This is a genomic window from Pseudomonas sp. A014 (assembly GCF_052378495.1).
In the GTDB taxonomy this organism is placed as follows: domain Bacteria; phylum Pseudomonadota; class Gammaproteobacteria; order Pseudomonadales; family Pseudomonadaceae; genus Aquipseudomonas; species Aquipseudomonas machongensis.
In genome coordinates this window covers 1688784-1744375 of the sequence record NZ_CP199001.1, presented here as the reverse complement: position 1 = coordinate 1744375, position 55592 = coordinate 1688784, and the positions used below count along the sequence as shown (strand labels likewise).

The 55592-nt window shown below is 62.3% G+C and carries 52 protein-coding genes, 7 tRNA genes and 1 pseudogene (1 of these 60 only partly in view); 15 read left to right on the top strand and 45 right to left on the bottom strand.

Annotated features, from left to right (window positions below):
- Window positions 1-9: 9 nt before the first annotated feature.
- From ACTYOL_RS08260 to gltX, 4 genes are all read right to left on the bottom strand, one after another.
- Window positions 10-85 (bottom strand) — tRNA-Ala (locus ACTYOL_RS08260).
- Between the two features lie 53 nt (window positions 86-138).
- A tRNA-Glu gene (locus ACTYOL_RS08255) sits at window positions 139-214 on the bottom strand.
- A gap of 71 nt (window positions 215-285) precedes the next feature.
- Window positions 286-361 (bottom strand) — tRNA-Ala (locus ACTYOL_RS08250).
- A 235-nt stretch (window positions 362-596) separates the two neighbouring features.
- The gene (gltX, locus tag ACTYOL_RS08245) at window positions 597-2078 is read right to left on the bottom strand and encodes a glutamate--tRNA ligase (RefSeq protein ID WP_054893088.1); all 1482 of its coding nucleotides are present in this window, start codon (window positions 2076-2078) and stop codon (window positions 597-599) included.
- 143 nt (window positions 2079-2221) lie between these two features.
- Here gltX and ACTYOL_RS08240 point away from each other — a divergent pair, with 143 nt between their 5' ends.
- Complete coding sequence (locus tag ACTYOL_RS08240) at window positions 2222-3295, top strand: HlyD family secretion protein (RefSeq protein ID WP_444757765.1); 1074 nt, start codon at window positions 2222-2224, stop codon at window positions 3293-3295.
- A gap of 49 nt (window positions 3296-3344) precedes the next feature.
- Window positions 3345-4835, top strand: coding sequence for a DHA2 family efflux MFS transporter permease subunit (locus ACTYOL_RS08235; RefSeq protein ID WP_444758133.1), 1491 nt, complete (start codon window positions 3345-3347; stop codon window positions 4833-4835).
- A gap of 37 nt (window positions 4836-4872) precedes the next feature.
- Here the strand turns inward: ACTYOL_RS08235 and uvrB are convergent, their stop codons facing one another.
- Complete coding sequence (gene uvrB / locus ACTYOL_RS08230) at window positions 4873-6888, bottom strand: excinuclease ABC subunit UvrB (RefSeq protein ID WP_054893085.1); 2016 nt, start codon at window positions 6886-6888, stop codon at window positions 4873-4875.
- On the opposite strand from uvrB, the gene ACTYOL_RS08225 reads away from it, so the two are divergent.
- The 3 genes from ACTYOL_RS08225 to ACTYOL_RS08215 all read left to right on the top strand — a co-directional run bounded on the left by ACTYOL_RS08225 (window position 6887) and on the right by ACTYOL_RS08215 (window position 8510).
- Window positions 6887-7048, top strand: coding sequence for a hypothetical protein (locus tag ACTYOL_RS08225; protein ID WP_155738200.1), 162 nt, complete (start codon window positions 6887-6889; stop codon window positions 7046-7048). The two genes, uvrB and ACTYOL_RS08225, sit on opposite strands and share 2 nt — an antisense overlap.
- 127 nt (window positions 7049-7175) lie before the next feature.
- Window positions 7176-8372, top strand: coding sequence for an amino acid aminotransferase (locus ACTYOL_RS08220; RefSeq protein WP_153773508.1), 1197 nt, complete (start codon window positions 7176-7178; stop codon window positions 8370-8372).
- 62 nt (window positions 8373-8434) lie between these two features.
- Window positions 8435-8510: transfer RNA gene (locus ACTYOL_RS08215), tRNA-Asn, on the top strand.
- Window positions 8511-8590: 80 nt separating this feature from the next.
- On the opposite strand, the gene ACTYOL_RS08210 is transcribed toward ACTYOL_RS08215, so the two are convergent.
- The 16 genes from ACTYOL_RS08210 to ACTYOL_RS08135 all read right to left on the bottom strand — a co-directional run bounded on the left by ACTYOL_RS08210 (window position 8591) and on the right by ACTYOL_RS08135 (window position 22008).
- A complete protein-coding gene (locus ACTYOL_RS08210; RefSeq protein ID WP_444757764.1) occupies window positions 8591-9151 on the bottom strand; it encodes a DUF1285 domain-containing protein in 561 nt (186 codons plus the stop codon).
- A 10-nt stretch (window positions 9152-9161) separates the two neighbouring features.
- A complete protein-coding gene (locus ACTYOL_RS08205) occupies window positions 9162-9767 on the bottom strand; it encodes a DUF4823 domain-containing protein (protein WP_197889843.1) in 606 nt (201 codons plus the stop codon).
- A gap of 65 nt (window positions 9768-9832) precedes the next feature.
- Complete coding sequence (locus tag ACTYOL_RS08200) at window positions 9833-10801, bottom strand: GTP 3',8-cyclase MoaA (RefSeq protein WP_444757763.1); 969 nt, start codon at window positions 10799-10801, stop codon at window positions 9833-9835.
- A 131-nt stretch (window positions 10802-10932) separates the two neighbouring features.
- The gene (locus tag ACTYOL_RS08195; protein WP_065861191.1) at window positions 10933-11568 is read right to left on the bottom strand and encodes a TetR/AcrR family transcriptional regulator; all 636 of its coding nucleotides are present in this window, start codon (window positions 11566-11568) and stop codon (window positions 10933-10935) included.
- A 568-nt stretch (window positions 11569-12136) separates the two neighbouring features.
- A complete protein-coding gene (locus ACTYOL_RS08190) occupies window positions 12137-12919 on the bottom strand; it encodes a TatD family hydrolase (protein ID WP_063543837.1) in 783 nt (260 codons plus the stop codon).
- A gap of 36 nt (window positions 12920-12955) precedes the next feature.
- Window positions 12956-13942 (bottom strand): DNA polymerase III subunit delta', encoded by a 987-nt coding sequence (locus ACTYOL_RS08185; protein ID WP_197889845.1) that lies wholly within the window; start codon window positions 13940-13942, stop codon window positions 12956-12958.
- Entirely contained in the window at window positions 13935-14567 is a 633-nt protein-coding gene (gene tmk / locus ACTYOL_RS08180; protein WP_197889846.1) for a dTMP kinase, read from the bottom strand. Before tmk ends, ACTYOL_RS08185 begins: the two co-directional genes overlap by 8 nt.
- A gap of 9 nt (window positions 14568-14576) precedes the next feature.
- Entirely contained in the window at window positions 14577-15761 is a 1185-nt protein-coding gene (mltG, locus tag ACTYOL_RS08175) for an endolytic transglycosylase MltG (protein WP_197889847.1), read from the bottom strand.
- 3 nt (window positions 15762-15764) lie between these two features.
- Window positions 15765-16586: an aminodeoxychorismate lyase gene (pabC, locus tag ACTYOL_RS08170; RefSeq protein ID WP_200603951.1), complete on the bottom strand. Its 822-nt coding sequence runs from the start codon at window positions 16584-16586 to the stop codon at window positions 15765-15767.
- A complete protein-coding gene (fabF, locus tag ACTYOL_RS08165) occupies window positions 16586-17830 on the bottom strand; it encodes a beta-ketoacyl-ACP synthase II (RefSeq protein ID WP_054893074.1) in 1245 nt (414 codons plus the stop codon). Before fabF ends, pabC begins: the two co-directional genes overlap by 1 nt.
- Before the next feature lie 175 nt (window positions 17831-18005).
- Entirely contained in the window at window positions 18006-18242 is a 237-nt protein-coding gene (gene acpP / locus ACTYOL_RS08160; protein ID WP_054893073.1) for an acyl carrier protein, read from the bottom strand.
- Between the two features lie 204 nt (window positions 18243-18446).
- Window positions 18447-19187: a 3-oxoacyl-ACP reductase FabG gene (fabG, locus tag ACTYOL_RS08155; protein WP_054925392.1), complete on the bottom strand. Its 741-nt coding sequence runs from the start codon at window positions 19185-19187 to the stop codon at window positions 18447-18449.
- Window positions 19188-19204: 17 nt separating this feature from the next.
- Window positions 19205-20143, bottom strand: a complete 939-nt coding sequence (gene fabD, locus ACTYOL_RS08150) for an ACP S-malonyltransferase (protein ID WP_112897752.1) — start codon at window positions 20141-20143, stop codon at window positions 19205-19207.
- Between the two features lie 127 nt (window positions 20144-20270).
- Window positions 20271-21281 carry a phosphate acyltransferase PlsX gene (plsX, locus tag ACTYOL_RS08145; RefSeq protein ID WP_081255216.1) on the bottom strand — a complete coding sequence of 337 codons (1011 nt, stop codon included), beginning with the start codon at window positions 21279-21281 and terminating at the stop codon, window positions 20271-20273.
- A 3-nt stretch (window positions 21282-21284) separates the two neighbouring features.
- On the bottom strand, window positions 21285-21467 hold the full coding sequence (gene rpmF / locus ACTYOL_RS08140; RefSeq protein WP_008096416.1) for a 50S ribosomal protein L32: 183 nt from the start codon (window positions 21465-21467) through the stop codon (window positions 21285-21287).
- A gap of 13 nt (window positions 21468-21480) precedes the next feature.
- On the bottom strand, window positions 21481-22008 hold the full coding sequence (locus ACTYOL_RS08135) for a YceD family protein (RefSeq protein ID WP_081255215.1): 528 nt from the start codon (window positions 22006-22008) through the stop codon (window positions 21481-21483).
- 95 nt (window positions 22009-22103) lie between these two features.
- On the opposite strand from ACTYOL_RS08135, the gene ACTYOL_RS08130 reads away from it, so the two are divergent.
- Complete coding sequence (locus ACTYOL_RS08130) at window positions 22104-22682, top strand: Maf family protein (RefSeq protein WP_444757762.1); 579 nt, start codon at window positions 22104-22106, stop codon at window positions 22680-22682.
- A 33-nt stretch (window positions 22683-22715) separates the two neighbouring features.
- Here the strand turns inward: ACTYOL_RS08130 and ACTYOL_RS08125 are convergent, their stop codons facing one another.
- The 3 genes from ACTYOL_RS08125 to rluC are packed head-to-tail and all read right to left on the bottom strand — an operon-like array spanning window position 22716 to window position 25357.
- Complete coding sequence (locus tag ACTYOL_RS08125; protein ID WP_054893067.1) at window positions 22716-23711, bottom strand: S49 family peptidase; 996 nt, start codon at window positions 23709-23711, stop codon at window positions 22716-22718.
- Window positions 23712-23713: 2 nt separating this feature from the next.
- Window positions 23714-24394, bottom strand: coding sequence for an HAD family hydrolase (locus ACTYOL_RS08120; RefSeq protein WP_054893066.1), 681 nt, complete (start codon window positions 24392-24394; stop codon window positions 23714-23716).
- A 6-nt stretch (window positions 24395-24400) separates the two neighbouring features.
- Window positions 24401-25357, bottom strand: coding sequence for a 23S rRNA pseudouridine(955/2504/2580) synthase RluC (gene rluC, locus ACTYOL_RS08115; RefSeq protein ID WP_444757761.1), 957 nt, complete (start codon window positions 25355-25357; stop codon window positions 24401-24403).
- Window positions 25358-26099: 742 nt separating this feature from the next.
- On the opposite strand from rluC, the gene rne reads away from it, so the two are divergent.
- Complete coding sequence (gene rne, locus ACTYOL_RS08110; RefSeq protein ID WP_444757760.1) at window positions 26100-29330, top strand: ribonuclease E; 3231 nt, start codon at window positions 26100-26102, stop codon at window positions 29328-29330.
- Between the two features lie 100 nt (window positions 29331-29430).
- Here rne and murB read toward each other — a convergent pair whose 3' ends face one another.
- The 8 genes from murB to ACTYOL_RS08070 all read right to left on the bottom strand — a co-directional run bounded on the left by murB (window position 29431) and on the right by ACTYOL_RS08070 (window position 36294).
- Window positions 29431-30450, bottom strand: coding sequence for a UDP-N-acetylmuramate dehydrogenase (gene murB / locus ACTYOL_RS08105; protein ID WP_444757759.1), 1020 nt, complete (start codon window positions 30448-30450; stop codon window positions 29431-29433).
- The gene (locus ACTYOL_RS08100; protein ID WP_063543821.1) at window positions 30447-30911 is read right to left on the bottom strand and encodes a low molecular weight protein-tyrosine-phosphatase; all 465 of its coding nucleotides are present in this window, start codon (window positions 30909-30911) and stop codon (window positions 30447-30449) included. Before ACTYOL_RS08100 ends, murB begins: the two co-directional genes overlap by 4 nt.
- On the bottom strand, window positions 30911-31675 hold the full coding sequence (gene kdsB / locus ACTYOL_RS08095) for a 3-deoxy-manno-octulosonate cytidylyltransferase (protein ID WP_153773499.1): 765 nt from the start codon (window positions 31673-31675) through the stop codon (window positions 30911-30913). Before kdsB ends, ACTYOL_RS08100 begins: the two co-directional genes overlap by 1 nt.
- Window positions 31672-31857 carry a Trm112 family protein gene (locus tag ACTYOL_RS08090; RefSeq protein ID WP_054893060.1) on the bottom strand — a complete coding sequence of 62 codons (186 nt, stop codon included), beginning with the start codon at window positions 31855-31857 and terminating at the stop codon, window positions 31672-31674. Before ACTYOL_RS08090 ends, kdsB begins: the two co-directional genes overlap by 4 nt.
- Before the next feature lie 41 nt (window positions 31858-31898).
- Window positions 31899-32894 carry a tetraacyldisaccharide 4'-kinase gene (lpxK, locus tag ACTYOL_RS08085; RefSeq protein WP_065861205.1) on the bottom strand — a complete coding sequence of 332 codons (996 nt, stop codon included), beginning with the start codon at window positions 32892-32894 and terminating at the stop codon, window positions 31899-31901.
- Complete coding sequence (locus ACTYOL_RS08080; RefSeq protein ID WP_200603956.1) at window positions 32894-33328, bottom strand: ExbD/TolR family protein; 435 nt, start codon at window positions 33326-33328, stop codon at window positions 32894-32896. The genes lpxK and ACTYOL_RS08080 overlap by 1 nt, the downstream gene beginning before the upstream one ends.
- Window positions 33325-33960, bottom strand: a complete 636-nt coding sequence (locus ACTYOL_RS08075) for a MotA/TolQ/ExbB proton channel family protein (protein WP_028690976.1) — start codon at window positions 33958-33960, stop codon at window positions 33325-33327. The genes ACTYOL_RS08080 and ACTYOL_RS08075 overlap by 4 nt, the downstream gene beginning before the upstream one ends.
- Before the next feature lie 111 nt (window positions 33961-34071).
- A complete protein-coding gene (locus tag ACTYOL_RS08070) occupies window positions 34072-36294 on the bottom strand; it encodes a DNA internalization-related competence protein ComEC/Rec2 (RefSeq protein ID WP_197889856.1) in 2223 nt (740 codons plus the stop codon).
- Window positions 36295-36436: 142 nt separating this feature from the next.
- On the opposite strand from ACTYOL_RS08070, the gene ACTYOL_RS08065 reads away from it, so the two are divergent.
- Window positions 36437-37063 (top strand): DUF2062 domain-containing protein, encoded by a 627-nt coding sequence (locus ACTYOL_RS08065; protein ID WP_151924181.1) that lies wholly within the window; start codon window positions 36437-36439, stop codon window positions 37061-37063.
- Here ACTYOL_RS08065 and ACTYOL_RS08060 read toward each other — a convergent pair.
- The 3 genes from ACTYOL_RS08060 to ACTYOL_RS08050 form a co-directional block, all read right to left on the bottom strand.
- Window positions 36947-37726, bottom strand: coding sequence for an ABC transporter permease (locus tag ACTYOL_RS08060; protein ID WP_054893055.1), 780 nt, complete (start codon window positions 37724-37726; stop codon window positions 36947-36949). The genes ACTYOL_RS08065 and ACTYOL_RS08060 overlap by 117 nt on opposite strands.
- Entirely contained in the window at window positions 37723-38655 is a 933-nt protein-coding gene (locus ACTYOL_RS08055; RefSeq protein WP_063543816.1) for an ABC transporter ATP-binding protein, read from the bottom strand. The genes ACTYOL_RS08060 and ACTYOL_RS08055 overlap by 4 nt, the downstream gene beginning before the upstream one ends.
- Window positions 38656-38802: 147 nt before the next feature.
- Complete coding sequence (locus ACTYOL_RS08050; protein WP_444757758.1) at window positions 38803-39426, bottom strand: glutathione S-transferase; 624 nt, start codon at window positions 39424-39426, stop codon at window positions 38803-38805.
- 184 nt (window positions 39427-39610) lie between these two features.
- On the opposite strand from ACTYOL_RS08050, the gene ACTYOL_RS08045 reads away from it, so the two are divergent.
- On the top strand, window positions 39611-42058 hold the full coding sequence (locus tag ACTYOL_RS08045; protein ID WP_153773495.1) for an acyl-CoA dehydrogenase: 2448 nt from the start codon (window positions 39611-39613) through the stop codon (window positions 42056-42058).
- 133 nt (window positions 42059-42191) lie between these two features.
- Window positions 42192-42602, top strand: a complete 411-nt coding sequence (locus tag ACTYOL_RS08040) for a PA2817 family protein (protein WP_054893051.1) — start codon at window positions 42192-42194, stop codon at window positions 42600-42602.
- A gap of 100 nt (window positions 42603-42702) precedes the next feature.
- Here ACTYOL_RS08040 and ACTYOL_RS08035 read toward each other — a convergent pair.
- The 3 genes from ACTYOL_RS08035 to ACTYOL_RS08025 form a co-directional block, all read right to left on the bottom strand.
- Window positions 42703-42778: transfer RNA gene (locus ACTYOL_RS08035), tRNA-Gly, on the bottom strand.
- Window positions 42779-42863: 85 nt separating this feature from the next.
- Window positions 42864-42939 (bottom strand) — tRNA-Gly (locus ACTYOL_RS08030).
- Between the two features lie 2 nt (window positions 42940-42941).
- A tRNA-Glu gene (locus tag ACTYOL_RS08025) sits at window positions 42942-43017 on the bottom strand.
- Between the two features lie 337 nt (window positions 43018-43354).
- Between ACTYOL_RS08025 and ACTYOL_RS08020 the strand changes: the two genes are divergently transcribed.
- Window positions 43355-44122 carry a hypothetical protein gene (locus ACTYOL_RS08020; RefSeq protein WP_054893050.1) on the top strand — a complete coding sequence of 256 codons (768 nt, stop codon included), beginning with the start codon at window positions 43355-43357 and terminating at the stop codon, window positions 44120-44122.
- Window positions 44123-44173: 51 nt separating this feature from the next.
- On the opposite strand, the gene ACTYOL_RS08015 is transcribed toward ACTYOL_RS08020, so the two are convergent.
- Entirely contained in the window at window positions 44174-44656 is a 483-nt protein-coding gene (locus ACTYOL_RS08015; RefSeq protein WP_054893049.1) for a GAF domain-containing protein, read from the bottom strand.
- Window positions 44653-45543 (bottom strand): ATP-binding protein, encoded by an 891-nt coding sequence (locus ACTYOL_RS08010; RefSeq protein ID WP_112897744.1) that lies wholly within the window; start codon window positions 45541-45543, stop codon window positions 44653-44655. Before ACTYOL_RS08010 ends, ACTYOL_RS08015 begins: the two co-directional genes overlap by 4 nt.
- A 225-nt stretch (window positions 45544-45768) precedes the next feature.
- Between ACTYOL_RS08010 and ACTYOL_RS08005 the strand changes: the two genes are divergently transcribed.
- Window positions 45769-48081, top strand: coding sequence for a response regulator (locus ACTYOL_RS08005; protein ID WP_444757757.1), 2313 nt, complete (start codon window positions 45769-45771; stop codon window positions 48079-48081).
- On the opposite strand, the gene ACTYOL_RS08000 is transcribed toward ACTYOL_RS08005, so the two are convergent.
- Window positions 48071-48559, bottom strand: coding sequence for a glutathione peroxidase (locus ACTYOL_RS08000; protein ID WP_065861244.1), 489 nt, complete (start codon window positions 48557-48559; stop codon window positions 48071-48073). The genes ACTYOL_RS08005 and ACTYOL_RS08000 overlap by 11 nt on opposite strands.
- A gap of 12 nt (window positions 48560-48571) precedes the next feature.
- The gene (msrB, locus tag ACTYOL_RS07995; protein ID WP_197889860.1) at window positions 48572-48967 is read right to left on the bottom strand and encodes a peptide-methionine (R)-S-oxide reductase MsrB; all 396 of its coding nucleotides are present in this window, start codon (window positions 48965-48967) and stop codon (window positions 48572-48574) included.
- Between the two features lie 168 nt (window positions 48968-49135).
- Here msrB and ACTYOL_RS07990 point away from each other — a divergent pair, with 168 nt between their 5' ends.
- Window positions 49136-50347, top strand: a complete 1212-nt coding sequence (locus ACTYOL_RS07990; protein ID WP_054893044.1) for a pyridoxal phosphate-dependent aminotransferase — start codon at window positions 49136-49138, stop codon at window positions 50345-50347.
- 227 nt (window positions 50348-50574) lie between these two features.
- Window positions 50575-51462 carry a protease HtpX gene (gene htpX, locus ACTYOL_RS07985; protein WP_054893043.1) on the top strand — a complete coding sequence of 296 codons (888 nt, stop codon included), beginning with the start codon at window positions 50575-50577 and terminating at the stop codon, window positions 51460-51462.
- A gap of 71 nt (window positions 51463-51533) precedes the next feature.
- Here htpX and ACTYOL_RS07980 read toward each other — a convergent pair whose 3' ends face one another.
- Entirely contained in the window at window positions 51534-52178 is a 645-nt protein-coding gene (locus ACTYOL_RS07980; RefSeq protein ID WP_153773492.1) for a thiopurine S-methyltransferase, read from the bottom strand.
- 102 nt (window positions 52179-52280) lie between these two features.
- On the opposite strand from ACTYOL_RS07980, the gene ACTYOL_RS07975 reads away from it, so the two are divergent.
- A complete protein-coding gene (locus ACTYOL_RS07975; protein WP_153773491.1) occupies window positions 52281-53048 on the top strand; it encodes a DODA-type extradiol aromatic ring-opening family dioxygenase in 768 nt (255 codons plus the stop codon).
- Between the two features lie 68 nt (window positions 53049-53116).
- Here the strand turns inward: ACTYOL_RS07975 and ACTYOL_RS07970 are convergent.
- Both ACTYOL_RS07970 and ACTYOL_RS07965 read right to left on the bottom strand, forming a co-directional pair.
- A pseudogene (locus ACTYOL_RS07970) lies at window positions 53117-54830 on the bottom strand (DEAD/DEAH box helicase).
- Between the two features lie 399 nt (window positions 54831-55229).
- Window positions 55230-55592 carry the final stretch of a spermidine synthase gene (locus tag ACTYOL_RS07965; RefSeq protein WP_153773490.1) on the bottom strand. Its footprint extends 393 nt past the window's final position, so the window shows 363 of its 756 coding nt (coding positions 394-756); its start codon lies beyond the right edge, outside the window — the gene reads right to left on this strand; its stop codon occupies window positions 55230-55232.

Here is a 55592-nt window from a genome sequence, read left to right as displayed (position 1 = left end):
CGGCAAAATTGGTGGAGCTAAGCGGGATCGAACCGCTGACCTCCTGCATGCCATGCAGGCGCTCTCCCAGCTGAGCTATAGCCCCGGATTTCTAGCCTCTCGGCCCAGCGACATCATGAAATATCGCTTGTGCAATACTGGCGTCCCCTAGGGGACTCGAACCCCTGTTACCGCCGTGAAAGGGCGGTGTCCTAGGCCACTAGACGAAGGGGACGAACCTTCTTACCTTCAAGACTTGGTTGCTGGACCAGTCTTGCTTCACGACCTTGATCACGAAGCGGAATTTGGTGGAGCTAAGCGGGATCGAACCGCTGACCTCCTGCATGCCATGCAGGCGCTCTCCCAGCTGAGCTATAGCCCCACAATGTCGCTTTGAACTGAATCACCGGCTGGGTGCCTGGTGCTTCATTTTCGTTCATCGCTGTGGACGGGGCGCATATTAAGATCGGATTGCAGCACTGTCAAACGAATTCGTGAAAATATCAAAAATTTTTTTCACAGATAACAATCACTTACCGCCCTGCCCTGCTCCCGGCGATTGCCAGGTCCTGTGGCAGCGGGCAAGCCCACTGCCACAGGGGCGTGAGATAAGCCAATCAGGCGATATTCGCCAGCAGCTTTTCCCACTCCTTATTCTCTTTCTTCGACACGCCGCCCAGCAGTTCCAGCGCCTGGCGCAGACGGTAGCGGGTCAGGTCGGGGCCGAGAATCTCCATGGCATCGAGCACCGACACCGAGCTGGCCTGCCCCGAAATTGCGGCGAACATCAGCGGCATGGCGTCACGCAGCTTCAGCTCCAGGGCCTCGACCACCGCCTGGATGCAGCCGGTAATACGCTCCTTTTCCCACTGCCGCAGGCTTTCGAGCTTCCACAAGATCAACTGCATGACCTGACGCACCTGATCGGGCGACAGTTTCTTGTGCTCGAACAGCTTGGCATCGAGCTTGAGGGCGCCCTCGAAGAAGAACCCGCCCAGTGGCGCGATCTGGCTGAAGGTTTCGACACGACCCTGTACATGCGGTGCGATCTTCATCATGTAGTCGCTGTTGAACGCCCACTTCTGTACGCGCGCCGCAAACTCCTCGACCGGCAGGTCGCGCAGCCACTGACCATTGAGCCAGGACAGCTTCTCGATGTCGAAGATCGGCCCGCCAAGGGAAATACGCGACAGGTCAAAATGCTCGACCATTTCTGCCAGGGAGAACTTCTCGCGCTCGTCCGGCATCGACCAGCCCATGCGCCCCAGGTAGTTGAGCATGGCTTCAGGCATGAAGCCCATACGCTCGTAGAACGTGACCGAGGTCGGGTTTTTGCGCTTGGACAGCTTGGATTTGTCCGGGTTACGCAGCAGCGGCATATAGCACAGCTTGGGTTGCTCCCAGCCAAAATACTCGTAGAGCTTGATCAGCTTCGGCGCCGACGGCAGCCACTCCTCGCCTCGCAAGACGTGGGTGATGCCCATCAGGTGGTCATCGACCACGTTGGCGAGGAAGTACGTCGGCAGGCCATCGTTCTTCATCAGAACCTGCATGTCCATGCGGTCCCATGGAATCTCGACATCGCCACGCAGCATGTCCGGCACCACACAGATACCTTCGCTCGGCACTTTCATGCGAATCACGTGGGGCTCGCCAGCGGCTAGTCGACGCTGCACTTCCTCGGCGCTCATTTTCAATGCGCGGCCGTCATAGCGCGGTGTTTCGCCACGGGCCATCTGTTCAGCACGCATCTGATCCAGCTCTTCGGCGGTGCAGAAGCAATAGAACGCATGGCCGGCATCGACCAGTTGCTTGGCGTACTTGGCGTAGATCTCGCCGCGCTCGCTCTGGCGGTACGGGCCGTGCGGGCCGCCAACGTCCGGACCTTCATTCCATTCGATACCGAGCCAGCGCAGGGCATCGAAAATCTGCTGTTCCGACTCGCGGGTCGAACGCAACTGATCGGTGTCTTCGATGCGCAGGATGAACTCGCCGCCGTGCTGCTTGGCAAAGCAGTAGTTGAACAGGGCGATGTAGGCAGTGCCGACGTGGGGGTCGCCAGTGGGCGATGGCGCGATACGCGTGCGAACGGTGGTCATGGACAGTCTCGGACGAAAGATGAAACAAAGGCGGGATGTTAGCAGGGTGCGGGCATCGGGCTCCAGCAATGGCGCTATCGTCACTTGTGACGGTGCATTGCCGAGCTGTTAAATTTGCTTACATTTCTGGAACGATAGTCCCTATGCCTGCTCAACTCAAACGCCGCCTGCTGATCTTTCTCACCTTGGTGGTGCTGGTCGCCCTCGCCTTTCTCGCCCACTGGTATTTCAAGGGGCGTTTCTACGAAAGCACCGACAATGCCTATGTGCAGGGTGAGATCACTCGCATTTCCAGCCAGCTGGGTGCGCGGGTCGACGAGGTGCTGGTAGAGGACAATCAACACGTCACGCAAGGCGATCTGCTGGTCCGCCTGGAGGTCGCCGACTTCCAGCTGGCGGTCGAGCGTGCCCGCGCGGCACTGGCTACGCGTGAAGCCGAACGCGTCCAGGCGCAAAGCCGACTGACCCAGCAAGACAGCTTGATCGCCGCCGGCCGAGCCCAGGTGGCCGCCAACCAGGCCACTCTTGATCGCTCGCGCCTGGACCTCAATCGTGCCGAAGCCCTGCGCAAACCTGGGTTCGTCTCGGAGGAGCGAGTCACCACCCTGTCTGCGGAAAACCACGTCGCCCGCTCCCAAGTCGACAAAGCCCAGGCCGACCTGCAGAGCCAGCGCCAGCAGATCAATGCGTTGACGGCCGAGCTCAAGCGCCTCGATGCGCAAATTGCCAACGCCCGCGCAGACCTGGCACAGGCAGAACTCAACCTTACCCGCTGTGAAATCCACGCCCCCATCAGTGGCACCATCGGCCAGCGCAGCGCCCGCAATGGCCAGGTGGTGCAGGCCGGCGCCTATCTCCTATCGATCGTTCCGGACGAAGACATCTGGGTGCAGGCCAACTTCAAGGAAACCCAGATCGGCAACATGCATCGGGGTCTGCGTGCCGAACTGATCTTCGACAGCTATCCCGACACCCCGATCGAAGGCCGTGTCGACAGCCTGTTCGCCGCATCCGGGGCGCAATTCAGCCTGCTGCCTCCAGACAATGCCACCGGCAACTTCACCAAGGTGGTGCAACGCATTCCGGTCAAGCTGACCTTTGCAGCCAATAACCCCTTGCACGGTCGCATTCGCCCAGGCATGTCGGTAACCGCCACCGTCGACCTGCGCAACAGCGCCGATCAGGCAGAGCGCGGCGAAACTCACGATGGCCGGTGACCAACTGCTGCGACCGACTGCGGAGCCTAGCCGGCGCGACTGGATTGCGGTGATGAGCGTGATGCTCGGTGCATTCATGGCCGTGCTGGACATTCAGATCACCAACTCCTCGCTCAAGGATATCCAGGGGGCATTGTCTGCCACCTTGGAAGAGGGCTCGTGGATCTCGACCTCCTATCTCGTGGCGGAAATCATCATGATTCCGCTGACCGCCTGGCTTGTGCAGTTACTATCCGCGAGGCGTCTGGCGGTGTGGGTCTCGCTTGGTTTTCTGGCGTCCTCGCTGTTGTGCTCGATGGCCTGGAACCTGGAAAGCATGATCGTGTTTCGCGCTCTCCAGGGGTTTACCGGCGGCGCACTGATTCCGCTGGCCTTCACCCTGACCCTGATCAAGCTGCCCGAACACCATCGAGCCAAGGGCATGGCGATGTTCGCCATGACCGCGACCTTCGCCCCCTCCATCGGTCCGACCCTGGGCGGTTGGCTCACCGAAAACTGGGGGTGGAAATACATCTTCTACATCAACATCCCGCCGGGGCTGGTGATGATCGCAGGGCTGCTCTACGGGCTGGAGAAGAAAGAGGCGCACTGGGAGCTGCTCAAAAGCACCGACTACGCCGGCATCGTCACCCTGGGGGTCGGCCTGGGCTGCCTGCAAGTCTTTCTGGAAGAAGGCCATCGCAAGGACTGGCTGGAGTCGAGCCTTATTGTCGGCCTGGGTACCGTGGCCCTGCTCTGCCTGATCACCTTCGTCATCCTCCAGCTTTCGCGGGCCAACCCCCTGATCAACCTGCGCATCCTCGGCAACCGCAACTTCGGCCTGTCGAGCATCGCCAGCCTGGGGATGGGTGTTGGGCTTTATGGTTCGATCTATCTGCTGCCGCTGTACCTTGCGCAGATCCAGGGCTACAACGCCCTGCAGATCGGCGAGGTGATCATGTGGATGGGAATTCCACAGCTGTTCCTGATTCCGCTGGTGCCGCAACTGATGAAGGTGATTGCGCCCAAGTTGCTCTGTGCACTGGGCTTTTGCCTGTTCGGGGCTGCCAGCTTCGGCTCGGGAGTGCTCAACCCGGACTTCGCAGGGCCACAGTTCAACCATATCCAGATCATTCGCGCACTCGGGCAGCCCATGATCATGGTCACCATCTCGCTGATCGCCACAGCTTACATTCAGCCCCAGGATGCGGGCTCCGCTTCGAGCCTGTTCAACATCCTGCGCAACCTGGGCGGCGCCATTGGTATCGCCTTGCTGGCCACCTTGCTGGATGCAAGGACCAAGGTGTATTTCGACTACCTGCGCGAATCAGTGGTGCCAAGCAACCCGCAAGTGGCGGAGCGGCTGGCCCAGTTGGCCGAACGACTGGGCAGTGACAGCGCGGCACTGGGGCGCTTGAGCGAAATCACCCACCAGCAGGCATTGATCATGGCCTACAACGATGCCTTCCATCTGGTAGGGATCGGTTTGGCGGTCAGCATGGTGGCGGTCTTGCTGACACGCAAACTGCCGCAGGGGCTGAAGGCCGGCGAGGCACACTGACCCTGTAACCCGGCCATTTCTGCGCCGACGAGCGCACTCAGCTGGCGATCAGCCGCTCACGCAGTTGCCCGATCTCGTCGCGCAACTGGGCGGCGGCCTCGAACTCCAGGTCGCGCGCCAGCTGGAACATCTTCTCTTCCAGCACCTTGATGCGCTTGGTGATCTCGCCAGGAGTGGCGAGCTCTGCCTCGTAGCGCGCAGCCTCCTCCGCCGCCTTGGCCATGCCCTTGCGCTTCTTGCTGCGCGCACCGGGCACCGTGGCGCCTTCCAGGATATCGGTGATGTCCTTGACCACCCCCTTGGGCACGATGCCATTCGCCTCGTTGAACGCCACCTGCTTGGCCCGACGCCGCTCGGTCTCGTCGATCGCCCGCTGCATGGACCCTGTCACCTGGTCGGCATAGAGAATCGCCTTGCCGTTGAGGTTGCGCGCAGCGCGACCAATGGTCTGGATCAGCGAACGCTCCGAACGCAGGAAGCCTTCCTTGTCGGCATCGAGAATGGCCACCAGCGATACCTCCGGCATGTCCAACCCCTCACGCAACAGGTTGATGCCCACCAGTACATCAAAGGTACCCAGACGCAGGTCCCGGATGATCTCCACCCGCTCCACGGTGTCAATGTCCGAGTGCAGGTAGCGCACACGCACATCGTGGTCTGCGAGGTAGTCGGTAAGGTCCTCGGCCATGCGCTTGGTCAGGGTCGTCGCCAGCACCCGTTCCCCCACCGCCACGCGCTTGCCGATTTCCGACAGCAGGTCATCCACCTGAGTGAGGGCTGGACGCACCTCTACCTGAGGATCGACCAGACCGGTTGGCCGCACCACCTGCTCGACCACACGCCCGGCATGCTCTGCCTCGTAAGGGCCAGGCGTCGCCGAGACGAAGATGGTCTGCGGGCTGACTGACTCCCACTCGTCGAAGCGCATAGGCCGGTTATCCAGCGCCGATGGCAGGCGGAAACCATACTCCACCAGTGTCTCTTTGCGAGAACGGTCGCCCTTGTACATGGCGCCGACCTGAGGAACGCTGACGTGTGACTCATCGATCACCAGCAACGCGTCGGCAGGAAGATAATCGTAGAGCGTCGGCGGCGGGGCGCCAGCCGGGCGACCGGACAGATAGCGCGAGTAGTTTTCGATACCGTTGCAATAACCCAGCTCGAGAATCATCTCCAGGTCGAAGCGCGTACGCTGCTCCAGACGCTGGGCCTCTACCAGCTTGTTGGCCTTGTTGAGGTACTCCAGCCGCTCGCCGAGCTCCTCCTTGATGCCGTCCACCGCCTCGAGCAGGGTCTCGCGCGGGGTCACATAGTGGCTCTTGGGGTAGAAAGTGAAACGCGGCAGCTTGCGGATCACTTCGCCGGTCAAGGGGTCGAAGGCGGCGATGTTCTCCACCTCGTCGTCGAACAGCTCGATACGGATGGCCTCAAGGTCCGATTCGGCCGGAAAGATGTCGATCACATCACCACGCACCCGGAAGGTGGCACGGGCGAAGTCCATCTCGTTGCGGGTGTACTGCAGGTCGGCCAGCCGGCGCAGCAGTGCGCGCTGGTCGAGCTTGTCGCCGCGATCGACGTGCAGAACCATCTTCAGGTAGGTTTCCGGGCTGCCCAGGCCATAGATACACGACACCGTGGTGACGATGATCGCGTCGCGCCGCTCCAGCAATGCCTTGGTCGCCGACAGGCGCATCTGCTCGATGTGGTCGTTGATCGAGGCATCCTTCTCGATGAAGGTGTCCGACGACGGGACGTAGGCTTCCGGCTGGTAGTAGTCGTAGTAGGAGACGAAGTACTCCACCGCGTTGTGCGGAAAGAAGGCCTTGAACTCGCCATACAGCTGGGCAGCCAGCGTCTTGTTCGGCGCCAGCACCATGGTCGGGCGCTGGACCTGTTGAATGACATTGGCGATGCTGAAGGTCTTGCCGGAGCCTGTCACCCCGAGCAGGGTCTGGTGCGACAGGCCCGCTTCGATACCCTCGACCATCAGACGAATGGCTTCGGGCTGGTCGCCGGCCGGCTGGAATCGGGTAACGAGCTGGAACTCGGACATGACGGACCTCTTGGATGTCGCGGCAACTGTAAATTTAGCCAGTAGTCTATACGCAAAAAGACGCGTCGGGGTGGCCTTTGCCGCCGCAGATGTGAACGCTCATTGCGGTGGACAAGGCAATTCGACCAATGGTCGAAAAATATTTGCGCAAAGCGCCTGAAAACCTGTGCCAGAGTGTCGCAGTGACCGATCGGTATCACTATACTGACTCCCCGTTTGCACCGCTTCAGTGCACTGGGCTGGAGGGTGCATTTCCTATCACTCTCCTATTCAGAGCCAAGGTAACAATGAGCCTGTTTTCCGCTGTCGAGCTGGCACCCCGCGACCCCATCCTGGGCCTCAACGAAGCATTCAACGCTGACCCACGTACCGACAAGGTCAATCTGGGCGTTGGCGTCTATTGCAATGAGGAAGGCCGCATCCCGCTGCTGCGCGCGGTGATCGAAGCCGAAACCCAGCGTGTCGCCCAACATGCCTCCCGCGGCTACCTGCCGATCGACGGTATCGCTGCCTACGACCAGGCCGTACAAAAACTGCTGTTCGGCGCTGAATCCGCACTGCTGGCTGAAGGCCGCGTAGTGACCGTGCAGGCTGTCGGCGGTACCGGCGCCCTCAAGATCGGTGCCGACTTCCTCAAGCGCCTTTCGCCGAACGCGGTAGTCGCCATCAGCGATCCGAGCTGGGAAAACCATCGCGCCCTGTTCGAGACTGCAGGCTTCCCAGTACAGAGCTACCGCTATTACGACGCACCGAGCAACGACGTCAACCGTGCCGGCATGCTCGAAGACCTGAACACGCTGCCCTCGGGCTCGATCGTCGTCCTGCACGCCTGCTGCCATAACCCGACCGGTGTCGATCTGTCGCTCGACGACTGGAAGAACGTACTGGAAGTGGTCAAGGCAAAAGGCCACGTGCCATTCCTCGACATGGCCTACCAGGGCTTCGGCGAAGGCATCGGCGAAGATGCCTTCGCCGTACGCCTGTTCGCCGATTCGGGCCTGGAGTTCTTTGTCTCCAGCTCGTTCTCCAAATCGTTCTCGCTGTATGGCGAGCGCGTCGGCGCGCTGTCGATCGTCACCGCTTCGAAAGACGAGAGCACGCGCGTGCTGTCGCAGGTCAAGCGCGTGATTCGCACCACCTACTCCAACCCGCCGACTCACGGTGCAACCATCGTCGCCACCGTGCTCAACAGCCCGGAACTGCGTCAGATGTGGGAAGCCGAACTGGGCGAAATGCGTGAACGCATCCACGGCATGCGCAAACAGATGGTCTCGCTCCTGGCCGAGTACGGTGCCAACCGCGACTTCAGCTTCGTCGGTCGCCAAGTCGGCATGTTCTCCTACTCGGGCCTGACTGTGGAACAGGTCGCGCGCCTGAAGAACGACTTCGGCATCTACGCGCTGGACACCGGTCGCATCGCTGTGGCGGCACTGAACCAGAGCAACATCCACGTGGTCACCAAGGCCATCGTCGAAGTGCTGTAACTGCTTGATTTGCCAGGGGGCAGCTTGACTTCCCCTTGGCATTCAGTAAGATACGCGCAGATTCCGCGATAGCTCAGTCGGTAGAGCAAATGACTGTTAATCATTGGGTCCCTGGTTCGAGTCCAGGTCGCGGAGCCAGACACTGAAAAACCTCCAGATGCGCAAGCACTGGAGGTTTTTTGTTTTTCCGGCATCAGAAAGATCGTCGCAAGATGCGCTCAGTGGTCGCGCCCGATGGGGTAGAACACCCCGCCACTCCAAACCCCCAACCACTCCTCGCCATCGATCACGCGTGGCACCGCAAGCTCCACCATCTGGTAGAACACATTGCGGTGGATGAGCGCTTCGAGGTTGCTACGCATCAGCAGGTAAGGCGATGGCTCATGCGTTGTCGGATCGGTCTCTACCCGAATGGGGTGATCAGGACCGGCTTCGACCTGATCCTCGACATTGCTGGTGAAACGCAGGACCTGCTGCTCACCACTGCCCTCCACTTCCAGGCTGACCGCCACGAACGGCGCATCATCGACTCGAATGCCGACCTTTTCCACAGGCGTTACCAGGAAATAGTCATCACCGTCGCGACGAATGATGGTAGAGAACAAGCGCACCATCGGCTTGCGCCCGATCGGCGTCCCCAAGTAGTACCAGGTGCCGTCGCGGGCGATGCGCATGTCGATGTCGCCGCAGAAATCGGGATTCCACAGATGCACGGGAGGCAGCCCCTTGTCCTTGGGTATCTGCGCCAGAAGATCGTTGGCCTTGCCCGTACCTGTCATCACCCGTTCCTTACCGACTCATTCCCAGGAGGCTACGAGCGTACTCGCGCATGGGTGCCGCGAGCAAATCCTGCGGCGTATTGTCGTGGAACGTCAACAAACCGCCACGGCTCTTGATGCGCGCGGTATCGATCAGATAGCGCGTGCTGGTTTCGATCAGCATCATCTGCACCACACCGGTATCCCAACCAAGGCGATCCACTGCCTGCTCGTCGTACCATTCGTCGCCATTACCAATGCGGTCATCGGTGCGAGCGAAACGGGTATAGAGCACGTAATGGGCTCCGACCGAACGCGCCTCGGCTATCGCGTCCTCCAACCCCAACGGCGCCTTGGCGCGACGCACCAGCGGGAAGTACTCGACGAAGCTCTTGAATGCTTCTTCGGCAACGGCATTCTGCTGCGGCACCGGCCCTTTCCCAGGCGGCACGAAGGCGCCTTGGCCAATGAAGATGAACGAATCAGGCTGCAGCCGAACCGACAGGGTTCGGGCGGTATCGCTGTGATCGAGCAGACCGGCGTCGCTCATCTGATAGCGAACACCTTCGCCCATGTCGCTGACTTTCATGCAGCCGCTCAACGCCATCAGCGCCAGCAGCAAGACCAGGCTACGCATCTTTCCTCCAGTGACCGGTGACGAAAAACCGGCGAATAGCCGCCAGATGCAGCTTTTGCGCCAGCTCAGCCGCCGATCACCTTCATCACTGTCACACCCCCCGAGAACGCCAGCTCCTGCTTGTCCGCCAGAGCCTTGACCAGCAGACGCTGAATCACTGGAAGTGCCTGGTGACACGGCTTGTCGAGCAGATCGCCGATAAAGTGGCGATTGCTCGAAGACAGGCAGCCATGCAGCCAGCCAGTAGAGGACAGACGCAAGCGCGAGCAGGTCCGGCAAAACGGCACGCTCTCGTTGGCAATCACACCAAAGTAACCTTGGCCAGGAATCTGGTAGCGCAGGGCCGTTGCATCCAAAGCCGCTGGCGCCTGCTGGAAGTGATGATGATCGCCGATCAATGCCAGCAATTGCTCGAGACTGACGAACTGACGCAGGAATGCATTCGAATCAAGTGCCAGGTGACCCATGCGCATCAACTCGATGAAACGCAGTTCATAGCCTCTTGCCAGGCAGTAATTGAGCAGCGGCACTACCTGATCGAGATTGTGCCCGCGCATCGGCACCATGTTGACCTTGATGCGCATACCCGCCGCACTCGCCTCCTCCATGCCCCTCAGCACGCTGGCCAGGTCGCCGCCCCGAGCGATGCTGCGAAATGCGGTTGGGTCGAGGGTATCGAGCGAGACATTGAGCCGGTCGATACCCGCTGCACGCAACATCGCAAGCTTGCGACTGAGCAACTGACCGTTGGTGGTCAAGGCGATATCCTTGAGCCCCAAGCCACCGACAATCTTCAGGAATGGCTCCAGGCGGGGGCTGATCAATGGTTCGCCACCGGTGATGCGCAGACGCTCGATACCTGCGGCATCGACCAGAAGAGCCACCCCGCGCGCCAGTGCATCGGCGGACAGCTCATCCTGCGCCGCCACCAGGCGCTTGCCATCGGGCACACAGTAACTGCACGCATAGTTGCAGGCAGCTGTCAGGCTGACGCGCAGGTTGCGAAAACGCCTGCCTTGACGATCGACGATCATGGGTGACTCCGGCATGAGAAAAGCGAGCCGGCAAAACTTGACTCAAAGATCAGGTTTTTGCAAGCCCTGTCGCCGAAGCAGAAGTGACTGGCGGAGCCTGCCCGTCATGGACAACGCTCCGCAGGGGGTCTTCAGGCGGCCGGTTCCGGGTCGCGCTTGCGCTTGTTGCCCATGCGCACGCCGATGTCCATCAGGAACTGGAAGAAACCTTCCTGATCCTCGAGAACGTTGCTCCAGAACGGCGAGTGATACAGCGCTACGGCGCCATGCACCAACGCCCAGGCAGCGCAGTAGTGGAAGTATGGCGGCACATCCTCGAGCTTACCTTCACTGATACGGCCCTTGATCAGCTGGGTCAGGCGCTCGAAATTGGAGGCGCGAATACGGTGCAGTTCCTCGACCATCTCCGGCACCTGGTTACCCTTGACCACCTTCTCCTCGAGACGGTCGAACAAGCGGTAGCGCTGGGGATCGCGCATGCGGAACTCGAAGTAGGCTCGCGAAAGGGCTTCCTTGTCGCGATCGACGTCGTCCGAATGCAACAGCGCGTTCAAATCACGCTCGTAGTCGAGCATCAGGCGCAGGTAGATCTCCGCCTTGGACTTGAAGTGCTTGTAGATCGTGCCTTTGCCGATACCGACCGCGTCGGCGATCATCTCGACGGTGACACTGTCTTCACCCTGTTCGAGAAACAGCTTGAGCGCCGTGTCGAGGATTTCTTGCTCGCGGCGACGAAACTCACGGACCTTACGAGGTTCTTTCTGCATAAGAAGGACTGGATGACAATCGAAGCGGATTATTATGCCTAACTTGCAGCAAATTGCACGGATCATCCAACCATATCTGTGTTTCATGATGAGTTCGAGTGCAAACCGGGTCTGTCCGGCCTGAATCCCATGGATGCGTCCGTTACCCCACGCACGGCTGTCGCTCGTCTACAGCCGAAGCGGCGGAGCTCGCCAGACTCACCAGGCTCATCGAACGTTGTAAGCCGCCGGGAAGCAGCGCACGATCTACACACTCTCCAGACTTTTCACCGCACATCTATACAGATAGATACCTAATAGCAGCAAACTCATCCGATTTCTGCTGGCTGCCATACCCTGATGGCCCATTGATTGTCAGGTGTATTCCAAATCTGTTTAAAAAACGACCAACTGACGCTGGCAGTGCGAGGATACTCGCCAATACTTGAAGTGTTGGCGCGGCGCATCCCCCCAAGTGGCGCGCCGATAAAGGTGCCCAGGGACCGCGTACCTTTGTTTTACTCCTAATGGTCTTAACCCGGATTCCTCCCCCAGAATCCGGGTTTTTTTTGCCCGCCTTGCTTTAGCTTCAGGCGACGCGTGCCAAGGGGAACAGGCGCTTGAAGTTGGCGGTCGTCTGCTCGGCCAACTGCGCGTAGCTCACCCCTCGCAACGATGCGACGTACTCGGCGACTTCACGCACGTACTGCGGCAGGTTCGGCTTGCCGCGATACGGGATGGGCGCCAGGTATGGCGAGTCGGTCTCTACCAGCAGCCGGTCGACAGGCACCTGGCGGGCGACCTCGCGCAGGGCTTCGGCATTGCGGAAGGTGACGATTCCGGAGAGCGAGATGTAGTACCCCAGATCGAGTGCAGCCTTGGCCATGTCCCAGTCTTCTGTAAAGCAGTGCAACACGCCCGCCTGCGGCAGACTGGCCTCGCGCAGCAGCGCCAGGGTGTCGGCCCGCGCCGCACGGGTGTGAACGATCACCGGCTTGCCTGTCTGCCGAGACGCCTCCAGGTGCAGGCGGAAAGACGCCTGCTGCAACTCGGCGGCCTCAGGCTCGTAGTGATAGTCCAATCCGGTTTCGCCAATTGCCACCACGTGCGGGTGAGCCAGCTCGCGCAACAACCATTCCAGCGCCGGCGTCTCCCCCGGGGCCAGATCGAGCGGGTGCACGCCTACCGAACAGTCGACGTCGGCGTACTGCTCGCTCAGGGCCTTTACCGCCCCGGCGTTCTCGGCGCTTACGCCGATGCACAGAAAATGCCCGACCCCACGCTCGCGGGCCGCCTGCAGGGCGGCGTCGAGCGAGCCCGCATGGGCGCTCAGGTCAAGTCGGTCGAGGTGGCAATGGGAATCTACGAGCATGGAATGAGAGCACACATGAAAATGAACGATGGGGAATCAGCGCGTGGCCAGCATCTGCAGCCAATGGGCCAACAGGGCTTCGAGCAGCAGCACGCGATTGAGGTTGGCCTTGCCCTGCACTTTCTGGCGCTGCTCGAGAATCCAGGCCTGGACCTCGAGCACCCTGCCCTGCCGGCTCTTCTGCGCAAGGTATTGTATGACCTTGCGCATGTCGGCCAAGCCTAGCCCGTCTTCGTCCTGGGTCAACTGGTAGCGCAGGATCAGGTGCGACCAGTCGCAGAACCAGTCGAACAGCAACAGCAGCGGCACGTTGTTCCAGGCCTCGGCCAACTGGCTGGGCGATTGCTGCTGCTTGATCAACTTCTTCACCCCCTCGGTGACCAGTGCCCGTTGCTCGCGCACACCCTGGGACTGCAAGCTGACAGCCATCAGTGGAGACCCTGCCGCCAGGGTCAGCAGTTCGTCACGCTCGACCTGATCGAGCTCCGGTAGCGCCGTCGCCAGCCAGGCCTGACTCTGCGCAAGCGTCGGCTGCGCACAGGCGACTTGCTGGCAACGGCTCTTGATCGTTGGCAACAAACGGCTGGGCTGATGGCTCACCAGCAGCAGCACGGTATCGCCCGAAGGCTCTTCGAGACTCTTGAGCAAAGCGTTGGAGGCGTTGACGTTCATCGCTTCGACCGGCTCGATCAGTACCACCTTGCGCCCGCCCAGCTGCGCAGTCTGCACCACGAACGAAACCAGATCCCGCACCTGGTCGACCTTGATGGGCTTGTCGGCCTCTTCGGGTTCCAGCACGAAGTTATCGGGGTGGCTGCCAGCCTTGAGCAACAGGCACGACTTGCATTGCCCGCAGGCATCCACCCCTTGCGGCTGCTGGCACAACAGGCGAGCCATCAGGCGTTCGGCCATGGCGCGCTTGCCGATACCCTGCGGCCCGTGCAACAGGTAGGCATGGGCATGCTGGCTGCGCCCGGCCAACTGCTGCCAGAGCGCTTGCTGCCAGGGGTAGGCCTCAGCCACGGCAACGCTCCAGGATACCTGGCAGCAATGCGTCGATGGCGCGCTGCACCGCCTCAAGCGGCTGCCCGGCATCCAGCAGGCTGTAGCGCTGCGGCGCTTGGCCTGCGCGCTGCAGATAAGCCTGACGCACCGACTCGAAGAATGCCTGGCCCTCCTGCTCGAAGCGGTCCAGGCGACCGCGGGCGGCAGCACGGGCAAGACCGACTTCTACTGGCAGATCGAAGACCAGGGTCAGGTCCGGGCGCAGCGTGCCCTGAACGAAGTCTTCCAGCACCGCGATGCGCTCCACGGGCAAGCCACGCCCCCCGCCCTGATAGGCGTAGGTGGCGTCGGTGAAACGGTCGCAGAGCACCACGGCGCCCCGCGCCAGTGCTGGGCGAATGACCTCGGCCAAGTGCTGGGCGCGCGCAGCGAACATCAACAGGAGCTCGGTGTCGACCGCCATGGTTTCGTCGCTGGGAGCGAGGAGCAACTCGCGGATACGCTCGGCCAACGGCGTACCACCAGGCTCACGGGTCATGACCACATCCACGCCCTGCTCACGCAGGCGCGCGGCCAGGTACTCGCGATTGGTGCTCTTGCCCGCGCCTTCGGGGCCTTCCAGAGTGATGAACAAACCGCTCACGGGCATTCCTTACTGTTTTTCGGTGGGCGCCGGCGCTTGTGCGGGCGCGGGCTCTTCGGCGGACTGGGTTGGCGCGCCTTCAAGGGCTTCGCCGGACCGAGGCGCGGCTTCAGTTGGCGGCTCGGCGTCCGGTGCCTGATCGGCCGTGCCCTGCGGGGCTTGTGGCGCCGGACTGGAACGGTAGTCGGCGCGGCGCTTGAGCTGATATTCGCGCACAGCCGTATTGTGGTCGTCCAGGTCATCGGAGAAGACGTGGCTGCCATCGCCACGCGCGACGAAATACAGGCTGGTACCGTCTGACGGATTCAGCGCGGCGTGAATCGCTTCGCGTCCGACCATGGCGATCGGTGTCGGCGGCAGGCCGGTCATGGTGTATGTGTTGTAGGGTGTCGGTGCACGCAGGTCGGCACGCGTGATCTTGCCGTTATAGCGCTCACCCATGCCGTAGATAACCGTAGGATCGGTCTGCAGCATCATGCCCAAGCGAAGGCGGCGCACAAATACGCCTGCGATCTGCCCTCGCTCCTGAGGAATACCGGTTTCCTTCTCCACCAGCGAGGCCATGATCAGCGCCTGGTAGGGATCACGGTATGGCAAATCGGTCACCCGATCCGCCCACTCCTTGGCCAGCACCTCCTCAAGGCGCATGTAGGCTTGCTGCAACAGTTCGACATCAGTCATGCCGCGCACGAAGCGATAGGTGTCCGGGAAGAAACGCCCCTCAGGGAAAACACCGGTATGCCCAAGCTTGTCCATCACTTCAGTGTCGGAGAGCCCGTCGAGGGTGTGCTTGATCTTTTCATGCCTGGCCACGGCCGTGCGCACCTGGCGGAAGGTCCACCCCTCGACCAGGGTGAGGTTGTACTGCACCACATCGCCACGGCGCCAGGCGTCGAACAGGGCTTCGACGGTCATTCCGGGCGTCAGGCGGTACTCACCCGTATGCAGTGCGGTGCCAGCCATGTTGAAACGCCAGTAAAGACGCAACCAGAAGGCATCGTCGAGCAGCCCCTCGCTCTGCATGCGGTAGAACATGCGGTTGGGGTTGGTGCCATTGGGCACATCGAGCAGGCGCTCTTCGGTGACATGCAGCGGCTGCTCCAGGACCGAGTTAACCTTCCAGGCCGACCAGCCTACGGCCAGGCCGGCAAGGATCAGGCCCATTTCCAGCAGCAGCAGGATTTTGCGTCTCACGAATCAGGTATCCAGTAACGTACGGGCAACGGCCTGCAGTTTACGGGTGAGCGGCCCGGCCGGCCAGTCGAGGTTGAGCGCTGCGAACGTACGCACGGGCCAAATTCCATACACGCTGTTGCAGACGAACACCTCGTCGGCCGCCTCCAGATCGGCTTGCACAAGGTCGCCGGTCCGGACTTCGATACCCAGCGCCGGTGCTTCGTCCAGCAGCGCAGCGCGCATGACGCCTGCCACGCCGCAGCGGCTCAGGTCGGCAGTCAGCAGCACGCCGTCGCGGACCAGGAACAGATTACTGTAGACCCCTTCGATCAGGTGCCCCTGCACGTCACGCATCAGACCCTCGGCACAGGCAGAGTCTTGCCATTCGGCGCGAGCCATTACCTGCTCCAGGCGATTGAGGTGCTTGAGCCCGGCCAGCAGCGGTTGCTGCGCAAGACGGGTCTGGCAGTCGAACAGCCCGATGCCTTGCTCCGCGTTGCCCGCAGGATAAGCTGGCCTTGGACCACCCTGGAGAATACGTCGGGCCAAGGCCCCGGAGGCGGGCGCATAGCCGCGCTGGCTATCACCACGAGTGACGATCAGTTTGGCTACGCCTTCACCGAGCTGACTGGCGTAGCGCAGCAACTCGTCGTGAACAAGCGCAAGATCGATATCGATTGCCAGCCGCTGGCAACCCAGCGCGAGACGTTCAAGATGTCGCGACAGCAGGCTGGGCCTGCCGCCGCGCACGGCGATAGTCTCGAACAGACCATCGCCATAGGCCAGGCCGCGGTTCTGCAGGTTGACTGCAGTCGCCGGCTGGCCGTCGATCCAGCTGTGCATCAATCGGCGAACCGGCGGAATACCAGCGAACCGTTGGTACCGCCAAAGCCGAAGGAGTTGGAGAGCACGACATCGATCGGCATGCTGCGCGCCTGGTGCGGCACGAAGTCCAGATCGCAACCTTCGTCGGGCTCGTCCAGGTTGATGGTCGGCGGCGCCATCTGGCTGTTGATCGCCAACACACTGAAGATCGCCTCTACCGCACCGGCAGCCCCCAGCAGATGGCCGGTCATCGACTTGGTCGAGCTGACGGCCAGCTTGTAGGCGTGCTCGCCGAAGACACGCTTGATGGCCGCCACTTCGGCGATATCGCCAGCAGGAGTCGAGGTGCCGTGGGCGTTGATGTAGCTGACCTCTTCAGGCTTCACACCCGCATCACGCAGGGCGTTGACCATGCAGCGTGCAGCGCCGTCGCCGGTATCCGGTGGCGATGTCATGTGGAACGCGTCGCCGCTCATGCCGAAACCGACCAGCTCGGCATAGATGGTCGCACCACGTGCCTTGGCATGTTCGAGCTCCTCCAGCACCAGGGCGCCGGCACCATCGGACAACACAAAGCCATCACGCCCCTTGTCCCACGGACGGCTGGCACGGGACGGCTCGTCATTGCGAGTCGAAAGCGCCCGCGATGCGCCGAAACCGCCCATGCCCAAACCGCACGCCGCCATTTCCGCACCGCCGGCGATCATCACGTCGGCCTCGCCATAGGCGATATTGCGCGCAGCCATGCCGATACAGTGGGTACCGGTGGTGCACGCAGTGGAGATAGCGTAGTTGGGGCCCTGCAGCCCAAGGTGGATCGACAGGAAGCCGGAGATCATGTTGATGATCGAGCCGGGGACGAAGAATGGCGAAATCCGGCGCGGCCCTTGCTCATGCAGGGTTCGGCTGGTGTCTTCGATATTGGTCAAGCCACCGATGCCCGACCCCATGGCCACGCCGATACGCTCGCGGTTGGCGTCGGTCACTTCCAGGCCAGCATTGCGCACCGCCTGGAAACCGGCCGCCAGGCCGTACTGGATGAACAGGTCAAGCTTGCGAGCTTCCTTGGCCGACAGGTACTGCTCGACCTCAAAGCCCTTCACCGAGCCGCCAAAACGGGTGGAGTAGGCACTCAGGTCCGTGTGTTCGATCGGACCGATGCCACTGCGGCCAGCCAGAATGCCCTGCCAGGTGCTTGGTACATCAGTACCCAGTGGCGACAGCATACCCATACCGGTGACCACGACGCGTCTACGCGACACAGCACTCTCCTTTTCTAATAACAGAGTCTCTTGCGATTGCATTCAGCATGGCCGAATGAAATGGCAACAGGCTCTCGATTGCCCGGTGAATGACGCCAATGGCTCGCAAAGAAAAAACCGCACGCCGGCAAAGGCAGTGCGGTTTTTCCCGACAAGAAGCGTCGACTGAAACGTCTTAGGCCTTGTGGCTGTTGACGTAGTCGATTGCAGCTTGAACGGTAGTGATCTTCTCGGCTTCTTCGTCAGGGATTTCGGTCTCGAATTCCTCTTCCAGAGCCATCACCAGCTCAACGGTGTCAAGCGAATCGGCACCCAGGTCATCAACGAAGGAAGATTCGTTCTTGACTTCCTCTTCCTTGACGCCCAGTTGCTCGGCGACGATTTTCTTGACGCGTTCTTCGATGGTGCTCATACCTAGTTTTCACTCCTAATGGACATATGTCATGCAGCTGGCCGGTGACCAAGTTTATAGGAAGACGCCTGCTTTTCAAGCGTAACGCGCCTTCACGAGAGACACCCGGCCTGCCACCTGGAATCTGGTTGCAGCTTTATAACGGATTTTAGGCTTGCAGTATGACTGTTTTTTTAAGCAATCCGTCACATTGAGTTGCTGATGTTACATGTACATCCCGCCGTTCACCGGCACGGTAGCGCCTGTGACATAGGCTGCGCCGTCGGATGCCAGGAAGGAAACCACTTTCGCGATCTCCTCGGCCTGACCCAGGCGGCCCAGCGGAATCTGGGTCTGCAGCGCTTCACGCTGCGCTTCGGGCAGCTCGCGGGTCATGTCGGTATCGATGAAGCCCGGGGTGACCGAGTTTACAGTGATACCGCGCGAGCCCACTTCACGCGCCAGGGCACGGCTGAAACCTTCGAGGCCCGCCTTGGCAGCGGCGTAGTTGGCCTGGCCGGCGTTACCCATGGCCCCGACGACCGAACCGATGCTGATGATACGACCCCAGCGCGCCTTGGTCATGCCGCGCAGCACGCCCTTGGACAGACGGTAGAGGCTGTTGAGGTTGGTGTCGATGACATCGAACCATTCTTCATCTTTCATGCGCAGCATCAGGTTGTCGCGGGTGATGCCGGCATTGTTGACCAGGATCGCCGGAGCACCGAACTGCTCGGTGATCGCTGCCAGCACGGCACTCACGGACTCTTCGCTGGTGACATTGAGCTCAAGACCGGTACCGGTGATACCGTGTTCCTTGAGGGTCTCGGCGATACGCTGGGCACCCGAAGCGGAAGTGGCGGTACCGATTACGGTAGCGCCCTGGCGGCCCAGTTCCAGGGCGATGGCCTGGCCGATACCACGGCTGGCGCCGGTGACCAGTGCAACTTTACCTTGCAGGCTCATGCAAGTTTCTCCAGATATCAGGCCAGCGCCGCGCGGGTGGCGGCGACGGCGTCAGGGGTATTGAGGTTGTAGGTGGTAACGCCATCGGCGCAACGCTTGTTCAGGCCAGCCAGGACCTTGCCCGGGCCGCACTCGACCAGATTGACCGCACCGCTGGCCGCCAGGGTCTGCACACACTCCACCCAACGTACCGGCTGGTACAACTGCGCCAACAGGTCGCGCTTGAGTGCGTCGAGATCGGCGGCGATGGCGGCGGTGACGTTCTGCACTACCGGAATCTGCGGCGCCTTCCACTCGATGGCGTTGACCGCTTCAGCGAAACGCTCGGCAGCCGGCTTCATCAGCGCACAATGCGACGGCACGCTGACCGCCAATGGCAGCGCACGCTTGGCGCCCTTGGCCTTGCACAGCTCGATCGCACGATCGACCGCCGCCTTGTTACCGGCGATGACGACCTGGCCCGGGGAGTTGAAGTTGACCGCACTGACCACTTCATCCTCGGCAGCCTCGGCGCAGATGGCTACCACATCAGCATCATCCAGGCCGAGAATCGCAGCCATGGCACCGTGACCTGCAGGCACGGCTTCCTGCATCAGCTGGCCACGGCGCTCGACCAGGCGAACGGCGTCCTTGAGCGACAGGCTACCGGCAGCGACCAGGGCACTGTACTCACCCAGGCTGTGACCAGAGACCAGGGCGGGTTGCGCACCACCCTCCTCCAGCCACAGACGCCAAAGGGCGATCGAGGCCGTCAGGATCGCCGGCTGGGTCTTGTCGGTTTGATTGAGTTGTTCTTCCGGACCTTCCTGGACCAGCTTCCACAGGTCGTAGCCCAGAGCCTCGGAAGCCTCCTTGAAGGTCTCGACGATTACCGGCTTTTCAGCGCCGAGCTCGGCGAGCATGCCCAGCGACTGGGAGCCTTGACCAGGAAAGACGAATGCGAGGGATGCAGACATTGAACAAGCCCTTATGATCTTGTCGTCGGATAGGGTGCGCCCCACCAATGGCGAGGCGCGGAATCTGAAAACTTGGATGGAAACGCAGACCAAGCGGTCACATTTAACCACTTCATCGCCAATATGCCTAAAGCAACAGGTCTTCGAGACGACCGTGCAGCCGCTGCGGCAGGTTTTCCTGGATCTCGATCAGCGCGCGCTGGATGGCGCTCTGCAGGCCCTGTACGCCTGCCGAACCATGACTTTTGATGACGATCCCCTGCAAACCGAGAAAACTTGCGCCATTGTGTCGCGCCGGTGCCAGGTCAGCCTGCAGGCGCCTGAGCAACGGCATCGCCACCACCCCGGCCGCACGAGAAAACAGCCCACCCTTGAACAGCGCCTCTATACGCGCACCGATCATGCTCGCCAGCCCTTCGCTGGACTTGAGCAGGATATTGCCGACGAAGCCGTCGCACACCACCACATCGGCCTCGCCGCGATACAGGCCATCGCCTTCGACAAAACCGATGTAGTTCAGCCCACGGGCATTGTGCAACAGACTGGCCGCCAGTTTGACCTGCTGGTTGCCCTTGATATCCTCGGTACCGACATTGAGCAACGCCACGCGCGGTCGCTGGATCCCCAGCGCCTGAGCCGCCACCGACCCCATCACGGCGAACTGGTAGAGGTTCTCGGCACTGCAATCGACATTGGCCCCCAGGTCGAGCAACTGACAATAGCCAGCCTGGGTCGGAATCGCCGCCACCATGGCGGGGCGATCGATGCCCGGCAGCGTCTTGAGGACAAAGCGCGACAGCGCCATCAGCGCCCCGGTGTTCCCGGCGCTCACACAGGCCTGCGCCTTGCCGTCACGCACCAGCTCGAGGGCGACGCGCATCGACGAATCAGGCTTGCCGCGCAACGCCTGCGAAGGCCGCTCGTCCATGCCCACCACCTCGCTCGCCGCGACAATTTGCAGGCGCGCACGATCGGCAGCTGCAAGGCCACTGACAAGTTCTTCAAGGAGAGAGGGTTGACCGACGAGGGTCAGGTGCAGCGAGGGGGTAGCCGAAAGGCAGGCAATGCTAGCCTGGACAATGCTGCGGGGACCGAAGTCCCCGCCCATTGCGTCGATCGCGATGATCTGAGCGGACAAGGATTACTCGTCAGCGCCCTTGTCGATCACTTTGCGACCACGGTATACGCCTTCTGGCGAAACGTGGTGGCGCAGGTGTACTTCACCGGTGCTCTTCTCTACGGACAGCGCGTTTTCCGACAGGGCGTCGTGCGAACGGCGCATGTCACGGGCAGAGCGGGATTTTTTGTTCTGCTGAACAGCCATAATTGATTAACTCCTAAACGTTTGGGTCACGCTTTAACTGCGCCAAGACACTGAACGGGTTGGACCGCGATACCTCGTCCTTGCTCGATTCGGGCTCGTCTGCGCCCGCCGGCTGCTGGCATTCTTCCGGATGGTGAGCAGGCACGATGGGGAGGGCGAGCAAAAGCTCCTCCTCGATCAGCGCCTGCAGATCCAAAGGATCTTCGCCCAGTTCCAGCACGTCATAGCCTTTCGGCAACGACTGGGTATTCGCACCCTCCTTCACCACGGCATAAGTACATTCGCTGTGGATCGGCAGGGTGACCAGCTCAAGACAACGCTGGCAAACCATTTTGACTTCGACATTCAGATCGCTGTGGATAACCACAACGTGCTGCTCGTCTCGCTCAAAATCGAACTTCGCCTGCACCGTACCGACATTATCGGAAAGCGGGTCGCAGAGTCTTTCCAAATCAGCGAGTTGCAGCGAACCTTGGAGGGTTACGCCACGATCGGCTAATTTGCGCGGGTCAACGTGAGGTGGAATCGGGTCATTCAACATAGGCGCAGCATTCTAGGGATGCCCCCCGCCCCTGTCAAAGGAAATTAGGCGGCATCACGCATGTTAGAATCGGTTCAATTGCGAAGGAGTCTACCATGCTTCCCCTGCTGCTTGCTTCAAGCTCCCCCTACCGGCGCGAATTGCTCCAGCGCCTGCGCCTGCCTTTCACCTGGGCAAGCCCCGATATAGACGAAGGGCGCAATGCCGAGGAGCCGGCCACCGAACTGGTTCGCCGCCTGGCCCGACAAAAAGCCGAAGCCCTGGCGAACAGCCATTCGCAACACCTGATCATCGGCTCGGACCAGGTCGCCGTGCTGGGCGAGCAGATCCTTGGCAAGCCACACACCTTCGAACGCGCGTGCGAGCAATTGCTGGCTGCCAGCGGCCAGCAAGTCACTTTCCTGACCGGCCTCGCCCTGCTCAACAGCAGCACAGGGCAATGCCAGGTCGACTGCATACCATTCACCGTAACCCTGCGCGAACTGGACCGCGAACGAGTCGAGCGCTACGTGCAGGCAGAGCGACCATTGGACTGCGCAGGGAGCTTCAAGGCGGAGGGATTGGGGGTGACACTGCTCCAGAGCACCCACGGCTGCGATGCGACAAGCCTGATCGGGCTTCCGCTGATTCGCCTGGTAGACATGCTGCACGCAGAAGGTGTGCAGCTACCCTGAAAGACGGGGCTGCCCGGCAGCCCCACTCATGAATCAACGCAGGGATGGCCCCTGGAAGCCCATGTACATGGCCAGACGCTCGGCGACGCTGGCACCGATACGCTTGGAGAAGCGATCGAACGGCGATTCCTGCACCGTGAAGTCCACCAACTCCTTCTCGCCGACAATGTCACGCGCCACATAGCTGGCACTGCCCAGGCCATCGATCAAGCCTAGCGCCTTGGCCTGCTCGCCCGACCAGATCAAACCACTGAACAGCTCGGGATGCTCCTTGTCCTTCAGACGCTCACCTCGCCCCTGCTTCACCATGGCGATGAACTGATTGTGCGTGGTATCCAGCACACCCTGCCAGAACGCTGTCTCTTCAGGTTTTTGCGGCGAGAACGGGTCAAGGAAGGCCTTGTGCTCACCAGAGGTATAGGCACGACGCTCGACCCCAAGCTTCTCCATGGCGCCGACGAAGCCGTAGCCGGCGGCAGTTACACCAATGGATCCGACCAGGCTGGCCTTGTCAGCGTAGATCTCGTCCGCCGCACTGGCGATGTAGTAGGCGCCCGAAGCACCAAGATCAGTGATTACCGCATACAGCTTGATTGCCGGATATTCAGCACGCAGCCGACGAATCTCGTCATATACGTAACCCGCCTGCACTGGGCTGCCGCCCGGACTGTTGATGCGCATCACCACAGCCTTGGTCTTGGCGTCCTTGAACGCCTCACGCAGGCTCTTGATGATGTTGTCGGCGCTGGCAGCCTCCTGATCGGCAATCACCCCGCGCACTTCCACCAAGGCGGTATGATTGGCACTGCGCGAAGCCGTGCTCTCCATATCCATCAGCGGCGAGAACAGGAACAGGAGACCGAACAGGTAGAGAAAGGTCAGCAGCTTGAAGAAGATCCCCCAGCGCCGCGCACGACGCTGCTCCTGAACACCCGCCAGGAGCGTCTTCTCGAGCAACTTCCAGCTCTTGCGCTCCTCCTTGTCCTGCGCTGCACCCTCGGACTCAGGGGCTTTCCACTCGTCAGCCATGCTCACCTACCTTGGAGTTGAAGCTGCGCGGGACCAGCCAGCCACTCACGCAACTGTGAAAAATGCTCGACGCACACCTGCGGCCCGAATTCGCTCAGCGCCTGCAGCGACATCGCGCCATACCCCACCGCAACCGAGTGCATGCCTGCATTACTGGCCATCTGCAGATCGAATGCCGAATCTCCGACCATCAGCGCCCTGCCAGGTTCGACCCGGCAATGGGCGAGAATTTCCTCAAGCATCAACGGATGGGGTTTACCGCGGGTTTCATCAGCGGCCCGAGTGATATCGAAATACCCTTCCCAGCCATTGGCTTTGAGCACCCGGTCGAGCCCACGACGCGCTTTGCCGGTGGCCACCGCCAGACGATAGCCCTCGCTACGGAAGGCTTCCAGCGATTCCACCACCCCTTCGAACAGCGGTGAGGGCTGCTGATCCAGCGCCGTGTAGATATCTGCATAGTGCTGGCGAAAAATCTCGAGCTGCCGGGCATCCAGATGCGGATAAAGCACCGAGATCGCCTCGCTCAGGGCCAGGCCGATAATGCCCTTGACCGCAGCGTCGGCACTGGGAGCCTCGCCGGCACGCTCGGCAGCGGCATTCATCGCTTCGACGATGCGCCCGATGGAGTCGGCAAGGGTGCCATCCCAATCGAAGATCAGCAGCTCGTAGGGTTTGCTCATGACAGGTCAGGTCGCACTCAGGCGCTCCACGGTCTTGGCCCACATCTCGTCCACCGGCGCCTCGAGCTTCAATTCGCCACCGTCCGGCAGGGGCACGGTCAATGCATAAGCGTGGAGGAACAGGCGCCTGCCCCCCAGATCACGAATTTCGCGGGTGAAGTCTTCATCGCCGTACTTGCTGTCACCGGCGATCATGTGCCCGGCATGGAGCGTGTGCACACGGATCTGGTGGGTGCGACCGGTAATCGGACGCGCCTCGACCATCGTGGCGAACTCACCGAAGCGACGCAGCACGCGGAACAGCGTCAACGCCTCCTTGCCCTCTTCGTCTACCTCGACCATGCGTTCGCCAGAGCGCAGGTTGCTTTTCTGCAAGGGCGCATTGACCTGCTTCTTCGACGTTGGCCAGTGCCCACGCACCAACGCCATGTAGCGCTTGTCGACGCCATCACCGCGCAGCGCTGCGTGGAGGTGACGAAGCATGCTGCGCTTCTTGGCGATCATCAGCAGGCCCGACGTATCGCGGTCCAGCCGGTGCACCAATTCGAGCTCCTTGGCATCCGGACGCAACTGGCGCAGCGCCTCGATCACCCCGAAACTCAGGCCACTGCCACCGTGCACGGCAATACCGGCGGGCTTGTTCATCACGATCAGCGCCTTGTCTTCGTAGACGATCGCCGCCTCCAGCCGCTGTAACAACCCCTGCGCCACGGGAGCCGGCTCGTCGCGCTCGGGCAATCGGACAGGCGGCACGCGCACGATGTCACCAGCCTGCAGCTTGTATTCGGGTTTGATGCGCCCCTTGTTCACCCGTACCTCACCCTTGCGCAGGATGCGATAGACCAGGGTCTTGGGCACGCCCTTGAGGGCCGTGATGAGGAAGTTGTCGATGCGTTGGCCGGCAAGTTCCGGCGCGACTTCGATCAGCTGAACGCCGGAAGTCGGGGGATTATTGGTCGTCATTGCTGGATCATAACAATTTTTTATGGAATTGAAGCACTTAATGATTACTGCTATAGTCGCGAACGCCGCCAAAAGCGGTAGGTCAGTACCGCACGGTTTCGAACCGGCCCTGACCAACGCAATTCTCGAGGACGCGAGGCCGTCCGACGGGGTTTTCGCCAGTTTACCGAAATGCCTGGAATCGCCACCAGCGCCGAGCAGAGAAGAACGAAAAAAAACGACAAGTGCGGTGTTTCACCTCCCTCCTGTTCTTTTTCGCATGCCCCTGCCCCGCCTCGTCGCTTCCGTGCAGCGCCTGGCGAATGCTTCGGAAATACCTGCCTTGGACATGAATGGCGCCAGCCCAGAATCTGCGCTGGCGAAAAATGCAACCCGTTGCGGATTCAGCGCGCGGCAGCACCCGAATTATCAGGGATACGTGCAGGGTGGAGATGTACAGCCCGGACCGTACAGCACGGCCGGCCACCGGCCCACTGTAATGGCCCGGCGAGCGGAACCGGTGTTTGCAGATGCCCCAGAGGCGTCCACGGCCCTCGGCTGATTCCTCCTCCTGACTGAGTGCGATAGGCACCGCAGCAAACAGGACGCGTCGTCGCGACAACGGCAGGCTGGGCAACCGGCTGGTGCCGAACGTCGTTGGACACGGGGGTGGCACGCCACCCTTTGCGCACCTTGGCACCGACCATGAGAAGTCGTGTGTGCCGAACGCCGTTTCCGGCAGCCCGGAAACCGACGGTACAACATGAAAAGAATGCTGATTAACGCGACTCAACCCGAAGAGTTGCGTGTAGCCCTGGTGGATGGCCAACGCCTCTACGACCTGGATATCGAGTCCGGCGCGCGTGAGCAGAAAAAGGCCAACATCTACAAAGGCAAGATCACCCGCATCGAACCCAGCCTCGAAGCCGCCTTCGTCGACTTCGGTTCCGAACGTCACGGCTTCCTGCCGCTGAAGGAAATCTCCCGCGAGTATTTCAAGAAGTCGCCTGAAGGTCGGGTGAACATCAAGGAAGTGCTGAGCGAAGGCCAGGAAGTCATCGTCCAGGTCGAGAAAGAAGAACGTGGCAACAAGGGCGCGGCCCTGACCACCTTCATCAGCCTCGCCGGCCGCTACCTGGTCCTGATGCCGAACAACCCACGCGCTGGCGGCATTTCCCGCCGCATCGAAGGCGAAGAGCGCAACGAGCTGCGCGAAGCCCTCAACGGCCTGACCGTTCCCGGCGACATGGGCCTGATCGTGCGCACGGCCGGCCTGGGCCGCAGCAGCGAAGAGATGCAGTGGGACCTCGACTACCTGCTGCAACTCTGGACCGCCATCAAGGAAGCCTCCCAGGATCGCGTCGCGCCCTTCCTGATCTACCAGGAAAGCAACGTCATCATCCGCGCCATTCGCGACTACCTGCGCCAGGACATCGGTGAAGTACTGATCGACAGCATCGATGCTCAGGAAGAAGCCCTGACCTTCATCCGCCAGGTGATGCCGCAGTACGCCAGCAAGGTCAAGCTGTACGAAGACAGCGTCCCGCTGTTCAACCGCTTCCAGATCGAAAGCCAGATCGAGACCGCCTTCCAGCGTGTGGTCGACCTGCCGTCCGGCGGTTCGATCGTCATCGATCCGACCGAAGCCCTGGTCTCCATCGACATCAACTCGGCGCGCGCCACCAAAGGCAGCGACATCGAGGAAACCGCCCTGCAGACCAACCTGGAAGCGGCTGAGGAAATCGCCCGCCAGCTGCGCCTGCGTGATATCGGCGGCCTGATCGTCATCGACTTCATCGACATGACCCCGGCCAAGAACCAGCGCGCCGTCGAGGAACGCGTTCGCGAATGCCTCGAAGCCGACCGCGCCCGCGTCCAGGTCGGCCGCATCTCGCGCTTCGGCCTGCTGGAGATGTCTCGCCAGCGCCTGCGTCCGTCGCTGGGCGAAAGCAGCGGCATCGTCTGCCCGCGCTGCTCGGGCACCGGCATCATCCGTGACGTCGAGTCCCTGTCGCTGGCGATCCTGCGCCTGATCGAGGAAGAAGCACTGAAAGACCGTACCGCCGAGGTACGCGCACAGGTGCCGATCCCGGTAGCCGCCTTCCTGCTCAACGAGAAGCGCAACTCGATCACCAAGATCGAACTGCGCACCCGTGCACGCATCATCATCCTGCCGAACGACCACCTGGAAACCCCGCACTTCGAAGTCCAGCGCCTGCGCGACGACAATCCGGACGTGCTGAACAACCAGTCGAGCTACGAAATCGCCACCAGCGAAGCCGAGGAAGCGCCGCAACCAACCGCTACCCGCACCCTGGTTCGCCAGGAAGCTGCAGTGAAGACCGCTCCGGCTCGCACCAACGCCCCTGAGCCTAGCCCGAGCGAAGAAAAACCTGCTGCAACCGCTCCAGCGCCTGTCGCCGCGCCAGAGCCAAGCCTGTTCAAGGGCCTGGTCAAGTCGCTGGTCAGCCTGTTCGCCGGCAAGGAAGAACCCGTCGTCGCTCCCGCCGCCACCCCCGAGAAGCCGACCACCGAGCGCAGCCAGCGCAACGAGGAACGCCGCAACGGCCGTCAGCAGAGCCGCAACCGCAATGGCCGTCGCGATGAAGACCGCAAACCGCGTGAAGAGCGCAGTGAGCGCACCCCACGCGAAGAGCGCCAGCCACGCGAGGAGCGCGCACCTCGTGAAGAACGTGCACCACGCGAAGAACGTGCACCTCGTCAACCACGCGAAGACCGCCGTGGTAATCGTGAAGAACGCGTCCGCGAATTGCGCGAGCCACTGGATACTGCCCCGGCGGCCCGCGAGGAGCGTGCTCCACGCGAAGAGCGCGCACCTCGCGAGGAACGCGTAGCCCGCGAAGAGCGCGCACCCCGTGAGGAACGCGCACCACGCGAAGAACGTGCCCCACGCGAAGAACGCGCACCTCGTGAAGAGCGTCCGGCCCGTGAGGAACGCGCACCACGCGAGGAGCGTGAAGAGCGCGCACCACGCGAAGAACGCCAACCACGCCAGCCGCGCGAAGAGCGCCAGCCACGTGCCGCCGAACAGGCTGCCGAGGCGAGCGAGGAGCAACTGCCTAACGAAGAACTGCTGCAGGATGAGCAGGAGGGTGCCGATGGCGAACGCCCTCGCCGCCGCTCCCGTGGCCAGCGTCGCCGCAGCAACCGTCGTGAGCGCCAGCGCAATGCCAATGGTGAACTGATCGACGGCGATGATGAAGCCGGCGAAGAGCAGCAGCCACAGCAGCACAAGGCCACTGAGCTGGGTGCCGAACTGGCCGCAGGCCTGGCAGTCACCGCTGCCGTTGCCAGCAGCAATATCAGTGCCGACGCCGAGGCCCAGGCCAACGAGCAGGCCGAGCGCGCCACCGCCACTGTCGTGGAGGCCGACGACCGTGAAGTGGTTCAGCCCGCCGAGCCGGCCGAGGTTGTCGCCAAAGCTGAGGAAGTCGCGATCGCGCCTGTCGTCGAGCAGCCGGTCAATGCGCCTGTGACCGTGGTCGAACCAGGCATCGAGCCTGTCGTCGAAGCGCCTGCACAACCACAGGCCGAAGTGGCCACCAGCGAGCCTGCGCCTGCAGTCGAAGCGCCAGCCACCGAAGCACCGGCCGTGGAAGCGAGCGAAGCGGAGAAAGCACCGATTGCTGAAACTGCCGTAGAGCAAGCACCCGCTGTCGAAGCCGAAGTGATCGAGCCTGTCGTGGTCGAGCCAGTGGCTGTCGAGGCAGCACCGGTCGTCGCTGAAGCAACCCCTGCCGAAGAGCCTGCCCCTGCTGTAGCTGAAACTGCTCCGGCCCAAGAGCCGGCTGTCGAAGAAGCGGCCACCATCATGCTGCCGAACGGCCGCGCGCCGAACGACCCGCGTGAAGTGCGTCGCCGCAAGCGTGAGGCTGAAGCCGCTGCCGCTGCTGCTGCCGCAGCCCAGGCTGCCGCCGAAGCTGCCCCGGCACTGGAAACCACCGAGGATGAGCACAAGCCTCACCACGGTTGATTCCAGCAGTTGAATGAAAAACCCCCGCCAGTGCGAACTGGCGGGGGTTTTTCTTTATCGCTCAAAACCCAGGAAAGCCGGGCCAGCCTGGTGGTGGCGATCAGTACAGATTTGGCTCCATCTCCAACTCGACGCCAAACCGTTCAAGGATATCCGCCTGGATTCGCTGCGCCAGAGCGTGCAACTGTGCGCCACTCGCGTGGCCGTAATTGACCAGCACCAGCGACTGCAAGCGATGCACACCAGCATCACCCTCACGGTAGCCCTTCCAGCCCGCCTGCTCGATCAGCCAGCCTGCCGCCAGCTTGACCTGCCCCTCAGACTGGGGATAGGCGACCAGACTCGGATAACGTGCGCGAATACCCTCAGCCAACTGCACCGAGACCACCGGGTTCTTGAAGAAGCTGCCAGCATTGCCCAGCTCGGCCGGATCCGGAAGCTTTTCGCGACGAATACTGCAGATGGCATCGCTGATGGCCTGTGCAGTCACCTCCTGCACGCCCTGCTCTTGCAAGCGCTGTCGAACCGGCCCGTAGTCCAGGTGCGCACGCAATGTACGGCTCAGCACAAAACGCACACGCAGGATCAACCAACGGCCCGGGTTGCGCTTGAACACACTGTCGCGATAGGCGAACGCACACTCGTTCAACGTGAAGTCACGCAACTGGCCGGTCTCACGGTCCAGAGCGGTCAAGCCTGCGAACACATCCTTGATCTCGACCCCGTACGCCCCGACGTTCTGCATCGGTGCCGCCCCGACCGTGCCGGGGATCAGGCTGAGGTTCTCCAGCCCGCACAGGCCCTGCGCCAGGCTCCATTGCACGAACGGATGCCACGGCTCGCCTGCCTCGGCCTCGATCACGACACGCTCGCCATCGTCACTGAGGATGCGTCGGCCACGACTGGCCATGTGCAGTACCAAGGCATCGACGTCGCGGGTCAGCAGCAGGTTGCTGCCGCCGCCGACCACCAGCACCGGCAACTGCCGTTGCGCAGCCACTGCCAGAGCCTGGCGGATTTCATCGTCGTCATGGGCCAAAGCGAGGTAGCGCGCCTTGACGTCGATACCGAAGGTGTTGAACGGCTTGAGCGATACACGCTCCTGCCACTGCGCTGTCATAACCGCCCCTTGATTTCCACGACCAGCTCGCGACAGGCCGCTTCGATCAGGTCCAGCACCTGCTCGAAACCTTCGGCACCGCCATAGTAAGGGTCCGGCACCTCATCCAGCATCGCGCCATACCTGCGCAGGAACAGGTCGAGCTCGCCGCGAGCATCCTGCGGGCGTAGCGCCTGCAGGTTACCCAGATTGCTCTTGTCCATGGCCAGGATCAGGTCGTACTCACCGAAGTGAGCGGCCTTGACCTGCTGTGCGCGCTGGCGCGACAAGTCATAACCCCGTACCAGTGCAGCCTTGCAGGTACGGCTGTCGGGCGCCTTGCCCACGTGCCAGTCTCCGGTCCCTGCTGAGGCCACGTGCACGCGCTCTGCAAGCCCTGCAGCCTGCAATTGGTGGCGCAGAACACCCTCGGCGGTGGGTGAACGGCAGATATTGCCCAGGCAGACGAACAATACGCGCATCAGGCCTCCAGCAAGCGCCGTACGCGCTCCAGGTCTTCAGGGGTATCGACACCCACTGCCGGCGCTTCGATGGCATCCTCGACATGGATACGCACGCCGTGCCAAAGCGCCCGCAACTGCTCCAGCGCCTCGGTCTGCTCGAGCCAGCACGGGCCCCAACCGACGAAATCCTGCAGGAAGCCGACACGGTAGGCATACATGCCGATATGGCGACGATACGGCACCCCTTCCGGCAACAGGTCGCGGCCTTTGGCGAAGGCATCGCGCGCCCATGGCAGCGGCGCACGGCTGAAGGTCAGGGCAAGGCCGTTCTTGTCGCTGACCACCTTGACCGCGTTGGGGTTGAACACGCTTTGCGGCTCGTGGATCGGCTCGGCCAGGGTTGCGATACCCGCCTCGGGGTGAGCCGCCAGATTGGCGGCCACCTGATCAATGATCACCGGCGGTATCAACGGCTCGTCGCCCTGCACGTTGACCACGATGGCGTCTGGCGGCAAGCCCAGATGCGCGACCACCTCGGCCAAACGGTCGGTACCCGACTCATGGTCGGCACGCGTCATCAGCACTTCGGCGCCAAAGGCCTGGCATGCTTCGAGAATACTGGCATCGTCGGTAGCAATGACTACACGTGAGGCACCGCTCTTGAGGGCCTGTTCCCAGACATGCTGGATCATTGGCTTGCCGGCGATCGGTAGCAACGGCTTGCCTGGCAGGCGCGTGGAGCGCAGCCTGGCAGGAATCACCACAGTGAAATTCAGGCTCATTTGTCCAGGCGCTCGTCGTCGCTCAGGGTGCGCGCCTCGCTCTCCAGCATGACCGGGATGCCGTCGCGGATCGGATAGGCCAGGCCGGCGCCCTTGCTGATCAGCTCGGTCTTGTCGGCGCTGAGCTTGAGTGGGCTTTTGGTGATCGGGCAGGCCAGGATATCGAGCAGTTTGGTGTCCATGGAGGTGTCCTTGAGGCCGGAGGCCGGAAAGTGGAAGTGATTCAAGGCAGCAGACGAGCGAGCTGCGCATCGAACCAGGCGACGAAGGATGGAGACGGTTCGGCATCAACGGCCAGGTACCACCAGTCGTCACCTGCAAAGTCACGGCATTTCACCGCGTCCTTTTCAGTCATGACCAATGGCAGCGGTGGCTCGAATGCCAGGCTCTGGGCATCGAACTGCGCATGGTCGGCGAAAGGGTGCGGCACGGGCTGCCAGTTTAGCCCTTGCAGGGTGTTGAAGAAACGTTGCGGGTTGCCAATGCCAGCCACGGCATGCAGGGCCTGACCGGCAGGAAAATGCTCGAGCGGACGACGCTCGCCGGTCCGTAGATTGACCAAAGCACTCGGACGCAGACCAAACGCGAATCCACGCGGCGGATCGACGGTCGCACCGTTGTGCAGCACTGCACCGACGTCATCCAGGCGCTCGACCGGCTCACGCAACGGGCCGGCCGGCAGGCATCGGCCGTTGCCGAGACCACGGGCCGCGTCGATCAGCACCAGCTCCAGGTCGCGCGCCAGCCGGTAATGCTGCATGCCGTCATCACAGAGAATCAGGTCCAACGGCTCGCTGGCCAACAGCGCTTGCACGGCACGGGATCGGTCAGGGTCGATCATCAGCGGCACGTCGGTACGCTGCACGATCAGCAACGGTTCGTCTCCGGCCTGCGCAGCGCTCTGACTGGCGCGGACCCGCCAGGGGAAATGAGGCGGCTTGGCGCCATATCCACGACTGACCACGCCGACCTTCAGCCCCAGGCTTCGGCAATGCTCGATCAGCCAGAGGATCATGGGCGTCTTGCCGGTCCCCCCGACGGTGATATTACCCACCACGATGACCGGCACCGGAGCCCGATAGCTGGCGCTTTCGCCACTCAGGAAACGCGCACGCTTGCGCGTCACCACCCGCCGGTAAAGGGCCTCGAGCGGGCGCAACAGCCCCAGGGCGGGATGGCCTTGATACCAGGCGGCGAGCAGGCGATCGGTGAAAGCCATCAGGGCGTCCCCGGAGCCGCCTCGACGGTGGTCATGCGCAGGTGGCTGAAGCCGAGCTTGCCGGCAGCATCCATCGCAGTGATCACCGCCTGGTGCGGGGTCTTGCCATCGGCACTGATCGCCAGAGGCAATGTGTTGTCGCCCCCCGATTCGCGCTCAATGGCCTCGGTCAGGGTGGCCAGGTCGCTCTTGGGCAGCAGGTGGTTGTTCACCGAATACACGCCATCGGCGCTGATCGTCACCTCCACTAGCTTGCCATTCTGCTCCGCGGCCGGTGCGCCGCTGGCGGCCTCGGGCAGCTCGACACGCAGTTGGGTCTCGCGGGTGAACGTGGTGGTGACCACGAAGAACAGCAAGAGCACGAACACCACATCGATCAACGATGCAAGGTTGATGTCGACGTTCTCGCGTTGTCGATTGCGCCGGAACTTCACGCCTTGCCTCCGGCCACCTCGACCTCGCGGTCGCCCTGCAGCACCTCGACCAGCTTGATCGCCTCCTGCTCCATGCCAACCACCAGCTCATCGATGCGGCGCAGCAGGAAACGGTGGAAGAATACGGCGGGGATACCAACCATCAGGCCCGCTGCGGTGGTCACCAGCGCCTTGGAAATACCCCCTGCGAGCACCGCGGCGTTGGCAGTCATCTGCGAGCCCATGAACGCACTGAAGATGTCGATCATGCCAAGTACAGTGCCAAGCAGGCCGAGCAACGGAGCCATTGCAGCGATGGTGCCCAGGGTGCTGATGTAGCGTTCGAGCTCGTGGATGACCCGAGAGGCGGCCTCCTCGATGCATTCCTTCATGATCTCGCGGCCATGGCGGGAGTTTGCCAGGCCCGCGGCGAGGATCTCGCCCAAGGGGGAGTCGGCGCGCAGGGCCTTGAGCTTGTCACTGGTCAGTTGCTTGTCCTTGATCCACATCCATACCTGGCCCAGCAGGTGCGGCGGGGTGACGCGACTGGCGCGCAGGGTCCACAGGCGTTCGACGACAATCGCCATGGCTGCGATGGAGCTCAGAATGATCGGCAGCATCATCCAGCCGCCGGACTTGACCAATTCCCACACAGTAAGCATCCCCCTGAAAAAGGCCGCCACTCTACCATAGGCAGGCATGGGGCTCATCTGCCGAAGGTCAGGGGGCTGGCGGGTGACCAGCATATTTCAGGCGTGCACCGCCTACGAAGGCGGCTCACGCCAGAAGCGCCGCTGGGCGCGCAATCCCTCGACCTCTCCCTGCCTGCCCAGTCGCAGGCGCAGCGCCCCTTGCAATGCCGTGTCATGCACTGCCAGCCCATGTCGCCGATAGCGCTCGACCACCTGCGGGTGCGGGTGACCAAAGCCATTGTGTCGCCCACGGGAAATCATCACGCCACGTGGCGCGATGGCGCGGATGAAAGGTTCAGTGGAGGAACTGCGGCTGCCATGATGCGGAGACTGCAGCCAGTCGATACGTGCCGCATCGGCGGACTCCAGCCAGGCACGCTCGGCAGCGGCCTCCATGTCGCCAGCCAGCAGCAAGCGCTCCCCCTGGGCCTCGACCAGCAGCACACAGGAGCGGTCGTTGCTGTTCTTGCCATCGGGCCAATGCCAGAGCGAGAACATCACGCCATCCCACTCCCAGCGCTCACCACTGCTGCACACCTGCGCGCCCAAGACTGCGGGCAACTCCCGAGCCTCGCCAGCCAGCACCCGCGCCACCGGCAGGCTGCGCTGCACGGCCAGAGCGCCGCCGGCGTGGTCGGCATGCGCATGGCTGATCAACATCAGATCGAGCTGGGTGACGCCCAGCCTGCGCAAGGTCGGCAGCACCACGCTTTGCCCGAGGTCACTGGTGCCCATCGCAGGCCCGGCATCGTAGAGCAGGCTGTGATGCCGCGTGCGTAACAGCACCGCCAAGCCTTGACCAACATCCAGTTGCCAGACTTCCACCTCTGCGTGCGGCACCTGCTCGCGAGGCGCCCACAGCGCCAGCAGCATCACCGCCCCCAGCCCTCGCAGCGGCACGCCACGTGGCAGCAAGAGCAGCAACGCGCCCGCACACACCAGCGTCCACGCCCACAGCGAAAGCGGCGGGGGCGTCCAGGGTGGATGCCATTCGGCCAGCAGGCCGAGCGCGCGAAACATCAGGTCGATCAACCCACCTGCCAGCCACAGCAACGATTCCCCCAGCCCTGCCAACGGCAGTGTCGCCGTTCCGAGCAGGGCCAATGGCAACACCGCCAGGCTGATCCAGGGTACTGCCAGGAGATTGACCAAGGGCGCGCTGAGGCTGACAGGCAGACCCAGCGCCAGCATCGCGGGCAGCAAACCGATGGCGATCACCCATTGAGCACGACTCCAGGCCTGCCAGGGCCGCCAGCCACCCAGACGCGCGCTGAAGCAGTAGATCAGCACCGCCACCGCCGCGAAAGACAGCCAGAAGCCCGGCATCAGGCTGGCCAGGGGCTCGAACAGCAATACACCGACCAAAGCCAGCAACAAGGGGAAGAACGCCCCCAGATGACGAAAGCGCAGACGCCAGACCAAGACAGTGGCCAGCATCAGGCATGCACGCTGCACCGGCACCTGAAAGCCAGCCAGGGCGCCATAGGCCAAGGCTGCTGCCATCGCCAGGCCGCACGCCCAGGGCAACCACGGTAGCCTCCCTGGCCAGGCACCCAGACGGGCCAGTCCGGCAACCAGCCCGTAGATCAGCCCCGCCAGCAAGCCAATGTGCTGCCCCGAAATCACCATCAGGTGCACGGTGCCGGTCGCCTGCAAGGCCTGCCAGTCCTCCCGCGCCAGCCCAGAACCGTCACCGAGCACCAACGCCGCCAGCACCACCTCCCGCCCCTGCGCGTCCACCGCCAGCAAGCGCTGGCGCAGCCTGTCGCGCCAGCCCCCGCTCGCCGGGGCCAGCATCTCCCCGGCCTTGACCGTTCCTGTGGCACCAATGCGCCGTGCCAGCAGCATTGCCTCACGGTCGGGACCATGGGGATTGAGCAGCCCCTGAGGGCGTCTGAGGTTGACCGCGAGCCGCCAGCGCTCGCCAGTCCGGACCATGGGGCCGTCGAACCAGCTCAGTTGCATCCGGCGGGGTAACTTCGCACGCCGGGACTGTGCCTCGTCCAGCTCGAAACGCACGCTGCGCCCGGACTGCGTCGCCAGCCCCGTCACCCTGCCCTCCAGCCACAGTGTGCGCCCATCGAGCTCGGCGATCAGGCGATCATCAAGGGCCTGCTGCGCCGACCAGCAGGCCCAGCTCAGCCCCAGCAGGAACCACCCTATCGGCCAGACGCGAGTGAACAGGCACATCAGTGCCGACAAGAACAGAAGGAACAGCCATCCGACCGACGGCAAGGCAGGCAAGAGACCCAGGCTCAACAACCCGAGCGCCAGCGCAGACATCCCTGTGCGCATGAAGTAAAGCTCCGCAAGCGTAATCGCCCCGTCAGGCTAGGCCTGTTTGGCCGCCGAGCTCACTCAACAATTGTCACAAACTCTGAACGAGGCTGACGTGGAATCAAGGCATACTCGCCCTATTCGAGCACCGGGAGCCTACATGCCGCGCCGCCTCTTCAAACGCTACATGCCGGATCCGACCAGCATTCGGGAACACAAGTCCTTACGCTTTTTCGGCCGATTGCTGCACGACCCCAACCTCTGGCACCTGAATCGCCATTCGGTCGCTCGGGCCATGGGCGTAGGGTTGTTCGCAGCGCTCATCCCCATCCCCATGCAGATGCTGCTGGCCGCCAGTCTGGCGATACCGGTACGCGGCAACCTGCCCATCGCGGTCAGCCTGGTCTGGCTGACCAACCCGCTGACCATGCCACCGGTGTTCTTCGTCACCTACATGACCGGCGCGTGGCTGATGCAGATTCCTCCGCGAACGCTCCCGGAAGAACTGACCTTCGAATGGATCACCGACCAACTGTCCACCGTCTGGCAGCCGTTCCTGCTCGGCTCGGTGGTGTGCGGCGTGATACTGGGCGTTGCCGCCTACTTCACCACCTTGCTCTACTGGCGCTGGTGGGTCGGCCGGCAGTGGCGCCGGCGCAAGTGCAGGGTGTCATGCACGCATGCCGCGACCACTGACCAGCAGGCGGACGCACAGGGTATAGAGCACCGCGGTAGCCACCAGCATGAAGGTGATCGCCGTACCAATGCTGATATCCGACACCCCTAGAATGCCGTAGCGGAACGAGTTGACCATGTGCAGCACCGGGTTCGCCAGCGACACGGTCTGCCAGAACGGCGGCAGCAGGTTGATGGAGTAGAACACGCCACCCAGGTAGGTCAGCGGTGTCAGAACAAAGGTCGGAATGATCGAGATATCGTCGAAATTACGTGCGAACACGGCATTGACGAACCCCAGCAGCGAGAAGATCGTCGCCGTCAGCAGCACCACAACGATGGTCACACCCAAGTGATGCACCTGCAGGTGGGTGAAGAACATCGACAGGATGGTCACGATCACGCCTACCGCCAGGCCGCGTAACACACCACCGAGGGCGTAGCCGACGAGAATGGTGTGCGGCGAGACCGGCGAGACCATCAACTCTTCGATCGAACGCTGGAACTTGCTGCCGAAGAAGCTCGACACCACGTTGCCGTAGGAGTTGGTGATCACCGACATCATGATCAGCCCCGGCACGATGTACTCCATGTAGGTGAAGCCACCCATGTCGCCGATCTGACGGCCGATCAGGTTACCGAAGATGACGAAGTACAGCACCATGGTGATCGCCGGCGGCAGCAGGGTCTGCGGCCAGATACGCAGAAAGCGTCGAACCTCGCGATAGACGATCGTATTCAGGGCGACCCAGTTGGTGCGCAGTTCCACACTCATACCGCCACCTTCGACAGATTCTTTTCCACCAGGGCCACGAACAACTCCTCGAGTCGGTTGGTCTTGTTACGCAGGCTCTGCACCTCGATGTTCTGCAACGCCAATTGGCCGAACAACGCAGTGATGCCGATATCCTTTTCCACCTGCACTTCCAGCGTGTGCGGCGTGATCAGCCGGCACGGGTAACCTTGCAGCTTCGGCGCCGCGGGCAGGTCCTGCTTGAGGTCGAGGACGAAGGTCTCGACGTGCAGCTTGCCCAGCAACTGGCGCATGCTGGTGTTCTCGACGATGGTGCCGTGGTCGATGATGCCGATGTTGCGGCACAGCTGCTCGGCTTCCTCGAGATAGTGGGTGGTGAGGATGATGGTGATGCCTTTCTGGTTCAGCTCGGTGAGGAAACTCCACATCGAGCGACGCAGTTCGATGTCCACGCCAGCCGTCGGCTCGTCGAGGATCAGCAAGCGCGGCTCATGGATCAGCGCACGGGCGATCATCAGACGACGCTTCATGCCGCCGGACAGCGACCGCGACTGCACGTCTCGCTTGTCCCACAGCCCCAGTTGGGTGAGGTACTGCTCGGCACGCTCCTTGGCCAGCTTCGGCGGGATGCCGTAGTAGCCGGCCTGGGTGACGACGATGTCGAAGGTCTTCTCGAACTGGTTGAAGTTGAACTCCTGGGGCACCACGCCGATGCTGCGCTTGAGCGCGGCTGGCTGGCGGTCCAGGTCATGGCCGAAGACATTCACCGTGCCGCTGGTCTTGTTCACCAGGGTCGAAAGAATGCCGATGGTGGTGGATTTACCGGCGCCATTGGGGCCCAGCAAGGCGAAGAAGTCACCTTCGGCGACCTCCAGGTCAATGCCCTTGAGGGCCTGAAAGCCGTTGCCGTAGGTCTTGGTCAGCTGTCTTATGGACAGGGCAGAACTCATAGCGGGTCACGTACCGAAGAAAAAGGTTCAGGACACGCCAGGTCAAGTCACTGGCGCAGTGAGTAGTGCGGCCATGGTGCAAGGCCTGACCGCACAAGTACAGTCATGTATATCGATAGTGACTATCGAAACGGGCGGGGTATCCGCTCAGGTCAGCGCCGTCATTACTGCGGCCTGATAGGCCGGACGCGCCTTCAGGCGCTCGTACCAGGCCTGCAGGTTGGGGAGATCGGGACGCTCGATGGGCATCTCGAACCAGGCGTAGGCAAAGCAGCCCAGCGGAATGTCGCCCATGCCGATCTGCTCACCGGAAAGGTAGGGTTGGGTTGCCAGCGTCTTGTCGACGATCGCCAGCAACTCTGCGCACTTTTCCCGCGCAGCGTTGATCGCCGTCCAGTCACGCTCATTCTCCGGGGTACGCAGCATGCCCCAGAACAGCGGGCGGAACGGCGCGGCGAAGGACGATGTGGTCCAGTCCATCCACTTGTCCGCCAGGGCACGCTGGCGCGGATCGTCCAGGTACCAGCCCTGCTCGGCACCATATTCAGCGCTCAGGTAGCGCACGATGGTGTTGGACTCCCAGAGGACGAAGTCGCCATCCTCGAGCATCGGCACCAGGCCATTGGGGTTGCGCTCACGGTACTCAGGCTCGTTGACCACACCGAACGCCCCACCGGCGTCGATCGACTCGAACTCCAGCCCCAACTCGTGGGCGATCCACAACGCCTTGCGCACATTGCTCGAGTTCTTGCGACCCCAGATCTTCAGCATGACAACGTCCTTAGTGAGTGCAGAGGGTGGACAGTCTACTCCACAGTGACGCCACCTGTACCAGGGGACAATGCTCTGAAACTCCTGTGGCCACACCCTGTCACTGTTCTTAGCGAGCCATCCGGCGCATCGCGTCTAAGCTATCCGGGATGGCTCGAGCCCAAGCTTCCAAGGAGGAAGAACTATGCTGCTGTTGTGGTTGGTGGTGCTGGTGATCGGCGCCGCATATCTCACCCATCGACGTCTGGCACCGCTGCAGATCCTCGGGGTGATCGCCGCCTATGTGCTGTTGATGGGCATCTTCGCCGACGCACCTGGCTGGCTGCTGACCGTGATCTGGCTGGTGCTGGCCGCCAAGGCCGCCCTGCTGATATTGCCGCAGTGGCGGCGCCAGGTGTTCACCGGCCCCGTGTTCAAATGGTTCCAGCGCACCCTGCCACCCATGTCGCAGACCGAGCGCGAAGCGATCGACGCGGGCACTGTATGGTGGGACGGCCAGCTGTTCAGCGGCCAGCCCGACTGGAATACCCTGCTCGACTACCCTGCCCCCACGCTCACCGCAGAAGAACAGGCGTTCATCGATGGCCCCACCGAGGAACTCTGCGCCCTGGTCAGCGACTGGCAGATCGGCCAGGACCTCGACCTGCCACCCGCAGCCTGGGAACACATCAAGCAGCACGGCTTCTTCGCCCTGATCATCCCCAAGGAATACGGCGGCAAGGGCTTCTCCGCCTACGCTCACTCCCAGGTGGCGATGAAACTCGCCACTCGCAGCGGCGACCTGGCTTCGACCGTGATGGTGCCCAACTCGCTCGGCCCGGCCGAACTGCTGCTGCACTATGGCACCGATGAACAGCGTAACCACTACCTGCCGCGCCTGGCCCGTGGCGACGAAATCCCCTGCTTCGCCCTCACAGGCCCACTGGCCGGCTCCGACGCTGGCGCCATGCCTGACACCGGCATCGTCTGCAAGGGGGAATGGAACGGCGAGGAAGTCATCGGCCTTCGCCTGAACTGGGAGAAGCGCTACATCACCCTCGGCCCGGTGGCCACCCTGCTGGGCCTGGCCTTCAAGGCCTACGACCCCGATCACCTGCTGGGCGAACAGGAATCCCTGGGCATCAGCCTGGCACTCATCCCCACCGACACCCCGGGCGTGGAGATCGGCAAGCGCCACCTGCCGCTGGGTGCAGCCTTCATGAATGGCCCGAACAGCGGCAAGGACGTGTTCGTGCCCCTGGACTTCCTCATCGGCGGCAAGGACATGCTCGGCAAGGGCTGGATGATGCTGATGAACTGCCTGTCGGTCGGCCGCTCCATCTCGCTGCCTGCGGTTGGTACAGGCGCTGCCAAGTACACCAGCTTGGTCACCGGCCAGTACGCCCGCGTCCGCGAGCAGTTCAACGTGCCGCTGTCCGCCTTCGAGGGCATCCAGGAATCGCTGGCACGGATCGGTGGCAACGCCTGGCTGATGGACAGCGCCCGCCTGCTCACTGCCAAGGCAGTGGACCTGGGCGAGAAGCCCTCGGTGCTTTCGGCAATCCTCAAGTACCACCTGACCGAACGCGGCCGTGAATGCATCCAGCACGCCATGGACGTACACGGTGGCAAGGGCATCATCATGGGCCCGAACAACTACCTGGGTCGCAATTGGCAGGGCGCGCCGATCTTCATCACCGTCGAGGGCGCCAACATCCTCTCGCGCAACCTGATGATCTTCGGACAGGGCGCGATCCGCTGCCACCCCTTCGTCCTCAAGGAAATGGCCCTCGCCGGGCGCGAGGATCGCGAGCAGGCGCTCAACGAGTTCGACGATCTGCTGATGAAGCACATCATGTTCGCCGCCAGCAATGCGGCCAGCACTTTCGTGCTCGGCATCGGGCTGGGGCACTTCGAGAAGATGCCGGGCGATGCCCTCAGCCAGGGCTACTTCCGTGCGCTGAACCGTCAGGCGGCCGCATTCGCCTTGCTTGCCGACCTGTCGATGATGCTGCTCGGCGGCGCGCTGAAGCGGCGCGAACGCCTGAGCGCGCGCCTGGGGGATGTCCTCAGCTACCTGTACCTGTCATCTGCAGCGCTCAAGCGCTATCACGACCTCGGCTCACCCGAGCACATGCAACCTCTGCTGCGCTGGGCGCTGGAAGAAAGTCTGGGGCAGGCCGAAAAAGCCCTCGACCGGCTGCTCGACAACTTCCCCAATCGCTTCATCGGCTGTGCGTTGCGGGTTCTGGTCTTCCCGTTCGGTCGCCGCCACACCGGGCCAAGCGATGAACTGGATAAAGAAGTTGCTGAACTGATCGGCCGACGCAAGGGTGATCCGGCACTGGAGGAACTGCTGGCGGGCTGCTTCCGCCCTGACGGCGAAGGTGATCCGGTAGCCGCCCTGCAGACGGCTTGCGACCTGCTGGACGAGGTGGCGCCACTGCACAAGGCGCTGCACCAGGGGCTCAAGGAGGGCAAGGTGCATCCCGCGCCGGGCCAGTCGGACATCGAAGCCGCCGTGCAGGCCGGCGTGCTGCAGGCTGATGAAGGCGAGAGACTCCAGGCAGCCGAAGCCGCGCGCCGGACAGTGATCGATGTAGATGCTTTCGACAAGGCGCAACTGCTGCCCGTGGAGGGCAAGGTGCGCTGAGCACCTTCAGTCAGACAGACCCCCGGCCCCTAGCGGGCCGGTGGTCAAGGCAGTACGAGCGGCTGCGCCTGCCCCTGCGGGGCAAAACCTGCGTATACTCCGGCCCCCGTTTCAACACCAGAGGATCGCCCCCATGGCCAACCCCCACCTGGAGTACCACCTGCAACTGCTCCAACACCTGCGCACCATCCTGGTGGCCCTGGGCGACGCCGAGCAAGTGCCGGAAGAAAGCCACGCCCTGTTCCTCGAACGCTTCGACGAACTGCTGACCCTGCTGCCGCAGAACCCACTGGAAAGCCAGTACCTGGGCCAGGACCTGATCTGCCAGGTGATCACGCGCTACCCGCAGATCGCTCATCTGGTTCCGCGTGACCTGCTGTGGTTCTTCGGCGGCGACTGCCTGCACTACATGCCCGATGAAGAACTCGAGCTGTACCAGACGCTGGAAGAGCGTCGCTACGAGGCCGAGCAGAATGAAGAGCCCTTCGACTGGAACCTGGAGAAGCAGTTGCTGAGCGCACCCGACCAGGGCGAGCGCCACTGAGCAAGAATGGCCACGGGCATTAAAAAATGTCCGTGGCCCCATGGCTGCGTTGTTTTTGAAGGCAAAAAAAACGCCACTTCGATGAAGTGGCGTTTTCAAATGGAGCGGGAAACGAGACTCGAACTCGCGACCCCGACCTTGGCAAGGTCGTGCTCTACCAACTGAGCTATTCCCGCAATGTGAAGCAAAACCGCATGTGGTGTGAATGGCCTGAACCTTTCACTACCGCTGCACCGTCAATGGACGCCACAGTTCTAAAACTGGAGCGGGAAACGAGACTCGAACTCGCGACCCCGACCTTGGCAAGGTCGTGCTCTACCAACTGAGCTATTCCCGCATTGGCGTCCCCTAGGGGACTCGAACCCCTGTTACCGCCGTGAAAGGGCGGTGTCCTAGGCCACTAGACGAAGGGGACACACTACAACTTCACTGCCTGCTGCGTTTGGCTGTGTGCTTTACGCTGCAAGTGGCGCGCATTCTATGGATGCCTCGACAAGCCGTCAACCCCTTTGTGGAAATTTATTTAAATCAACGACTTCCGCCCTTGTACAGTGGCTGCGCATGATGCGCCCGGGGATTGGCGTTGCTTTTCTGACGCCAGCCCGGCAAGCTCGCATCAAAGTGCCAGCACTGTAGATTTTTGCCCTTGAGCCGACACCCATGGGTAGAGCCTGTCCGCCAGGCTGCACTGTTCGCCCCCTGGCGAACTCACTACACTCAATGATGCAAAACTTCTTCATGAGGCGTTAACGGTGACACCACTTCTGATCACCCTGCTCATCGTGGCGGGTATCGCGTTGCTGATCGTGATCGGCTACCTCAACAATGTCGTGGAAAACGCCAAGCTCGAGCGCGCGCGCCTTAAAGTCGAGCTGACCGAACGCCTGCGCCGCTGCGGCGAGATCACCGAAACCTTCCCCGGCCAACTGATGACTCCGGCGCTCAAGCTGCTGCTGACCCGCCTGGAGCTGAACCTCAATCAGCGCCTGCTGGCGCTGGACAAGCACAACGGCGATTTCAAGGCGCGCATCGTCGAACTCGAAGGGTTGATTGCCAAGGGCGACAAGTTGCCGGTCAACAACCCGCCGAGCCCGATTCAGACCGAGGTCAAGGCCAAGGACGTGCGCTTCCTGCTCGAGTCGCTGCACAACCAGATCGTGCGCGCTACCCAGGAAAACTTCCTGCAGTCCAACGAAGGCAAGTACTGGGTCAGGGAAATTCGTCACATCCTGGTATTACTGCACATCGAATTCTTCAATAACCTGGGCCAGCAGGCGTTGCAGCAGAATCAACCTGGCCATGCGCGCCTGGCGTTCGAACGCGGCGTGCAGTACCTGCGCAAACAACCGGAACCGAAACAATATGAAGAGCAGCTGACCTACCTGGAAAAACTGCTCGCTCGCGCCAACGCGCAAGTACTGGACCAGATGGAGCCGGCCGAAAATGACCAGAATGCGCTGACCCAGGGTCTGAAAACCGATGAAGACGAGACGTGGAAAAAGCGGGTGATCTACGACTGATCCACAACCATTGAAAACAAGAAGGGCCGCAAAAGCGGCCCTTCTTGTTTTTCAGCAGTCGCTCAACGCCAGGAAGATCGACGCCAGGCGTTCCAGCCCTCGCTGATCGGCCTCACTGAAACGCGCAAGGCTCGGGCTGTCCAGGTCGAGCACGCCAATCAGCCTGCCCTCCTTTACCAACGGAATCACCAGCTCGCTGTTGGATGCGCTGTCACAGGCGATGTGCCCAGGGAAGGCATGCACATCCTCCACTCGCTGGGTCTGCAGGGTGGCTGCTGCCGCGCCACACACACCCTTGCCGAATGCGATGCGCACGCACGCCACCTGCCCCTGGAACGGCCCTAGCACCAGTTCTTCGTTGCGGTTGAGGTAGAAACCCGCCCAATTCAGGTCTTCCACCTGGTGGTAGAGAAATGCCGAGAACTGCGCGGCGTTGGCGATGAAATCACGCTCGTCGGCGAACAGCGCCTGCACTTGCGCAGCCAGCAGGTCGTAGCCATCGAGGCCTTTGCCACTGGCGTTGAGGTCGATCATTGGTTCTGCTCCAGCAATTGCAGTCCAACCCAGTAGCGGGCGAACTGGTAGGCACAACGGCCATTACGGTTGCCGCGGCCGGTGGCCCAGCGCGCAGCGAGGATGTCGAGTTCTTCTGTGCGCTGCCAGGCCAACCCGGCCGGGCGCGCCAGTTGGCCGATCCAGTGCTCGACCACGTTGAGGAAATGCTCCTGGGTGAACGGATAGAACGACAACCACAAGCCAAAACGGTCAGACAAGGCGATCTTGTCTTCCACCGCCTCGTTGGGGTGCAGCTCGCCGTCGATCATCTTCCAGTTTTCATTGTCGCTCTGCTTCTCGGGCACCAAGTGACGGCGGTTCGAGGTGGCATAGAGCAGGACGTTGTCCGGCGCCTGTTCGAGCGAACCATCGAGCACACTCTTGAGCACCCGGTAATCGCCCTCTCCCGCTTCGAACGAAAGGTCGTCGCAGAACAGGATGAAGCGTTGCTCGAGCTTTTGCAGTTGCTCGACCACCCGCGGCAAGTCGGCCAGGTGATCGCGCTCGATCTCGATCAGGCGCAGGCCCTGCCCGGCATGTTCGGCCAGCAGCGCACGTACCAGCGACGACTTGCCGGTGCCCCGCGAGCCCCACAGCAGGGCGTGGTTGGCGGGCATGCCATTGATGAACTGATGGGTGTTGCGGCCCAGTTGCTCACGCTGCTGATCGACACCGATCAGGTCCGAGAGCCGGATGTCGAGGCTGACTTCCAACGGCATGAGGTAGCCGCTGCGGCCATCACGCTGCCAGCGCGCAGCGAGGGTCGACGACCAGTCGATCTGCGGGCGGGGCGCCGGCAGCAGTGGTTCGAGGCGCGTCAGTATGGATTCAGCGTGTTCCAGGAATGCAATGAGGCGGGTGTCCATGAAGGTTTCCTTAGTCAAGACCGGTTCAGGAGCCGAGGCGCAGCCAGTGCGGGACGACACTGCCCCTACAGAGCCAACAGGGGTTGTAGGAGCGAGCTCGTCTCGCGATGGCCGCGCACCGGCCCATTGATTGGATCGCTCGAAACAACAGACAGACCCGCCAGCAGCCGGGGCTGATCGGCTATGCTTGCGCAGCGCAAGGGGCGTTGAACCGGCTCGGGAACCATGGATATCAAGTTCACCAATCGCCTGTCATACAAGCAAGCCCGGTTGACAGTCCTGGTCGGCTTCATCCTGGGAACATTGCTCAGTCTCATCCAGATCGGCATCGATTATGCCAGCGAAGACGCGTCCATCAACCGCGAAGTGCAGGCATTGCTGCAAATAAGCCATGACCCGGCCTCGCGCATCGCCTACAACATCGATGCGGAGCTGGCCCAGGAGCTCACCGGCGGGCTGCTGCAGTCGCCAGCGATCATCCGCGCACGCCTGATCGACAACGACGATACGGTGCTGGCCGACGTCCATCGCCCGCGCCAGGAAGACAGCTATCGGCCGCTCAGCGACTTCCTGTTCGGCGAGCAGCGCCAGTTCAAGGATCGCCTGTTCCTCGCCCACATGCCCGACGATTACCTCGGCACCCTGTACCTGGATGTCGACACCTATGCCTTCGGCAGCCGCTTTCTCGACCGAGCCGGCATCACCCTGCTCAACGGCTTCGCCCGCAGCCTGGTGCTGACCGGCATTCTCCTGGGGTTGTTCTACATCATGCTGACCAAACCCCTGGTCACCGTCATCGGCGCCCTGAGCGGCAGCGACCCACGCCAGCCCGGCCAGACTCGTCTGGACTACCCCAACGGTCATGAGCACGACGAGATCGGGGTACTGGTGAAGGTCGCCAACCAGCAATTCGTCAGCATGGCCACCGAGATCCAGCAGCGGCGCAACGCCGAGAACCGCCTCACCCAGTACCTCAACGAACTGGAAGACATCGTTTCGGCCCGCACCGAAGAACTCAAGGCCAGCAACAGCCGGCTCAGCCAGTCCAACGAGGAACTGGAGGAAGCCCGCCGCCGCGCCCTGGACATGGCCCAGGCGCGCGCCGCCTTCCTGGCCAACATGAGCCACGAGATCCGCACACCGCTCAACGGCATGCTCGGCATGATCGCCCTGGCCCTGGACAGCGGGCTGAACGCCGAGCAACGCCAGCAGCTGTCGATCGCCCACGACTCAGGCAAGGTGCTGGTCGAGCTGCTCAACGATATCCTCGACCTGTCCAAGTTCGATGCCGGGCAACTGGAGCTCGAACGCATCCCTTTCGACATGGGGGCGATGGTCGAGGACACCGCCAACCTCCTGTCGCAGAACGCCGCGCCCAGTGTGGAACTGACCTGCCTGATCGCTCCGGACTTTCCCAGCACCGTGCTCGGCGACCCCACCCGGGTGCGCCAGATCGTCAGCAACCTGCTGTCCAATGCGCTCAAGTTCACCCGCTTCGGGCGTGTCGACCTTCGTCTTTCGAGCATCGTCGGCGGCGTACGCCTGGAAGTGTGCGACACCGGTATCGGAATCCCGGAGGAAGCCCAGGTGCGCATCTTCCAGCCCTTCACCCAGGCTGGCGCAGGCATCACCCGCCAGTATGGCGGCACCGGCCTGGGCTTGGCCCTGACCCGTAACCTGTGCAAGGCCATGCAGGGGCATCTGCATATCAACTCGCAAACCGGCTTCGGCAGCCGCTTCAGCGCCGATCTTCCGCTGCCCACGCACACCGAAGCAGTCCCGCCTGCGCCGCTGAAGGGTCAGGTGGTGGCACTGAGCAACGCCTCCAGCGGTCTGGCTGAGCTGTTGCATGGCCTGCTGCCAAGCTGGGGGCTGGATTATCAGCGACGCGACGATGCCAGTGGGCTCGACGGCATGGCCATCGACCTGCTCATCACCGACGACACCGAGCACCTGTTCGAACTGCGCCCCGGTATCAACGCACCGATCCTGCTGGTCACGGCCTACGGCAACTTCCTGCCCGCAGAGCAAACCGCGCAATTGGCGCCTTTGCACCAGCAGGCTCGCCCGCTGGCGCGCAATGCCCTGTACCAGATGCTGCGCCGCACCCTGCAAGGCGAAAACGCTACACCCGCACCCTCCGAGGTCGGCCGCCTGCTGGAGCGACGCGCACAGATCCTTCTGGTGGAAGACAACCCCGTGAACCAGTTGGTAGCCAAGGGCATGCTCGCCAAGCTCGGCTGCCAGGTGCAGGTGGCCGCCCATGGTGCCGAAGCGCTGGAGATCCTCGAGCGCGAAGGATTCGACATGGTGCTGATGGACTGCAACATGCCGGTGATGGATGGCTACGAGGCCAGCCGGCGCATCCGCCAGAGCGGGCGCTGGCCCGACCTGCCGATCGTCGCCCTGACCGCCAACGCCATGCCCGAAGAGCGCGAACGCTGTCGCGCCGCGGGCATGAACGACTACCTGGCCAAGCCGTTCCGGCGCGAAGAATTACTCGCCCTGATCGACCATTGGGTGCCGGTCAGCGGTTGAGCAGACGCTCGATATCGGCTTCCAGCGCCTGCGGCTTGGTGGTCGGTGCGTAGCGCGTGACCTTGCCACTGGACGGGTCGACCAGGAACTTGGTGAAGTTCCACTTGATCTTCTGCGTCCCCAGCAGGCCGGGCGCACGCTTCTTCAGCTCGGCGAACAGCGGGTGGGCGCCCGGGCCGTTCACCTCGATCTTGCGAAACAGCGGGAAGCTCACGCCAAAGTTGAGTTCACAGAACTGCGAAATTTCCAACGCATCGCCCGGTTCCTGCTTGCCGAACTGATTACACGGAAAGCCCAGTACCACAAGGCCCTGCGCGGCATGGTCCTGCCACAGTTTCTCAAGCCCCTTGTACTGCGGTGTGAAACCGCACTGACTGGCGGTATTGACCACCAGCAGCGCCTTGCCGGCGAAGTCGCCGAGTTTTTTCTGCTCCCCCTTGAGGGTGACGCAGGGAATGTCCAGCAACGCATCGGCCATGTCGATCTCCCTTCACGCTTGCGGTTTGAAATCCAGGCATACCGAGTTGATGCAGTAGCGCAGCCCAGTGGGTGGCGGGCCGTCCGGGAACACGTGGCCCAGGTGCGCATCGCACTGGGCGCAGGTGACTTCGGTGCGGATCATGCCGTGGGAGGTGTCGCGGATCTCGATCATCGCACTGTCCTCGATCGGCGCGTAGAAGCTCGGCCAGCCGCAACCGGAATCGAACTTGGTCTGCGAATCGAACAACGGCAGGCCACAGCAGATGCAGTTATAGATGCCGGCGCGCTTTTCGCTGTTGTATTTGCCTGTGAACGGTCGTTCGGTCCCCTTCAGGCGGCATACCTGGTATTGAGCGGGGTCGAGCATTTCGCGCCATTCTTCAAGTGTTTTGTCGATCTTTTGCATGGATGGACCTCGGCAGGCTGAATTTCACCCTGCGCCGTCTTTTCCCTGGCGCGGGTGGCACGTATATTAGTTGGCTTGTGTGCAGACGATCAGTCTGGCACCCGCGCCCCGTCCTTTTCAAACCTTTTGACGACCGCGCCCCGCGACTTATCCATTCGGGATCACATCATGCAGTTCAGCAAATCGAACAAGCTCGCCAATGTCTGCTACGACATTCGCGGTCCGGTGCTCAAGCACGCCAAGCGTCTGGAAGAGGAAGGCCAGCGCATCCTCAAGCTGAACATCGGCAACCCGGCGCCCTTTGGTTTCGAAGCGCCGGACGAAATCCTCCAGGACGTGATCCGCAACCTGCCGACCGCCCAGGGCTACAGCGACTCCAAAGGCCTGTTCAGCGCGCGCAAGGCGGTGATGCAATACTGCCAGCAGAAGCAGATCGAAGGCGTCGGTATCGAGGACATCTACCTGGGCAACGGTGTGTCCGAGCTGATCGTGATGTCGATGCAGGCGCTGCTCAACAACAATGACGAGGTGCTGATCCCGGCCCCCGACTACCCACTGTGGACCGCAGCGGTGAGCCTGGCCGGCGGCAAACCCGTGCACTACCTGTGCGACGAGCAGGCCGACTGGTTCCCCGACCTTGACGATATCAAGGCCAAGATCACCCCGAACACCAAGGCCCTGGTGATCATCAACCCGAACAACCCGACCGGCGCGGTGTACTCCAGGGAGCTGCTGCTCGGCATGCTGGAACTGGCCCGCCAGCACAACCTGGTGGTGTTCTCCGACGAGATCTACGACAAGATCCTCTACGACGAAGCCGTGCACATCAGCACCGCCTCGCTCGCCCCGGACGTGCTGTGCCTGACCTTCAACGGCCTGTCGAAGTCCTATCGTGTCGCAGGCTTCCGCTCCGGCTGGCTGATCATCTCCGGGCCCAAGCACCACGCGCAGAGCTATATCGAAGGCATCGACATGCTGGCCAACATGCGCCTGTGTGCCAACGTGCCGGCGCAGCACGCCATCCAGACCGCCCTGGGTGGCTACCAGAGCATCAACGACCTGGTATTGCCGCCGGGCCGCCTGCTCGAACAGCGCAACCGCACCTACGAGTTGCTCAACGCCATCCCCGGCGTCAGCTGTGTCAAGCCAATGGGCGCCTTGTACGCCTTCCCGAAAATCGATCCGAAGGTCTGCCCGATCCACAACGACGAGAAGTTCGTCCTCGACCTGCTGCTGTCGGAGAAACTGCTGATCGTCCAGGGCACCGCATTTAACTGGCCGTGGCCGGACCACTTCCGCGTCGTCACCCTGCCGCGAGTGGATGACCTGGAGCAAGCCATCGGCCGCATCGGCAACTTCCTGCGCACCTACTCGCAGTAAGCGATCAAGGCCTTGTCGTGCCAACCGGCCGTGTTGGCACGACGTCCTCCGCCCCACGGATGAATTCTTACATCCTGCAACGGTCTATCTCCCGGCGACTCGCCGCGGCTCTGTCATACTTCGCGGTACACAGTTTGAAATAGTCGGCCAGTTGAATCGCCTTGGCCGCCACCTTATATACCCCGCAGTAGAGCGACATTTTCATCCGTCAGGAGAACGTAACAACCATGATGCGCATTCTGTTGTTTGTAGCCACCAACCTTGCGGTGGTGCTGGTTGCAAGCATTACCCTCAGCCTGTTCGGTTTCAACGGGTTCATGGCCGCCAACGGCGTCGACCTGGACCTGAGCCGCCTGCTGGTCTTCTGCGCCGTGTTCGGGTTTGCTGGCTCGCTGGTTTCGCTGTTCATCTCCAAGTGGATGGCGAAGATGACCACCGGTACCCAGATCATCACCCAGCCGCGCACCCACCACGAACAGTGGCTGCTGCAGACGGTCGAGGAGCTGTCCCGCGAGGCGGGCATCAAGATGCCGGAAGTGGGCGTGTTCCCCGCCTACGAGGCGAACGCCTTCGCCACAGGCTGGAACCGCAACGACGCACTGGTCGCCGTTTCGCAGGGCCTGCTCGAGCGCTTCTCGCGGGACGAAGTACGTGCGGTACTGGCCCATGAGATCGGCCACGTCGCCAACGGCGACATGGTCACCCTGGCACTGGTCCAGGGCGTGGTGAACACCTTCGTGATGTTCTTCGCACGTATCATCGGCAACTTCGTCGACAAGGTGATCTTCAAGAACGAAGAAGGCCAGGGCATCGCCTATTACGTCGCGACCATCGTCGCCGAGCTGATCCTGGGCATTTTGGCCAGCATCATCGTCATGTGGTTCTCGCGTCGCCGCGAGTACCGCGCCGACGAAGCCGGGGCTCGCCTGGCGGGCACTGGCGCGATGATCGCTGCCCTGCAGCGCCTGCGCTCGGAACAAGGTATGCCGGTGCACATGCCAGATACGTTGAAGGCCTTCGGCATCAACGGCGGCCTCAAGCAGGGCCTCGCCGGCCTGCTGATGAGCCACCCGCCACTGGAAGACCGTATCGATGCACTGCGTCGTCGCGGTTGATTCAACGCGATAATTGAAAAGGGCGACTCAGGTCGCCCTTTTCTTTGCTCGTATTCTGGCCAGAAGGCCAATCAACGCTGCAACCGATAGACCCGCTCCACCAGACTGCCGACTCCCGCCTTCTGGAATTTGGGGCTGTCCTCGATAATGTCCGGGGCCTCCAGCTCGGCCACTTGCCATCCAGCAAGTCCGCGCCGGACTTCGTCATCCGGCACCGAGAAAGGCGGCCCATCCAGACGCGACTGATCGTAGTCCAAGGTGACCATCAGCCCCTGGCAAGCAGCCGGCAGGCAGGCAGAAAGCAACTCAAAGTAACGGGTACGCAGCGCCTGCGGTAATGCAATCACCGCAGCGCGGTCATAGAGCCCCGCGCACTGCGCCAGATCTTCCGCCTGCAAGGCGAAGAAGTCACCACACCACAGCTCCACCAGGCCGCTGCGCCAAATCTCGAAGGCGCCATGGCGGGACACCTCGGCCTCAAGGCTGTGCTCCCGGAAGAAATCCGCCACCGCACGTTGCGACACTTCCACCCCTAGCACGCGATACCCCTGCCCCGCCAACCAGGCGACGTCCAGGCTCTTGCCGCACAAGGGCACCAGCACCTGGCTGCCGGGGGCCAGCATGCGCCAGTGTGCCTGCAGGTACGGGTTCACCTGCGACTGGTGAAAGCCGATCTGGTTGTCCGCCCACCGCTTGTGCCAGAACGCTGGCTCCATGACTCCTCCGATTTTTTCGATAGATAACTTGCAAAACTTATATTGGATGTCGATCGGTAACTGATCGAAGATGGCGGCATCTTAACCGCTCAGGACCCCGCCATGCTGCCTAGCCTGTTCATTTCCCATGGTTCGCCCATGCTCGCCCTGCAACCCGGCGCCAGTGGACCGGCACTGGCCCGCCTGGCGGCAGGCCTGCCGCGGCCGAAGGCGATCGTGGTGGTTTCCGCGCACTGGGAGAGCCAGGGACTGTCGGTGATGAGTGGCGCCCAGCCCCAGACCTGGCACGACTTTGGCGGCTTCCCTGCTGCGCTGTACGCCGTGCAGTATCCGGCCCCTGGCGCCCCCGAGCTGGCGCGCCAGGTGGCAGGCTTGCTCGGTGACGCCGGACTGCCCGCTCAGCTCGATGTACAACGCCCCTTCGACCACGGCACCTGGGTGCCGCTGTCGCTCATGTACCCGGATGCTGGCATCCCGGTAATCCAGGTTTCGCTGCCCAGCCGCCAGGGCCCGGCCCTGCAGTTGCAGGTCGGCAAGGCCCTGGCCGGCTTGCGCGCCCAGGGCATACTGCTGGTCGGCTCCGGCAGCATTACCCACAACCTGGGCGAACTGGACTGGCATGCCGGGCCAGACGCCATCGAGCCCTGGGCACGCGCGTTCCGCGACTGGGTGGTCGAGCAATTGAAGGCAGAGGATAGGGCCGCGCTGGAAGACTATCGGCAGCAGGCACCTTACGCGGTGCGCAACCACCCGAGCGATGAGCACCTGCTGCCCTTGTTCTTTGCCATGGGCGCAGGCGACAGGTTCGGGATCGTGCACCAGGGCTTCACGATGGGAGCACTGGGAATGGATATCTACAGGTTCGACTGATTCCAAACACCTCAATCGGCAGGCAAAAAAATCCCCGGCAAGCCGGGGATTTTTCATTGCTGCAGGACTCAGTCCTCGCGATAGCGGCGCAGCTTCAGTTGCTTACCGGCCACGCGGGTGTCCTTGAGCTTGGACAGCAGACGCTCCAGGCCCTCTTCCGGCAGCTCGACCAGGCTGAAGCTGTCGCGCACCTGGATGCGACCGATAGCGTCACGGGCCAGGCCGCCTTCATTGAGGATCGCACCCAACAGGTTCTTGGCGGCGATACCATCACGGGCACCCAGGGCGGTACGGCAACGCACGCGGCCTTCGGCCAGCGGCATCGGCGCGCGACGCTCGCGGTCACCACGTTCGCTGCGCTCACCACGATCACTGCGCTCGCCGGTGCGCTCACGCGGCGTGTAGGTCGGCACCAGCGGTTGCTCGCGCTCGACGGCAGCCAGGTCCAGCGGCTGGCCATTGGTGGCCTTGCGCAGCAACGCGGCAGACAGCGCGCGAGCCGAGCAGCCCAGGTCGGCAGTCAGGCGGTCGAACAGCTCACCATGGGTGGCCTCAGCTTCAGCCACCAGCGGTGCGAGGCTTGCGGTCAGCTTCTTGATACGCGCATCCAGCACGGCCTGTGGGCCAGGCAGACGAGCCTCGGCAACCTTCTGCCCGGTAACACGCTCGATCACCTGCAGCATGCGACGCTCACGCGGCGTCACCAGCAGCAGTGCGCGACCATCGCGACCGGCACGGCCGGTACGGCCGATACGGTGCACGTAGGATTCCGGATCGTATGGCATGTCCACGTTGAACACATGGGTGATGCGCGGTACGTCCAGGCCCCGGGCAGCGACGTCGGTAGCGACGACGATGTCCAGGCGACCGTCCTTGAGCGAGTCGATGACGCGCTCACGCTGGTTCTGGGCGATATCGCCGTTCAGCGCGGCAGCTTTGTAGCCCTTGGCTTCCAGCGCGGCAGCCAGGTCCAGGGTGGCTTGCTTGGTACGCACGAAGGCGATCAGCGCGTCGAATTCCTCGACTTCCAGCAGACGCAGCACAGCCGGGATCTTCTGGTCGGCGTGGACCATCAGGTGGGCCTGCTCGATCGCGGTGACGGTCTGGGTCTTGCTCTGGATCTTGACGTGCTTGGGCTCGCGCAGGTGACGCTCGGCGATCGAACGGATCGACGACGGCAGGGTCGCGGAGAACAGCACGGTCTGGCGGGTGGCAGGGATGGCGTCGAAGATCACTTCGAGGTCGTCCATGAAGCCCAGCTTGAGCATTTCGTCGGCTTCGTCGAGTACCAGGTACTGAACGGTGGACAGCACCTTCTCGTCACGACGCAGGTGGTCGCACAGACGGCCAGGCGTGGCGACGACGATCTGCGCACCGTTACGGATGGCACGCAGTTGTGGGCCCATCGGGGCACCACCGTACACAGCCACCACGTTAACGCCCGGCATCTGCTTGGCGTAGGTTTCGAAAGCGGTGGCTACTTGCAGCGCCAACTCACGGGTTGGCGCCAGGATCAGGGCTTGCGGTTCGCGCTTGCTCACGTCGATCTTGTTGAGGATCGGCAGGGCGAAGGCAGCGGTCTTGCCGGTGCCAGTCTGCGCCTGGCCGATCATGTCATGACCGGCGAGGATGATCGGGATCGACTGTTGCTGGATGGCCGACGGCTCTTCATAGCCGGTGGCCAGAACGGCGGCAACGATGTTCGGATGAAGATCGAGAGCGGCGAATCCGCCGGTTTCCTGGGTCATGGGTCTGCCTCTATGTGCATCCGCAAAGACCCATGCTCCAAAGCTGCACATGCCTTGAAAGACCCGGAGGTCACCCAGGCAGCTTTGGCGGCGGGGATTTGCGAAAACGATTGAAAAAGAATTACGTGGGAAAGGTCCGCCTAGCGGACGTGCAGCCGAAGCTGGACTCGGAGGGTTTGCACCACCTGATTTTGAGGTCCGCTAAAAGACCGGCGCGTACTATATACGAATTCGCGTTGATCTGTGAGAACTTTTTCACAGGCAGTGGCCATTATAAGGCCATCATTTAATCGAAAACTGAAACGTTTTTTCACGAGCGGCGGCGACTGCTTCGCGGGTAAACCCGCTCCCACAGGGTCGGCGCCACGCTCAAGGGCAGCGCTGCCCCTGTGGGAGCGGGTTTACCCGCGAAGGGTACGCCGCAGCTTTACGCTCAGCTCGCCGGCCGAACTTCGCGAATCAGGTAGTCCAGCGAATAGCCCAGCCGCGCTGCCAACGCCTCGGCCCGCGCCCGCAAACCCTCCAGATCCAGTGCCTGCTCCAGATCCGCCGGCACCAGCAGGATCACGTTGCCCTCCTTCACCGGCAGCTCCCAGTAATGCCGGTGATACAACCCACGCAACAATGCCGCACCCAAAGGCCGACCATCGTCGCCGGCCCACTGGTTGATCACCAGCCAGCCTCCCGGATTGAGCTGCTGCTGGCACTGTTCCAGAAAGCCCCAGGCCAGATGGCCTACGCCCGGGCCATGATCGGTATAGAGATCGACGAAGATCAGGTCGGCCTTCTCAGCCGT

What these genes read in the sequence shown, in the direction of transcription:
- ACTYOL_RS08015 (WP_054893049.1), bottom strand. Translation starts at nt 44,656, where the DNA reads ATGATCGACCTCAACGCCAGTGGCAAAGGCCTCGATGGCTACGACCTG.
- ACTYOL_RS08045 (WP_153773495.1), top strand. Translation starts at nt 39,611, where the DNA reads ATGCTGCTGTTGTGGTTGGTGGTGCTGGTGATCGGCGCCGCATATCTC.
- rpmF (WP_008096416.1), bottom strand. Translation starts at nt 21,467, where the DNA reads ATGGCTGTTCAGCAGAACAAAAAATCCCGCTCTGCCCGTGACATGCGC.
- htpX (WP_054893043.1), top strand. Translation starts at nt 50,575, where the DNA reads ATGATGCGCATTCTGTTGTTTGTAGCCACCAACCTTGCGGTGGTGCTG.
- ACTYOL_RS08195 (WP_065861191.1), bottom strand. Translation starts at nt 11,568, where the DNA reads ATGCAGAAAGAACCTCGTAAGGTCCGTGAGTTTCGTCGCCGCGAGCAA.
- fabD (WP_112897752.1), bottom strand. Translation starts at nt 20,143, where the DNA reads ATGTCTGCATCCCTCGCATTCGTCTTTCCTGGTCAAGGCTCCCAGTCG.
- rne (WP_444757760.1), top strand. Translation starts at nt 26,100, where the DNA reads ATGAAAAGAATGCTGATTAACGCGACTCAACCCGAAGAGTTGCGTGTA.
- ACTYOL_RS08125 (WP_054893067.1), bottom strand. Translation starts at nt 23,711, where the DNA reads ATGGCTGACGAGTGGAAAGCCCCTGAGTCCGAGGGTGCAGCGCAGGAC.
- rluC (WP_444757761.1), bottom strand. Translation starts at nt 25,357, where the DNA reads ATGACGACCAATAATCCCCCGACTTCCGGCGTTCAGCTGATCGAAGTC.
- ACTYOL_RS08050 (WP_444757758.1), bottom strand. Translation starts at nt 39,426, where the DNA reads ATGCTGAAGATCTGGGGTCGCAAGAACTCGAGCAATGTGCGCAAGGCG.
- ACTYOL_RS08005 (WP_444757757.1), top strand. Translation starts at nt 45,769, where the DNA reads ATGGATATCAAGTTCACCAATCGCCTGTCATACAAGCAAGCCCGGTTG.
- ACTYOL_RS08120 (WP_054893066.1), bottom strand. Translation starts at nt 24,394, where the DNA reads ATGAGCAAACCCTACGAGCTGCTGATCTTCGATTGGGATGGCACCCTT.
- ACTYOL_RS08090 (WP_054893060.1), bottom strand. Translation starts at nt 31,857, where the DNA reads ATGGACACCAAACTGCTCGATATCCTGGCCTGCCCGATCACCAAAAGC.
- ACTYOL_RS08070 (WP_197889856.1), bottom strand. Translation starts at nt 36,294, where the DNA reads ATGCGCACAGGGATGTCTGCGCTGGCGCTCGGGTTGTTGAGCCTGGGT.
- ACTYOL_RS08240 (WP_444757765.1), top strand. Translation starts at nt 2,222, where the DNA reads ATGCCTGCTCAACTCAAACGCCGCCTGCTGATCTTTCTCACCTTGGTG.
- ACTYOL_RS08010 (WP_112897744.1), bottom strand. Translation starts at nt 45,543, where the DNA reads ATGGACACCCGCCTCATTGCATTCCTGGAACACGCTGAATCCATACTG.
- murB (WP_444757759.1), bottom strand. Translation starts at nt 30,450, where the DNA reads ATGACAGCGCAGTGGCAGGAGCGTGTATCGCTCAAGCCGTTCAACACC.
- uvrB (WP_054893085.1), bottom strand. Translation starts at nt 6,888, where the DNA reads ATGTCCGAGTTCCAGCTCGTTACCCGATTCCAGCCGGCCGGCGACCAG.
- ACTYOL_RS08190 (WP_063543837.1), bottom strand. Translation starts at nt 12,919, where the DNA reads ATGCTCGTAGATTCCCATTGCCACCTCGACCGACTTGACCTGAGCGCC.
- ACTYOL_RS08135 (WP_081255215.1), bottom strand. Translation starts at nt 22,008, where the DNA reads ATGTTGAATGACCCGATTCCACCTCACGTTGACCCGCGCAAATTAGCC.
- lpxK (WP_065861205.1), bottom strand. Translation starts at nt 32,894, where the DNA reads ATGGCTTTCACCGATCGCCTGCTCGCCGCCTGGTATCAAGGCCATCCC.
- msrB (WP_197889860.1), bottom strand. Translation starts at nt 48,967, where the DNA reads ATGCAAAAGATCGACAAAACACTTGAAGAATGGCGCGAAATGCTCGAC.
- ACTYOL_RS08225 (WP_155738200.1), top strand. Translation starts at nt 6,887, where the DNA reads ATGACGGACCTCTTGGATGTCGCGGCAACTGTAAATTTAGCCAGTAGT.
- ACTYOL_RS08065 (WP_151924181.1), top strand. Translation starts at nt 36,437, where the DNA reads ATGCCGCGCCGCCTCTTCAAACGCTACATGCCGGATCCGACCAGCATT.
- ACTYOL_RS08210 (WP_444757764.1), bottom strand. Translation starts at nt 9,151, where the DNA reads ATGACAGGTACGGGCAAGGCCAACGATCTTCTGGCGCAGATACCCAAG.
- ACTYOL_RS08200 (WP_444757763.1), bottom strand. Translation starts at nt 10,801, where the DNA reads ATGATCGTCGATCGTCAAGGCAGGCGTTTTCGCAACCTGCGCGTCAGC.
- fabG (WP_054925392.1), bottom strand. Translation starts at nt 19,187, where the DNA reads ATGAGCCTGCAAGGTAAAGTTGCACTGGTCACCGGCGCCAGCCGTGGT.
- gltX (WP_054893088.1), bottom strand. Translation starts at nt 2,078, where the DNA reads ATGACCACCGTTCGCACGCGTATCGCGCCATCGCCCACTGGCGACCCC.
- ACTYOL_RS08060 (WP_054893055.1), bottom strand. Translation starts at nt 37,726, where the DNA reads ATGAGTGTGGAACTGCGCACCAACTGGGTCGCCCTGAATACGATCGTC.
- ACTYOL_RS08220 (WP_153773508.1), top strand. Translation starts at nt 7,176, where the DNA reads ATGAGCCTGTTTTCCGCTGTCGAGCTGGCACCCCGCGACCCCATCCTG.
- ACTYOL_RS07980 (WP_153773492.1), bottom strand. Translation starts at nt 52,178, where the DNA reads ATGGAGCCAGCGTTCTGGCACAAGCGGTGGGCGGACAACCAGATCGGC.
- ACTYOL_RS08000 (WP_065861244.1), bottom strand. Translation starts at nt 48,559, where the DNA reads ATGGCCGATGCGTTGCTGGACATTCCCTGCGTCACCCTCAAGGGGGAG.
- ACTYOL_RS08130 (WP_444757762.1), top strand. Translation starts at nt 22,104, where the DNA reads ATGCTTCCCCTGCTGCTTGCTTCAAGCTCCCCCTACCGGCGCGAATTG.
- ACTYOL_RS08205 (WP_197889843.1), bottom strand. Translation starts at nt 9,767, where the DNA reads ATGCGTAGCCTGGTCTTGCTGCTGGCGCTGATGGCGTTGAGCGGCTGC.
- ACTYOL_RS08040 (WP_054893051.1), top strand. Translation starts at nt 42,192, where the DNA reads ATGGCCAACCCCCACCTGGAGTACCACCTGCAACTGCTCCAACACCTG.
- ACTYOL_RS07975 (WP_153773491.1), top strand. Translation starts at nt 52,281, where the DNA reads ATGCTGCCTAGCCTGTTCATTTCCCATGGTTCGCCCATGCTCGCCCTG.
- ACTYOL_RS07990 (WP_054893044.1), top strand. Translation starts at nt 49,136, where the DNA reads ATGCAGTTCAGCAAATCGAACAAGCTCGCCAATGTCTGCTACGACATT.
- ACTYOL_RS08055 (WP_063543816.1), bottom strand. Translation starts at nt 38,655, where the DNA reads ATGAGTTCTGCCCTGTCCATAAGACAGCTGACCAAGACCTACGGCAAC.
- pabC (WP_200603951.1), bottom strand. Translation starts at nt 16,586, where the DNA reads ATGCACAGCTGGATCGACGGCCAGCCGGCGACTGCAGTCAACCTGCAG.
- acpP (WP_054893073.1), bottom strand. Translation starts at nt 18,242, where the DNA reads ATGAGCACCATCGAAGAACGCGTCAAGAAAATCGTCGCCGAGCAACTG.
- kdsB (WP_153773499.1), bottom strand. Translation starts at nt 31,675, where the DNA reads ATGAGCCTGAATTTCACTGTGGTGATTCCTGCCAGGCTGCGCTCCACG.
- ACTYOL_RS08100 (WP_063543821.1), bottom strand. Translation starts at nt 30,911, where the DNA reads ATGCGCGTATTGTTCGTCTGCCTGGGCAATATCTGCCGTTCACCCACC.